The organism is Streptomyces sp. NPDC048483 (assembly GCF_040651455.1).
Taxonomy (GTDB): Bacteria; Actinomycetota; Actinomycetes; order Streptomycetales; family Streptomycetaceae; genus Streptomyces.
In genome coordinates, this window is sequence record NZ_JBEZJZ010000030.1 from 1 (window position 1) to 57,671 (window position 57,671).

The window sequence follows — 57,671 nt, forward strand, 5'->3', positions numbered from 1 at the left end:
TATGTGGCCGTGGAGCGGCGGCGAGGCGAGGTCCGCGTCTTGCGGCGCGAGGGGCGCGTCGTACGGCGCCGGGGGGCCCGCGTCGTACGGCGCCGGGGGGCCCGCGTCGTACGGCGCCGGGGGGCCCGCGTCGTACGGCGCCGGGGGGCCCGCGTCGTACGGCGCCGGCACCTGCGTGTCGTACGGTGCCGGGACCTGCGTGTCGTACGGTGCCGGGAATCTCGTCTCGTACGGGTCAACTCCGCCCGGGAGGCGGTGTGGTGACGCCGCGGGACCCGCCTGTGGCGGGTATGCGGTCGGTCGCCACACCTGCCCGGTGGGGGCATGCGTCGTCTCTGCTTCGTCGCCGTACCGGTTCGTGTGGGGCGACCCGTCCAGCCAGTCAGTCATGGGCGGACAGTCTGCCCGCTCACGAGCTCTTCACCAAACGGCCGCACAGTTGCAGCCTGGGAGACGAAGTGCTGTGCAAGGCGCCCGCCCGGAGGCGGGCGGGCGCCCTGGCGGCGGCTCAGCTCCCGGTCACCGCGACGAGAGGCTCTCGTACGCGACCGGCTGCCCGATGTGCTGGGCGGCGGTGCCGGAGCGGTGCATCCGCTGCCACTTGAGCCGGGTGCCGAGCAGGAAGGCCACCACGGACTGGATGACCACCAGGTACATCAGCTGCCGGTAGACCAGGAGCTGGAACGGCATGGCCCACAGTGTCCGCACCTTCTCGCCGTCCAGCCGCAACGCGTATCCGGCGCAGCCCAGCTGGAGGGCGAGGAAGCCCAGCCACACCCCGGCCGACAGCACAGGGCCGCGGAAGAGCGCCCCGTACAGCGCGAAGATGTCGACGATCGGCGCGAGCAGCGGCAGGGCGACCTGGAAGAGCACGAGATAGCTCAGCCCGCGGCGGCCGAAGCGTCCGGCCGGGCCGAGTTCGACGGCGGCCCGGCGGTGCTTCCACATAGCCTGGAGCGTGCCGTAGCACCAGCGGTAGCGCTGCCGCCACAGCTGGCGCAGCGAGGTGGGGACCTCGGTCCAGGCGATGGCGTTCTCCTCGTAGACCACCCGCCAGCCCGCCTGCCACAGGGCCATCGTCAGGTCGGTGTCCTCGGCGAGGGTGTCCTCGCTGACCCCGCCGACGCCCATCAGCGCGTCCCGGCGGAAGGCGCCGATGGCGCCGGGGACCGTCGGCATGCACTCCAGCACCTCGAACATCCGGCGATCGAGGTTGAACCCGAAGACATATTCCAGGTGCTGCCATCTGCCCAGCAGGCGACGGCGGTTGCCGACCTTGGTGTTGCCGCTGACCGCGCCGACGGCCGGGTGGGCGAGCGGCTGGATCAGCCGTTGGACGGCGTCCGTCTCGAAGACGGTGTCGGCGTCGACCATCACCACGATGTCGTGTCGCGCATGGGCCAGACCGGTGTTGAGGGCGGCGGCCTTGCCCGCGTTGGCCTGCCGGACCACCTCCACGCGGGGGTCGCCGATCCGGGTGGCGATGTCCGCCGTCCGGTCCGTCGATCCGTCGTCGATCACGATGATCTGCAGGTACCGGTGGGTGGAGGCGAGCAGCGAACGGACGGTGGACTCGATGCCCGCCTCTTCGTTGTAGGCGGGGACGAGGACCGTCACCGGGGCGGTGACCTCCCGCAGCCGGGGCGAACCGGGACGGAAGCGGGTGAGTCGGCGGACATGGGCACGGGCGAAGAAGACCAGCACCACCAGCCGCAGCACCCCCAGCCCGCCCGCTATCCCGAGCACCCAGGTCATCCCGCCGACAAACGCATGCCCGAGGGTCTTGGCCCAGATCAGCGCCGTGCCCACCCCTCGCTCGACGGCGGACACCGGCTGATCTGTGGAGAGCTGCCCGGCCGCGGCCGATACGGTGGTGAACGTCTCGGCATCACGGCGGCCGAGCAGCTTTTCCGTCTCCTTGTACGCGACGTCGTTCTGGTCGAGCTGCCGGATCAGGCCCTGCGAGGGCTTACGGGTCCACCGGTCGGCGGCGACCAGCGTGTACCCCTCCGCCCCGGCGCGGAGGGCCGCCTGCCACTCGGCGCCGCACATGGTGTCCACCGCGGTGGTCTGCGGCAGCCGCAGCAGCCCGGTGTGGATGCCCGCGCTGCCCGCCAGCGCCTTCTGCGTGAGCGACAGCTCCAGCGAGGCGCGGAGCGGCGAGGCCGAGCCCATGTCGGCGCCGGTGTAGGTGTTCGAGCCGATTTCATGGCCCTCGGCCTGGATCCGCCGTACCAGGTCCGGGTACTGGGCCGCCTGGGCGCCACGGACGAAGAATGTGGCATGCGCATGGTGCTTGCGCAGCAGGTCGAGCAGGCGGGGGGTCCATACGGGGTCGGGTCCGCCGTCGTAGGTGAGCGCCACGGTGCGGGCGGGCGCCGCGGCGGACGTCACCTTGTCACCGTCGAAGCGCAGCACCGGACCGCCTGTGTCCACGCCTCTCGGCACGGGACTGGTGCAGTCCTGGCGGGTCTTGGCGGCGTCGACCTCATGGGTGGTCCAGCCTTCGAAGAGCAGGGCGCCGAACATCAAGGGGAGGACGAGGAGCAGCAGCAGCCAGTGGCCCCGCGGGTCGCGGGACTGCGCATGCCGCCCTCGGTTCGCGCGGCGCCTCACAGCGCTCCCGGGGCCGCCTCGGCTACGGCCGGCAGGACGTGTCTTCGGACCACGTCCGTCCGGTGGGGGGCGATTCCGACGGTAACGACCGTGTTCCGCAGGGCCTTTCCGCGCCGGGCGGATGCATCGGCGCATGGTTGGTCATCGCGTATTTTGGGTCGTTTTCGGTACCGCCTGGCCTCACACATGGTGGGCGAGTGTACTCATGGCCGATCCGGGGTACGCGCCACGGACCATGAGCATCCGGGCACTTGTCAGGACAATTGCCGCAGTCCGTTCTTCGGTCTGTTGTCCGGATCACGAGGGTGTGACGCCGGCGGTCGCGGTGGCGCTGACGGGGGGCGTGGACGTCACCGGCCGCGCTCGGACTGCGGGCCGGGGCCGGCGTTCCTGGGCCGAGGGGGCACCGCCGGTTCCCCCCTCCGGACCGAGCCGGGCGCGCGGGCGCTCGGCCGGTGCGGATGGAGTTCGGAGGAGCGCAGGTGCCAGGGGACGCTGGTGACCATGACGCCGGGGGCGAACAGGAGGCGGCTCTTGAGCCAGAGGGCGGACTGGTTGTGGAGGAGGTTCTCCCACCAGCGGCCGACGACGTATTCGGGGATGAAGACGCTGATCACGTCGCGGGGGCTGGCGCGGCCGATGGACCGGACGTACTCCAGGACCGGGCGCGTGATCTCCCGGTAGGGCGAGGCAAGCAGTTTCAGCGGGGTGTCGAAACCCGTTGCCTCCCATTGCGCGGTGAGGGCCTCGGCCTCGTCGCGGTCGACGGCGACGGTCAGCGCTTCCAGGACGTCGGGGCGGGTGGCGCGGGCGTAGGCCAGGGCCCGTAGCGTCGGTTTGTGGATCGTGGAGACCAGGACGACGGCGTGCACGCGGGAGGGCGCCACGGTCTCCGTCCGCGGGTCGGCAACCGCGAGCTCCGCCGCGGTGTTGTCGTAGTGACGGCGGATGCCGCGCATCATCACCCACAGCACGACGGCCGCGATCACCGCCAGGTAGGCGCCCTGGGTGAACTTCGTGAGCAGCACGACGACCAGCACCAGGCCGGTCACCACGGCGCCCACGGCGTTGATGGCGCGGGTGATGTGGTGGCGCCGCCGTCGGGCCGCGGCCGGCTCGGTGCGCAGGGCGCGGTTCCAGTGCCGGACCATGCCGGTCTGGGAGAGCGTGAAGGAGGTGAACACGCCCAGGATGTAGAGGTGGATGAGGTCGGTCACGGAGGCGTGGAAGGCCCACAGGAGGGCTCCGGCCACCACGGCCAGCGCGACGATGCCGTTGGAGAAGGCGAGCCGGTCGCCGCGGGTGTGCAGCTGGCGCGGCAGATAGCGGTGCTGGGCCAGGATGGACGCCAGCAGCGGGAAGCCGTTGAAGGCGGTGTTGGCGGCCAGCACGAGGACCAGGGCGGTGGCGGCCTGGATGTAGAAGAAGCCGACGCTGTTGACGCCGCCGAAGACCGACGCGGCGAGCTGGGCGATGACGGTGCGCTGCGGGGTGGTCGCGCAGTCGCCGGTGAAGCCGGTGAGACGGCAGGTGTCGTCGGCGATGTGGACGTTCGCGATCAGGGCGAGGGCCGTGATGCCGGAGAACATCGTGATCGCGATCAGGCCCATGGCGCCCATCGTGGTGGCGGCGTTCTTCGCCTTGGGCTTGCGGAACGCCGGGACACCGTTGGAGATGGCCTCCACACCGGTCAGCGCCGTACAGCCGCTGGAGAACGCGCGCAGCCCCAGCATGAGCAGCGCGAGACCGGCCAGGTCGGCGTCGCCGGGGGCGGGCTCGATGCCGTACGCGGCGGATTCGGCCACCGGTGCGTCACCGATCAGCCAGCGGAACAGTCCGGTGGCGCACATGAGGAGCACCCCGGCAATGAAGAGGTAGGTGGGGGCGGCGAAGGCGCGGCCCGATTCGCGGACGCCGCGCAGATTCACCGTCGCGAGCAGGGCGACGAAGGCGACGGCCATCCCCGTCCGGTACTCGTTGAGGGAAGGGACGGCAGAGATGATGTTGTCCACCCCTGACGCGACCGAGACGGCGACCGTCATGACGTAGTCGACCAGCAGCGAGGCGGCCACCACCAGGCCCGCCGACGGCCCGAGGTTGGTGGAGACCACCTCGTACGAGCCGCCGCCCGACGGGTATGCATGGACGACCTGGCGGTAGGACAGCACCACCACCGCCAGCAGGCAGACCACGGCGACCGCCGCCCAGGTGGCGAAATGCAGATAGGCCAGTCCGCCCAGGGTGAGGACCAGCAGGATTTCCTGGGTGGCGTAGGCGACCGAGGACAGCGGGTCGGAGGCAAAGATCGGCAGCGCCAGTCGTTTGGGCAGCAGCGTCTCGTGCAGGCCTTCGCTGGGCAGCGCCCGGCCGATCAGCAATCGTTTGACGGCGTCCACGATTTTCGCCACGCGGGCGAGCGTACGGGCCGGCCGGCGCGGAGCGGGGCTTTGGCATGACCGCCAGAAGGGCTAGCAGGTGGGCGGTCATACCTCAGGGAGCGACGTAGAGCCAACCGTGGTGTCATCGAAGGCGGGGGAATCAACGTTCCGAAGGCGGGAGAAATCATGGCTACGACGCTACGGGCCCGAGACATCATGTCCGCCGGGGTGCAGTGCGTGGGCGCGCACCAGACGCTTCTCGACGCGGCGAAAATGATGCGCGACATGAATGTCGGCTGCCTGCCCATCTGCGGTGACAACAACAAGCTCATGGGCCTCATCACCGACCGTGACATCGTCATTCAGTGTTGCGCCGAAGGAATCAATCCGGCGGAGGTGCAGGCCGGCTCCCTGGACAAGGCGCTGCACTGGATCGACGCCGATGCGGGCGCCGCCGAGGTCCTGGAGACCATGGAGACACACCAGATCAAGCGCCTTCCCGTGATCGACGTCAAGGGCGGCCACCAGCTGGTCGGAATGATCACGGAGGCCAATCTCGCAAAGAATCTCAGCGACGAACAGATCGCGGAATTCGCCACCCGCGTGTACGCGGGCGCCGGCTAGCTACGTCCCCCCGGCCGCGGCCGGGGAGCCGGCGATCACGTCAAATCCTTCGGTCGCCCGCCCCTGGCCCGGTCCGACGTACGCATTCCTTCGACGCCACATTCCTTGACGGCATTCTGGCGCCTGCCCGGTTTCTTTTGACGGAGGTTTGACGGAGGTTCGACGGCGCCTCACCTTTCTTCCGGTGAGATGGCAGGCCGGCCGTAAGAGAGCCGCAAATTCCTTACGCAGCGCGGCATTCGGGCGCCGTATACGGCCTAGATTTCCTTTCGGCCGCCGGACATCCGCGGACATCGGCGCAGCTGACCGGCTGGGCACCGACAGGGCTCGGCGGCCACCGCTCCCCGTCCCCGATCGGTCCGTCCGGCCGCCCGCGCAGGCGAGCGGCGTGGACGCGCAGAAGGTCTCCGCGCATGCTTCCCGCCGCCCCGTCGCAGACTCCGACGCCGCCTCAGGACGATCCGGCACCAACTGACGATCAGGCACCGAACGCAACAAGGGCACCACGCGGCCGGTCAGGGCGGCGGCGACGCCAGGCCGGCGGATTCTTCGAGCCCCAACAGCTGCTCACCTCCCTCCCCGACGCGCTGCGCAAGCTGCACCCCCGGGCGCTGTCCCGCAACCCCGTCCTCTTCGTCGTCGCGGCCGGATCCCTGCTCACCACGCTCTCCGCGGCCTTCCATCCCTCCGTCTTCACCTGGGTCATCAGCCTCTGGCTCTGGCTTACGGTGATCTTCGCCAACCTCGCGGAGGCGGTCGCCAAAGGCCGCGGCAAGGCGCAGGCCGCCTCCCTGCGCAGGGCACGCACCGACACCGTCACGCTGCGGCTGCGCAACTTCCGGGTCGGTATGCAGCTGCACCACGCCGAGACCGAGGCCATCGCGGCAAGCGAGGTGCGGCAGTTCGACTTCCTGCTCATCGAGGCGGGCGAGCTCATTCCCGCCGACGGCGATGTGGTCGACGGTATCGCCGCCGTCGACGAGTCGGCGGTCACCGGGGAATCGGCGCCCGTCATCCGGGAGGCGGGCGGCGACCGCAGCGGTGTCACGGGCGGTACGACGGTACTGTCCGACCGCATCGTCGTGCGCGTCACCGCACGCCCCGGGCACTCCTTCCTGGACCGCATGATCGCCCTGGTCGAGGGCGCCAGCAGGCAGAAGACCCCGAACGAGATCGCCCTCAACATCCTCCTCGCCGCGCTCACCATCGGCTTCATCCTGATCGTCGTCACCCTCCGGCCCATGGCCGGATACGCGGGCGCCACACCGTCCACCACCGTCCTCGTCGCCCTCCTCGTCACCTTGATCCCGACCACCATCGGCGCGCTGCTCTCGGCGATCGGCATCGCCGGGATGGACCGGCTCGTACAGCGCAATGTGCTGGCGATGTCGGGGCGCGCCGTAGAGGCGGCCGGCGACGTCAACACACTGCTGCTGGACAAGACCGGCACCATCACTCTCGGTAACCGCGAGGCAACCGCTTTTGTTCCCTTGCCCGGCATCGACGCCCTCCAGCTCGCCCAGATCGCCCAGCTGTCCTCCCTGGCCGACGAGACCCCGGAAGGCCGTTCCGTCGTGACACTCGCCGAGCGCCACTACGCCCTCCCGGCCCCCGCGGAGGAGGACCTCAGGCACCTCGCCTACGTCGAGTTCAGCGCGCAGACCCGGATGAGCGGCGTCGATCTGCGCTGGTCCGACGGCAGCAGCGGCGCGATCCGCAAGGGCGCCGCCGTCCAGGTCATCGAGTGGGTCGAGCGATACGGGGGCCACGTCCCGCCCGAGGCACGGTGGTTCAGCGACGCGATCGCGGCCTCCGGCGGCACCCCGCTCCTGGTGGCGGTGCACGATGCCCACGGGCGACGCGTCCTCGGCGTCGTCCACCTCAAGGACGTGATGAAGGACGGCATCCGCCAACGCTTCGACGAGCTGCGCCGGATGGGCATCCGTACCGTCATGATCACCGGCGACAACCCGCTGACGGCCAAGGCCATCGCCCAAGAGGCGGGCGTGGACGACTACCTGGCGGAGGCCACACCCGAGGACAAGATGACGCTCATCACACGCGAACAGGCCGGCGGCAAGCTGGTCGCCATGACCGGCGACGGTACGAACGACGCGCCCGCACTGGCCCAGGCGGACGTCGGCGTCGCCATGAACACCGGCACCTCCGCCGCCAAGGAGGCCGGGAACATGGTCGACCTGGACTCCAACCCGACCAAACTCATCGAGATCGTCGAGATCGGCAAGCAACTCCTCATCACCCGGGGAGCGCTGACGACCTTCTCCATCACCAACGACGTCGCAAAGTACTTCGCGATCATCCCCGCCATGTTCACCAGCACCTATCCGGGCCTGGCGGCCTTGAACATCATGGGCCTGCACAGCCCGACCTCGGCGATCGCCTCCGCCATCATCTTCAACGCGCTGGTCATCGTCGCGCTGATCCCCCTCGCACTGCGCGGCGTGCGCTACACCCCGTCCTCGGCGGACGACCTGCTGCGGCGCAACCTGGCCGTCTACGGCCTCGGGGGCCTGGTCGCACCGTTCGCCGGCATCAAGATCATCGACATGATGGTCTCGGCGGTGCCGGGGCTGGGGAATTGAGGGCACCCGCATCGCCCACCGGGCCCGCCTCCCGTACCAGGCCCGCCTCCGGTACCGGGCCCGGCACTTCGGGACCTACTCGCCGCCCTCCGGCTTCGCCCGCCAGGTGACCGACCGGCCTTCCCCTTCGCCCTGGAAGACGACGGCGACCGGCGGATCCCCCTTCTCCATCAGGTGGGTGGAGCACTCGGTGACCGTGGCCCCCGGCTTCACCATCTCGTGGGGGACGGATTCGGGGCACTGGGAGACACCGGGGCCACCGATGTCGATCAGGATCAGCTTCTTCGCCTCCTGGCCGCCGGCGCTCCGCAGCATCACCCCGTTGTTCATGCTGGGCAGCAGGTCATGGCTGCCGGTGTTCCGGTACTGCATCGTCACGTAGTACGGGACCAGCTTCTTCTTGTCCGCGTCCAGGTCGAACCGGCTCAGATCGGCGAGGGAGCCGGTACGCACGCCCTTCGGTGTGATGCGCAGAGCAACGGAACGGCGGCTGCTGTCCGCCGTCACCCCGTCGGCAGGCTTGCCCACGGGCAGCACGCCACCGGAGGCACCGCCCTTGGCGCCGCCCACCTGCCACAGGAGCGTGCCACTGTCGTCGTCCTTGTACGAGACGGTCGCCGGCTGCGCCCCCTTCGGCAGCATGAAGATCACGCAGTCCGCCGTGGAGTCACCGGGGGCGAGGGTGTCCTTGCTGCCCCCGCGGCACTCGGGCGGCACGCCCGAGCTGGTGGCCATCGGGTTGCTCTGGAACAGCGAGACCTGCTGGGCCGCCTGGCCGTCCGCCCCGTTGACGGAGAAGTTCCGCGCCGGGTCCGGGCGGTCCACCGTCCCCTTGCCGGTGTTGGTGTAGGAGAACGTGAGGTAGTACGGCACCTGCCCCTTGAGGTCGTCGTCCAGCTGAACGTGCCGGAGGTCGGAGTCCGCGCCGCGGGCCAGCCGCGTGGGCGTGAGCCGCAGCTGGTGCACCGCGTCGTCGGAGTCGGTCCAGCTGGCCTGCCGCGGCGCGGACTTCAGCGGCAGCGGCTTGGCCGGCCGGACGGCCTCGGACGGCCCCGGCGACGCCTTGCCCGGCGTCGCTGCGCCGCCGCATCCCACAGCCAGCAGCATGAACACACCGACGCCCGCGGCACCGGCCATACGTCTGCGCACCCGCACGACAAACCCCCGTTGATCTGTGACACTGCCACGCTGCCTCGCGGTCCGGGCCTTGTGGTCCGGACCTCAATGGCGGTCGGGCCGTACGGTCGATCGGCCGTCCGGCGGGACCGAACCGGGCGACAGATTATCCGTCCAGGATTGAACGGAATGCGGCGGGCCCCTGGTGTACGGGGCCCGCGGCGGGCTCACCGTGGACGGCCGGCCTTCAGCGAATACATGAGGGGAATGCGCGGGCGGTCGTCCGGAAACCGGTAATAGCCATCGTCAGTGCGGCGCAGCGCGCCGAACCGCTCGAACATGGTCATGTCGTGTTCGTGCAGGAAGTCGATCCGCAGCCCGGCGCCTGCCAGGGCAGTGATCACATCGCCGAGCGGGTGCTGCCACTCGACGCTGCGGTTGTTGACCGTCGGCGCGTCGAAGTCCGTATAGGTGCCCGGGGTTTCGTCCACCCACGGCGCACGGCTGAAGTAGTCGTACGTGATGCGCGATCCCGTCGCCTCGTCCAGGGCGTCGCACAGCGGGTGGAATTCGGCGAGGTAGAGGAAGCCGCCGGGGGCGATGAGGGAGGCGGCGGTCTCGGCCCAGCGGACCAGGTCCGGGAGCCAGTTCAGGGCGCCGATGCCGGTGTAGACGATGTCGTACGACGCATCGGGGACGGCTTCGGCGGCGTCGTAGACATCGGCGGCGACGAAGGAGGCGCGGTCGGGGCCGTAGCCGAGTTCGGCGGCCATGTCGCGGGCGGCCTCGATGGCCGGTTCGGAGAAGTCCAGGCCGACGACGTGGGCTGCACCGCGGTGGGCCCAGGACAGAGTGTCCTGGCCGAAGTGGCACTGGAGGTGCAGCAGGGTACGGCCGGTGACATCACCGACCTCCGCGATCTCGAAGTCGCGGATCACGTCTCTGGCGCGGCGGAAGCCGTCCTGGTCGTAATAATCGCTCGCGGTGTGGATGGCCACGCGTTCGTCCCACATCGCGCGGTTGGCCTCGCGCCAGCCGTCGGGGCCGGTATGTCTACGCATACGGCGAAGTTATCCACAGGCTGACAGCCCCGCCAACGCATTTCTTGCGCCGGGCGCAGAATGGGCCCATGACGAACGAGACCACAGGCTCCGCCCAGGCCCCCGACCCGAACCGTCCGGACGATCCGGCCCCCTCCACCAGCGCCACCGGCTCCACCACAGCAACCGTCTCGGCCGTCTCGACCGCCTCCACGGGCGCCGCAAGCACCGCCGGCTCGACCGTCCCCGCAGACCTCCCCGACTGGGAGAAGCGGTTCCGTGCACCGCGGATCGGCCTGCCGGACTGGGCCGAGGACGCCCCGGACCGTTCCCTGTTCGTCTCGAACGCCACCGGCACCTTCGAGCTGTACGCCTGGGACCGCGCGACCGGCGGCCAGCGACAGGCCACGGACCGGCCGAACGGCACAACCGACGGGACGCTGTCGCCGGACGGCGAGTGGATCTGGTGGTTCTCGGACACGGACGGGGACGAGTTCGGCGTCTGGATGCGGCAGCCGTTCGCGGGCGGCCCCGATGAGCCGGCCACTCCGGGCCTGGCCGCCTCGTTTCCCTCGGGGCTGTCGATCGGCCGCGACGGCACGGCGGTCGTCGGTTGCTCCACGGACGACGAGGGCTCGACGGTCCATGTCGTACGGCCCGGAGCGGCACCGGTGGAGATCTACCGCCACCACGAATCGGCGGGCGTCGGCGATCTCTCGCACGACGGCTCACTGATCGCGATAGAGCACACCGAGCACGGCGATGCGATGCACTCCGCGATCCGTATCGTACGGACGGACGGCTCGACGGTGGCGGAGCTGGACGACACCAACGGCGGGACCGAGGAGCTGGGCCTGTCGGTGATGGGCTTCGCGCCGGTGGACGGCGACTCCCGGCTGCTGGTGGGGCATCAGCGTCGGGGCCGGTGGGAGCCGATGATCTGGGATCCGGTGACGGGGGTGGAGACGGCCCTGGCGATAGACCTGCCCGGCGATGTGGGTGCGGACTGGTACCCGGACGGGTCGGCGCTGCTGGTGGAGCACGAGTACCAGGCGCGGAGCGAACTGTGGCGCTACGACCTGGGTGCGCCGGCTTCCGCCGACGGTACGGGCGACGGATCCGGGGCCGGACATGCACTGACCCGGCTGGAGACACCGGCCGGTACGGTCTCGGGCGCGACGGCCCGGCCGGACGGGACGGTGGAGTTCCTGTGGTCCTCGGCGGCGCTGCCGCCGGAGGTGCGGTCGACGAGCGGCAACGTCGTGCTGGACCCGCCGGGGATAAAGGCACCGGTCTCCGTTTCGGTGACCGACACCTGGGTGGAGGGTCCCGGCGGCCGTATCCACGCGCTGGTGCAGAAGCCCGCGGGCGAGGGGCCCTTCCCGACGGTCTTCGACATCCACGGCGGCCCGACCTGGCACGACAGCGATGCCTTCGCCTCGTCCCCGGCGGCCTGGGTGGATCACGGCTTCGCGGTCGTCCGCGTCAACTACCGGGGTTCGACCGGCTACGGCCGCGCCTGGACGGATGCGCTCAAGCACCGCGTCGGGCTGATCGAGCTGGAGGACATCGACGCGGTACGCCAGTGGGCGGTCTCGTCCGGGCTCGCCGACCCGGAGCGGTTGGTACTGGCCGGCGGCTCATGGGGCGGCTACCTGACACTGCTCGGCCTCGGGACACAGCCCGAGGTGTGGGCCGTGGGCCTGGCGGCGGTCCCGGTCGCTGACTACGTCACGGCGTACAACGACGAAATGGAAGCCCTCAAGGCGATGGACCGGACCCTTCTGGGCGGCACTCCCGAGGAGGTCCCGGAGCGCTTCGAGGCATCGTCACCGCTGACGTATGTGGACAAGGTGCGGGCCCCGGTCTACATCTCCGCGGGCGTCAACGATCCGCGCTGCCCCATCCGCCAGGTGGAGAACTACGTCCAGCGCCTGGAACAGCGCGGCCATCCGCACGAGGTCTACCGCTACGACGCCGGGCACGGATCGCTGGTCGTGGAGGAGCGCATCAAGCAGGTCCGCCTGGAGCTCGAATTCACGCAGCGGTACGTGGCGGGGGAGGAGGCTTAAGGGCGGGACGCGGGAGGGGCGGGGGGCGGGGGGGGAGGCCCCCAGGAGGCGCAGGCCTCAGGCGTGGGCCACAGGCTCCCCGCCCGCTCCCGCTCCCGCTCCCGTGCCGTCCGCCGCGCCATCCGCCTCGCCGTCCGCCTCGCCGTCCGCCCCCGCGTCGCCACCCGCCGGGAGGATGCCCAGTGCCGCGTCCTTCGCCACTTCGGCCTCACGGCGGAAGAGGCGGAACCACATGAAGACGACGAAGCCGGCGAAGACGAACCACTCGCCGGTGTAGCCGAGGTTCTGGAAGGCCTTCAGGTCGAGGCCGCTGCCCTGGGCGGCGGTCGGCGGGACGGCGTGCAGCGGGGCGGGAGCGTCGTTGAGCGTGATCCAGGCGTCGTAGACCTTGTACGGGACGATGTTCACCAGCGACGCCGCGTTGATCATGCCGAGCTGGCCCTGCGGCAGCCCGCCCCCGGCCTGGACCCCGTCGGTGCCCTCGTTCTCGGACGCCTGCAGCGCCCCGGTGACCGTCACCTCGCCCTTCGGCGGCGCGGGCACCCTCGCCCGGTCGGCCTTGGTGTCGGCGTCGCCGGGCAGCCAGCCCCGTACGACCGGGAGGGCCTTGCCCCCGTCCGTACGCAGCAGGGTCAGCACGTAGAAGCCCCGCCGCTCGCCCTTGTCGCTCAAGGTGCGGTCGGGTACGAGCAGTTGATGGGCGGCGTCATAGCGCCCGCGGGCGCCGGCCTGGCGGCCGGAGGTGACCTGGTCGACCGGCAGCAGGCTCTCCAGCGGCCGGGCGGCGGCGGCCTTGGCCCGCGCGGAGCGGTCCTCCTGCTGCTGGTGCGTATCGACGCGGCTCTCGAAGCGGCCCAGCTGCCAACTGCCCATGAAGATGCAGAAGGGAATCGCCAGCACGGCGAAGACGTTGATCCCCCACCACCGCGGGGTCAGCAGGAACCGGTACACCCCACCAACGGTACGGGGCCCGAACGGTGGGGCCGCACCGCCCCCTCCAGGCCTGCTTCCGGACACCGGGAGCCGCGCTCGTACGCGACCGGGGCCGCGCTGCCGCCACCAGGCCGACGGCGTCCCGCGCACCCGCTACTGCGCCGCGAGCGCCTCTGTCCGGTACACCGTTCCGGCGCACGCGTCAGCGATCTTGGCGTCCGTCGCGGCGGGCTCACCGGCCTCCGGCGTGTGGCTGAGAACCACGCCACCGGACGCCGTACCGCCACCGTCGCCGCCGTCCGCACCGCCCGCCTCACCACCGCTGCTGTCGTCCGCCGCCGCGGCCGCCGGGGATTCCCCGGGCGGTGTCGAGGGCTCGGGCGTCGGCGAGGGCCCCGGTTTGGCGCATCCGGTCGGCCCGCCGCCGGCTTCCGGGATCCAGGCGAACTTGACCTCGTACGCCTCGCCCGGCTGGAGAACCAGCTGGTCAGGAGTGGTGGCCGGGTCGGGCAGCCCGGCGGCTTCGTCGCCCGAGGTGTGGTCGACGACATGAATGCGGTCGGCGTTCGTGGTGCCCTGCGCGGTCACACCGACGGCGCCGCCGCCGTCGATCGAGCAGGCCGTGCCGGACGTATTGACGACCCGGAATGCTCCGTAGACGCGGCCGGCCGAATCCGCCGGGCCGGCCGAGCCGGTGCCCTGACCGAGCTGATCGCGACCGCAGGCCGGAGAGCTGACGTCCATCGTCTCGTCCGGCGACGGGGTACCGACGCCGGCGCCCTGGCCGGCGCCGTTCTTCTCCGTCGGCCGACCGCCCTTGCCCGCGGGCTTGTCCGCGCCCGGCCGCTTGCCGACCTTGCCGGTCGGCTGCGGGAAGGCATGCTCGGTGCCCTCGCCGTGTGCACCCTCGGAAGCGCCTTGGGCACGCTGGCTGCTGGCGGCGTTGGCGGGCCGGTCCTCGGCTGGATCGTTGAGATTCGCTACGTGCACCAAGGCGGGGATCGACGTACCGCCGAGCAGCAGCGCGGCGGCCGCGCCCACGACCACATGCCTACGGCGCCGGCGGCGGGTCGGCACCGCGCGGCGAAGGTGTTCCAGCGCGTCCGGCGCGGGCTCCAGGTCGCCGACGCGGTCCTGTAGCAGTCGCCTCAGGTCGTCCTCGCCGCCGAAGTCTCCGCCGAAACCGCCGCCGGTTCCGAGCCCGGGGCCGTCGCCCCCACCGGGGCCGCGGCCGTCACCGCTGCCCCCGGACGCACCCCCACCGTCGGCACCGACGTCATCGCCGTCCCCGGAACGATCACCGGCCTCGGGACCACCGGCAAGCTCAGGCCGACCATCGCACTCGGGACCGCCACCCGTCTCAGGACCAGCACCCGTCTCAGGACCCGCACCGCACTCGGGGCCGCCAACGCCCCCAGAAGCTCCCGCCCCCTGCCCCTCACGCGCCGCGTACAACCCACGCACCGCATCACCCGGCAGCCCGCGCACGCCATAGGCGCCGGCGGCCTTGTACGAACCGGCCGCCCCCGACGACGGAACCGTCCCGACCGTCACCGGCCCAGCAAACCGATCAAGCCGATCGAACCGACCCGTCCAGCCCATACGGCCCATACGACCCGCCCGACCGGTCCGGCTCCTCCGATCGAATCGACCGAACCGACCGGCCCCGCCGAACCCCTCGGAACGATCGCCCGGTTCATACGGACCGAACACCTTGCCACTCATGCCGGAGCCTCCATCGCGACGCGAAGCGCCGCGATGCCCCGCGAGCCGTACGCCTTCACCGAGCCGAGCGATATGCCCAGCGTCTCGGCGACCTGCGCCTCGGTCATATCGGCGAAATAGCGCAGCACCAGCACCTCGCGCTGCCGCCGCTGCAGTCCCCGCATCGCCTTGATCAGCTGGTCCCGCTCCAGCAGGTCGTACGCGCCCTCCTCGGCGCTCGCCATGTCCGGCATCGGCTTGGAGAGCAGCTTCAGCCCGAGGATGCGGCGGCGCAGCGCGGAGCGCGAGAGATTGACGACGGTCTGACGGAGATAGGCGAGGGTCTTTTCCGGTTCGCGCACCCGGCTGCGCGCGGAGTGCACGCGGATGAAGGCCTCCTGGACGACGTCCTCGCAGGAGGCGGTGTCGTCGAGGAGCAGCGCGGCGAGGCCGAGCAGTGAGCGGTAGTGCGCGCGGTAGGTCTCGGTGAGGTGATCGACTGTGGTGCCCGCTGCCATCGCGTCGTCAGTGTCCCCACGCTGAGAAGGAACCTGCGCGGGGCGCGCGGTGGGCCAGGGGGCGATCACCGGCATGCCCCCGGACGCACGGGGGCGCGGCGGGCGCACTGCCGCGCCTGCGGTGCCCCCTGGGGCGATGGTGAATCCGAGTACCTCTGCCACGCCTGTTGGACACGCTTCTCCCCATAAGGGTTGTACGCGCAAGGCATCGCTTTTGACGATGCATCCAATGCCCTCATGCGTACCAGCTCTTCCCCAATGCCCCATATTTCCGACGCACTTGCCCCGCAATCCGAGGCCCCTAAGGCGACCCGCGGGCGTCCCCGGGCCACCCGCGAGGGGCGGCCAGGAAGACGTGTCCCGCCCGACTGCCGGTTGCAGTGTGACGGGGGCGAACGGTCGAACGAATCAGCAGCCCGGAACAAGTGCCCCGGCCCGGCAATCACTCACAAGATCTTCACACGTCACACATGGCATCCACAAAGTATCGCTGAGGGATCAACCCCGCGACACCCCATCCCGCCAAGTCACAGCGACACGCCACGAGACGAGCCACAGGGCACACCATGCGACGAGCCAGGGGACACACCACCCGGCCGAACCACGGGACACACATGGGACACCAGACGAGACACCTCACGCAGCCGAGCCCCGCACAGAACCCACGCCCCCGCGAGCCCCGTACCCGCGCGCTCCCCGCTCCCCCTCTACCCTCGCAACTCCCCCGCCACCAACTCCCCCACCTGTGCCGCATTCAAAGCCGCCCCCTTGCGCAGGTTGTCCCCGCACACGAACAGCTGCAGCGCCCGCGGGTCATCCAGCGACCGCCGCACCCGCCCCACCCACGTCGGATCCGTCCCCACCACATCGCATGGCGTAGGGAATTCGCCCTCCGCCGGGTCGTCGCTCAGCACTACCCCCGGCGCCGCGGCCAGGATCTCGTGCGCGCCGGCCACCGTCACCTCCCGCTCGAACCGCGCATGCACGGTCACCGAATGCCCCGTCAGGACCGGCACCCGTACGCAGGTAGCGGTGACCCGCAGATCCGGCAGCCCCAGGATCTTGCGGGATTCGTTACGGATCTTGAGCTCCTCCGAGGACCAGCCGTCCTCCTGGAGCGACCCGGCCCAGGGCACGACATTGAGCGCGATCGGCGCCGGGAACGGCCCGAGCGTGTCGCCGAGGGCGCGCCGCACATCGCCGGGCGTCGTGCCCAGCTCCGTACCGGCCACCGCGGAGAGCTGCGCGCGCAGTGTGTCGGCGCCGGCCTGTCCCGCCCCCGAGGCGGCCTGGTACGAGGAGACGATCAGCTCGCTCAGCCCGTACTCGGCGTGCAGCGCGCCCAGCGCGACGATCATCGAGAGGGTGGTGCAGTTCGGGTTGGCGATGATCCCGCGGGGGCGTACCCGCGCCGCGCAGGCATTGACCTCGGGTACGACAAGGGGCACGTCCGGATCCATCCGGAACGCGCCCGAGTTGTCCACCACCACCGCGCCCTTGGCCACCGCGACCGGTGCCCACTGTGCGGAGATCTCATCCGGTACGTCGAACATCGCGACATCTATGCCGTCGAAGGCATCCTCGCTCAGCGCGACGACCTCGACCTCCTCGCCCCGTACGGTCAGCTTGCGGCCGGCCGAACGGGGGGAGGCGATCAGCCGGATCTCGCCCCAGATGTCGGCATGCTCGGACAGGATGCCGAGCAGCACCGCGCCGACGGCACCGGTGGCGCCGACGACGGCGAGATGTGGCTTGGTGGCCGCGCGGGCGTCCGCCCCCGCGATGACCTCGTGGGACGGACGGCCCGCCTCGGCCGGAATCATGGTCCGGTGCCGCTCAGCGACCGGTGCCGCCGTAGACCACGGCCTCGTCACTCTCGGTGTCGAGACCGAAGGCGCTGTGCACGGCCTGTACGGCTTCCTTGACGTCATCGGCGCGGGTGACGACCGAGATGCGGATCTCGGAGGTCGAGATGAGCTCGATGTTCACGCCCGCGTTCGACAGCGCCTCGAAGAACGTCGCCGTCACGCCCGGGTTGGTCTTCATCCCCGCGCCGACCAGCGAGATCTTGGCGATCTGGTCGTCGTAGCGCAGCGAGTCGAAGCCGACCGCGGCACGGGTGCGCTCCAGCGCCGCGACGGCCTTGCGGCCCTCGTCCTTCGGCAGCGTGAAGGAGATGTCCGTCAGCCCGGTGGACGCCGCCGACACGTTCTGGACGACCATGTCGATGTTGACCTCGGAGTCCGCGATGGCACGGAAGATCCGCGCCGCCTCGCCCGGCTTGTCCGGAACTCCGACGACCGTGACCTTCGCCTCGGAGGTGTCGTGTGCGACGCCCGAGATGATTGCCTGCTCCATCGGCTGGTCCCCTTGCGGTTCGTTGCTGACCCACGTGCCCTTGAGCCCCGAGAACGAGGAGCGGACGTGGATCGGGATGTTGTAACGGCGTGCGTACTCGACGCAGCGGTGCAGCAGCACCTTGGAGCCGGAGCTGGCGAGCTCCAGCATGTCCTCGAAGGAGATCCAGTCGATCTTCCGGGCCTTCTTCACGACCCGCGGGTCGGCGGTGAAGACACCGTCCACATCGGTGTAGATCTCGCAGCACTCGGCGTCCAGCGCGGCCGCCAGCGCGACGGCGGTGGTGTCCGAGCCGCCCCGTCCGAGCGTCGTGATGTCCTTCTTGTCCTGGGACACACCCTGGAAGCCGGCGACGATGGCGATATTGCCCTCGTCGACCGAGCTCTTGATCCGGCCCGGCGTGACATCGATGATCCGTGCCTTGTTGTGCACGGAGTCGGTGATGACACCGGCCTGGCTGCCGGTGAAGGACTGCGCTTCATGGCCGAGGTTTTTGATCGCCATCGCCAGCAGGGCCATGGAGATCCGCTCTCCGGCGGTCAGCAGCATGTCGAACTCGCGCCCCGACGGAATCGGGGACACTTCCTGAGCGAGATCGATCAGCTCGTCCGTCGTGTCGCCCATCGCCGAAACCACGACGACCACCTGGTGGCCGTTCTTCTTGGCTTCGACGACTCGCTTGGCAACGCGCTTGATGCCCTCGGCATCCGCAACGGATGAGCCGCCGTACTTCTGCACGACAAGGCCCACGTGCGCTCCTCGCAACTGTCTCTTCGGGAGTTTCCTCCCGGACCCCCGGAAATGGGGGTACTGCGGTCGGCTCAGTCTAACGAGCGAGCGGTCTCCGCCCCGTAAATACCACATGGTGAGACGCGAAACTCATATAGCGATCATGGCGTGACCGCTGTCGAGCGCCGCGTCCGGCGGCGGATCCGCGTGGCGCATCCTCACGCCCGCTCGGCCAGCGCATGCCCGCTACGGGCCGGAGCACACGGGAACGTAACTCAGGTCACACGCTCGGGACCCGGCGCGCCCCCGCCCGCTCACGTCCCGGGCAGCCCCAGCGGCCCCGCGATCTCCGCCGCCATGACCTTTCCGGCCTCCTCGGCGAGCCGGTCCTCGTCGCCGTCGGTGCCGCTGTCGGTGTCCAGGCCGTCCAGCTCGTCCAGCGGCTGGTCGAGGCGTACGTGGGCGACCAGCGACTGCAGCGCGCGCAGCGCCGCCGAGGCGGTCGGGCCCCAGTTCGTGAGGTAGGAGAACTGCCACCACCACAGCGCCTCGACGACCCGGCCGGCGCGGTAGTGCGCCAGGCCGTGCCGCAGGTCGGTGACGATGTCGGCGAGGTCGTCGGAGATCCGGCAGGGCACCGGCTCCGAGCGCGGCACATACGGGTCGAAGACCTCGGAGTAGACGTCCACCGGGTCGAGCAGCGCCGCGAACCGCTCCCGCAGGTCGTCCACGTCCGGCTCCGGCCCGCTGTCGGGCTCGTACCGCTCGTCGGGGACGATGTCCTCGTGGGCGCCCAGCCGGCCGCCGGTGAGCAGGAGCTGGGAGATCTCCAGCAGCAGGAACGGCACCGCGCTGTCCGGCTCGTCGCCCTTGGCGACCTCCGTCACGGCGACGATGAAACTCTCGATCGAGTCGGAGATCGATACCGCGAAGTCGTCCGGGTCCTGCGTCGCGTTGTGCAGCGTGGCATCAGACATCGAGAAGTCTCCTCCCTTCGAAGGCCCGCCCGAGCGTGACCTCGTCGGCGTACTCCAGATCGCCTCCGACCGGCAGTCCGCTGGCCAGTCGCGTCACTTTCAGCCCCATGGGTTTGATCATGCGAGCCAGGTACGTGGCCGTGGCCTCGCCCTCCAGATTGGGGTCGGTGGCCAGGATCAGCTCGCTGACGGCACCGTCCGCGAGCCTGGTCAGCAACTCCCGTATCCGCAGGTCGTCGGGGCCGACGCCCTCGATCGGGCTGATCGCCCCACCGAGCACGTGATAGCGGCCGCGGAACTCCCGCGTCCGCTCGATCGCCACGACGTCCTTGGGCTCCTCCACAACACAGATGACCGCCGGATCGCGCCGCGGGTCCAGGCAGACCCGGCACTGCTCCTCCTGCGCCACATTGCCGCAGGTGCTGCAGAACCGGACCTTCGCCTTGACCTCCATCAGCGCGTTCGCGAGCCGTCGGACATCGGTCGGCTCGGCCTGAAGAATGTGGAAGGCGATCCGCTGCGCGCTCTTGGGACCGACGCCGGGCAGCCTGCCCAATTCGTCGATCAGGTCCTGAACCACGCCTTCATACACGGAACGTCTTCTCTCTCTTCTGCCGTGCTGCGTACGCTAGTTGGCTACTCCTCAGAAGGGGAGACCAGGGATGCCACTGCCGCCGCCCAGCCCCTGGGCGAGCGGGCCGAGCTTCTCCTGCTGCACCTGCTGGGCGCTGGCGTTCGCGTCCCGGACCGCCGCGAGGACGAGGTCGGCGAGGGTCTCGGCGGTGTCCTCGGCGGAGTCGGTGTCGACCGCCTTGGGGTCGATGACCAGGCCCTTGAGCTCACCGGAGCCGGTCACCGTCGCCTTGACCAGACCGCCGCCCGCGGAACCCTCGACGGGCGTCTCCGCCAGCTCCTGCTGGGCGGCCGCGAGGTCCTGCTGCATCTTCTGGGCCTGCTGAAGCAGCTGCTGCATATTGGGCTGACCACCGGGGATCACGACGTGACTCCTGCCATACGACAACGATTGGTGCGGTAGCCCGAGCCTACGTGTTTCCCGCCCCGCGCGCCCTACGCCGTACGGAGGAGCCCGTATATGCCCCGCAGGCCCCCGCAGGCACCGTCGTACGCCCCCGTTTCACGGCGATCCGGGCGTACGCGTACCCCTGTGGATCGGCCGCCCGACGCCCCCCTGTGACGGACCGCAATGGCAGGCAACAGTCCGTCACCCCGGGCATCTCCCCCACGTCTCCCTCGTCCTGCCCTCATCTCCCCCTCATCTCGCCCTCACTCGTCGTTGTTGAACTCTTCCACCACGGTCGCGCCCAGCTCGCGGACGATCAGGTCGTGACCGCTGAGCGCGGAGTCGACCAGATCCGGGTCGTCCTCAGCCGGCATGTCGTACTCGATCGACATCGGCGGGGGCTCCGGGGTGTACGAGGGCTCCGCCGCGGGAGCGCTCCGGCCACCTCCGGCGGACGCCGCCGGGGCCACCGCCTCCCGCGCCATCCGCGCGCCCTGGCCCCCGCCAACGGGGCCGCCGCCCTGGCCTCCCTGGCCGTACTGGCCACCAGCGCCCTCGGACGCCGCCGGGGCGCTCTGCCGGGGCGGCTGGGGGGCCGACTGCTGCGGAGCGGCGGGCGCCCCGCCTCCGAAGCCGCCACCGCCGCTGCGGGGCGCACCGCCGGCCGGCGGATTGGCACCGCCCGACGGGTCGACGATCGCCTCGACCCGCCACTGCACATGGAACCGCTCGGCCAGCACGTCCTTGAGGACGTCCTCGCTGCCGCCGTTGGCGAAGCTGTCGCGCGCTCCGGCGTTGGGGAAGCCGATCTGCAGGGTGGTGCCGTCGAACCCGGACACCTGGGCGTTCTGGCTCAGCAGGATCCAGGTGAAGCGCCGGCGGCCCTTGACCGCGTCCAGGATGTCCGGCCACATCTGCCGCACCTGTGCGGCTCCCTGCGCGCCACCGGCCGGAGGCTGCTGTACGGGCGCGGGCGCGCCGGCCGCGGGCCCGGCAGCGGGCGGCTGGGCGGGCGCACTGGTGGGCGGCCCGGCGGGCGCACCTCCTTGCGCTCCCTGGCCCCCCTGCCCCGGCGCTGCGGCCGACGGCCAGCCACCGGGCTGCCGCCCGCCACCGCCGCCGACACCGCCTCCGGAGCTTCCGGGCCACGCCCCTGGCCGTACGGACGCACTCGCCTGCCCGCCGGCCTGCGACGCCGCGCCCTCCGCATCGGCCCGCTGGTGCTCGCCACCGGAACCGCCGGCGGGCCTGGTGGGCGCGCCCCCAGCGACGGTCGGTGCGTCCTGCGAAGGAGCCGGAGCAGGGGCCTGCCCGGCGGGTGCCTCTGCACCCGTACCCGTCGCCGGGCCCGTATCCGTACCGCCACCACCCGGAGCGCCCGTGGCCCCCCGCACCGCGGCCCGCGCGGCCGCCGGCCCGGACGGTCCCGCCGGCGCCACCGGATGGGCCTCCGGCCCCGGCACATACCCGGCCGCAGGCCCGCCCCCGGAGGACACCACAGGCGCCCCGGCACCGGGCCTGCCGTCACCGGCCGGCATCCCGCTCACGCCGCCGACAGGCGCCACCGCACCCGCGCCGCGCTCCAGCCGGTCCAGCCGCGCCTGCACCGACCGCTCGTCGTCGTACGCGGCGGGCAGCAGCACCCGCGCACAGATCAGCTCCAGCTGCAGCCGCGGCGAGGTCGCCCCGCGCATCTCCGTCAGGCCCGTATTGACCAGGTCGGCGGCCCGGCTCAGCTCCGCCGCCCCGAACACGGACGCCTGCGCCGACATCCGCTCCACCACATCACCGGGGGCATCGATCAGCCCCTTCTCCCCCGCATCCGGCACCGCCGCCAAGATCACCAGATCACGCAGCCGCTCCAGCAGATCCGCCACGAACCGCCGCGGATCATTACCCCCCTCGATGACCCGGTCCACCACCTCGAAGGCCGCCGCCCCGTCCCCCGCGGCAAACGCCTCGACAAGGGAATCCAGCAGCGACCCGTCGGTGTACCCCAGCAGCGCCGTGGCCATGGCATACGTCACACCGTCGGCAGCCGCCCCGGCGAGCAGCTGGTCCATCACCGACATCGAGTCACGTACGGAACCGGCACCCGCCCGCACGACCAGCGGCAGCACGCCGTCCTCGACCGGGATGTCCTCCTGGCCGCACACCTGCCCCAGGTACTCGCGCAGCGTCCCCGGCGGCACCAGCCGGAACGGATAGTGATGCGTCCGCGACCGGATCGTCCCGATGACCTTCTCGGGCTCCGTGGTCGCGAAAATGAACTTCAGATGCTCCGGCGGCTCCTCGACGACCTTCAGCAGCGCATTGAAGCCCGCCGAGGTCACCATGTGCGCCTCGTCGATGATGTAGATCTTGTAGCGGCTGGCGGCCGGCCCGAAGAAGGCCTTCTCCCGCAGCTCACGGGCGTCGTCCACGCCACCGTGCGATGCCGCGTCGATCTCGATCACGTCGATCGACCCACGCCCGTTCCGCGCCAGGTCCACACACGACTGGCACGTACCGCAGGGCGTGGGAGTGGGACCTTCCTCACAGTTCAAGCACCGCGCCAGGATCCGCGCACTGGTCGTCTTGCCGCAGCCGCGCGGCCCACTGAACAGATACGCGTGGTTGACCCGGTTGTTCCGCAACGCCTGCTGCAGCGGATCGGTTACGTGCTCTTGCCCGATGACCTCGGCGAAGGTCTCGGGCCGGTAGCGGCGGTACAGCGCAAGGGACGACACGCATACGACGATATCGGGCCCCACTGACAACCGGACCGGCCCCGCAAACGCAAGCGCCCCCCACGCACCCGCCAGAGCCGACCTACCCTTGCTGCCTTCCGGCCCTGGGGGAGTTCAGTCAGATAGCGCCACGTGAGGGGCTGCGCACCACACTAGCCGATCCCCCACCCGAAAAACGAACCCGTCCCCCACCCCGCTCCCACCCGGCCCCGTCCTCCGGATCATGTTCGCGAGCACTCCCCAACGTCTTGTATTGTTTGCGGCGGAGGATTCGCCTAGTGGCCTAGGGCGCACGCTTGGAAAGCGTGTTGGGGGCAACCCCTCACGAGTTCGAATCTCGTATCCTCCGCCATTGCTCTCACCGGGCAATACGTCGAAGGGCCCCACCGCTTGCGGTGGGGCCCTTCGACGTTCTCCGTCTCAGTTTCCGTCTCACTTGCTTTCGGGCGGCGGTCCCCAGAGGGCTTCGCCGACCTGCCCGGCCGCTTTCTTCAGCAGGGCCCCGGTCACGTGCATGTACCGGGCCCGCATCCGAGCGGCACCACCCGGCTCCCAGCCCATGATCGCGTCCACCACGACATCCGGGACGCCGAACAGGAGCAGCACCGTCGCAGCGGTGTGGCGTGCGTCATGGAGCCTGCCGTCCCGGACCCCGGCGTCTTGCAGGAGCTGCTTCCACCGGTGGTAGTCCGTGTTCGGGATCAGAGGCCCGCCGGTGGGCGAAGCGAAGACCTACCCCGAGCCCTCCCACTCTGTGCCGGCCGCCGGGCGCTCCCGCTCCTGCTCCTCCTGGTGGGCACGAAGGCGGTGGCGGTTTCCTTCTTCTCGTCTGCGTGGATTTCGCTGTAGGCGAGGCGGGAGTGGTCGTCGACGGCGGTGTGGATGTAGCTGTAGCCGGCGCCGGAGCGGGTCTTGCGGCCTGCTGGGCGGCCGAGCGTCTTGTGGCCGCCATCGGGGATGTTGCCGAGCTTCTTGATGTCGACGTGGACGGGTTCGCCGGGCCGCTCGCGTTCGTAGCGGCGTATGACGCGGCCGGTGGCGCGGTCGAGATGCGCCAGGCGGGCCAGGCCGAAGCGGGACAGTACGCCGTGCACGGTCGAGGGCACCAGGCCCAGCAGGTGCGCGATGCGGGCCGGGCCCCCCGGCGCGCGAGCCGGACTTTGATAACCCGCCGCTCGGTCCGGGTCGGGGTGCGTCGCGGACTGTGCCGGGGGCGAGAAGACCGGTCCGCCATGCCGGCCTCACCCAGGGCACGGTAACGGGCCGACCACCGCTGGGCCGTGGTCGGGGAGACCTGGAAGCGTTCGGCGGCCCGTCGCAGGGGCCGGCCGTCCTCGACGACGCAGCGGGCCAGACGCAGCCGGCCGGTCTCGGTCAGGGGTGCATCACGGTGGGGCACGAGGGCCTTTCGGTCGGTGTAGACGTCGCAATCCACACCGAACGCGGAAGGCCCTCACCCGTTCAAGATCCCTCAACCGAGACCTGCCTCATCTGTCCACAACCTCCCCGGACAGAACACCTGGCCACAGAGCCGTTACCGATTTCTCTACCTCATCAAGCCCCTCCCTCCGGTCGGGGAAGAGGGAGGAGGGGGAACGCTCCAGGGCTCTCACGAGGGTGCCGTTCCCTTGCCGGGTCTCCAAGTGCCAATCGCACGGTATCCGCAGCCGGTTGATGCCGTGGAGAGCCGATCGAGGCCAGCAACCGTCATGTACCTCGGTGGTCAGCATCTCGCGGCGCGGTCCCCGCAGGAAGGCGAGCGGCTCGTGGCTCTGGCCCTGTGGGTGCTCTTGCCTTCGGCATCCGGTGCGCAAGCCAACGGCTTTGACAGCCGCCGCTACGGATCACACCCCACCGGCCCGCCACGCAGGCCGGCGCGGGCTCGTGGACTGGGGGCGACGCTCCTGCCTGCGGCCCCGCGCCACCACAGATGCCACGAGGTGACCCGATAGACGCTTTGCCCCGCCCAAAAGCAGCGCCGGACCGAGCAGACACCCCACGGGCCGACACCACCGCCGACGCTTTCCCCAGGCCGACCGCAGACACCACCACCGGCACAGGCTGAGCAGTCACCAGGCACCCGGATCTCAGGAGCGAGTCCAGGCGGGGAGCCCCGAGGGCGGCAAGGAAGGTGCGAATGAGGGGTGGTGAGGAGGTAGGTGGGGGCGGGGCCGGCGGCGCTACCGAACAACGCTCTCCTGCTGCTGACGCCAGCTGCGCCGAGACAGCCAAATTGACAGGTTGCTAAAAACCAAGGCCATAGCGATAAAAATCCAAACCATCATGCCTGTAACGCTACATCGGGTGATCATGGGTGTGGCCAGCAGTTCGTCTGTCTCGTTGGAGTGTTGCTGTACAGCAGCGAAGTACAGCAACTACAGCAACTGCTCCCGTCCAAGAGCACTCTTCAGGGGCTCCAAGGCGACCGGTGCGACCGCCAGCGACCGATCTTGTGAGAGCTACGGATCAGAAGGGCCTGCGAATTCCGTGGGCTTCGAGCGCGTCCGTGTACCGCAGGAGCTTCTCTCCCAGGTCGGCATGGAGGAGGCTCGCCACGTGTCGGGCCCCCTCCAGGTTGCCGGCGGCGCACAGCTCGACGAGTTCGGCCACGTCCGTCCGGAGGATGCTGAGGGTGTCCCCCTGGATCAAGACTCCGGGGAAGTTGCGTCCCGGGAGGCGCACCACGGCGTCGTTGCTGCCAGCGGTGAACAGCTCGGCCTCTACGCGTTCCATCGGAGCCCCCGTCTCAGTTTCCGTCTCATTCAGCGCCGTTCACGAGTGTTCAGGGCGGGACCGGAGCCGGTACCGGCTGGGCCGCTGACCCGGCGCGAACGCAGGTGAACAGCCTCGTACGCAGCCCTGTACGGCGGCAACAGACTTGGAAAGCGTGTGGGGGACAACCCCTCACGAGTTCGAATCTCGTATCCTCCGCACCCGCCTGAACAGGCGAAACGAAGAGCCGAGCCACAACCGTGGCTCGGCTCTTCGGCGTGGATCGGCTGCAGTTTTGGTTGCGTTCTGCGTGACGGAGTCACGGCAGCGGTCAGAGCCCGATCATCCGGACCTTGCCGCCGCACAGGCGGGTCATGTCATCGACATCCGACGTGAGGATGGCGGCCGGGCCGGGCCGGCGCAGGGCCGCTTCCGCGACTGTCGCGTCAATCGCGTACGTGTGCCCGTGCAGACCTGTGGCCTTGAGCAGCTGTGCCGCCGCCTTGGCCGCTGCCTCCGTGACCGGCTCCACCTTGACCCGGGACAGCGCCCACTGCAGCCGGGGCAGATTCACCCTGGAGTGGCTCACCTCCACGATGGTGTTGGCACTGACGACGAGGTCTGCGCCCATGTCGTGGAACAGCTGGAACATCGCCAGAATCTTCCGGTCCTGGGCAATCCAGGCCGAGTGGCCCGCGGCACCGGCCGACACCGACCCGGTCGCCGCCCTCGCCGCGGCCTGGCCGCAGAACGGGGAGTGAGAAGGGCAGAGTCTGGACTCACTCGCGCTGCTCCACTCCCGTGGTTGCAGTTCTGGTTGCGTTCGCTGGCGTACCGCAGCTCCGGACCTCGGCGAGCATCTCGTCGCGCTCGGTCCGCCCTCCACTCGGTCGTACCCCGCCATCAACCGATCGGCTGATGCCGCTTCGCGCGCGATGGCCGATGTCCGCGCCTGCCCCGCCCCGTCCTTCGCCGTCGAGGAGGGGGAGATCTTCGGCATCCTCGGCCCCAACGGCGCCTCAGGAAGGCCGGTCGGCCACTTCATGGCGGAGGAGGACGACCTGGGAGTCGAAGGTCCGGGATTCGGCGAGGGTGAGGTGGAGTCGCTGCTGGGGGGCGCGGAAGACGGGCTTGCCGCCGCCGAGCACGACGGGGTGGACGAAGATCTGGTACTCGTCGATCAGTTGATGTTCGGTGAGGAAGCCGGCGAGTGCGGAGCCGCCGAACAGCAGCAGGTGGGCGCCGCTCCGCTTGAGGGCGGTGAGCTCCTCGACGACGTCCGTGTTGATCACGCGGGTGTTCCAGTCGGCCTCCTTGAGCGTCGAGGAGACCACGATCTTGGGGGTCTTGCGCCAGACGGGGGCGAACGCGAGGTCGTGCTCGTGGGTGGAGTGCTCCTCGGCGTGGGGCCAGTAGCCGGACATCATGTCCCACACCGTGCGGCCGTAGAGAAAGATGTCGACGCCGGCGGTGAGGGCCTGCGAGTAGCCGGAGAGCTCGCCGCCCATGACGGGCCAGTCGAACTCGCCGTTCGGGCCCTCGATGTAGCCGTCCAGCGACTGGTGCACGAAGTGGGTGATCTTTCCCATGGGGTTCTCCTGCTGCGTGAAGGTGCCGGTGCGGTTACTGGCCGGCCGGGCGTGCGGGGGCGTAGGCGTGGACCTGGGCGCCGGTGCTGAAGGTGGTGGTGCCGATCGGCCGGAGGGTCTTCTTCGGGGACCTCTCGGTGAACAGGCGCTTGCCGGTGCCTTCGATGACAGGGTGGGCCCACAGCCGCAGTTCGTCGATCAGGTCGCACTCCAGGAGCGTGTTGACGAGATCGCCGCTGCCGTAGATGAGCAGGTCCCCGCCGTCCTGCTGCTTGAGCTCGGCCACCGCCGCCGGCACGTCGCCGCCGAGGAACGTGGCGTTCCACTCGGGGGTCTCCAGCGTGGTGGTGGCCACGTACTTGGGCATGGAGTTCATCTTGTCGGCGAAGCCGTCCTCGTCGGTCATGGACGGCCATGCCTGGACGAAGCCCTGGTAGGTGACGCGGCCCAGGAGGAGGGCATCGGCGGCGAACAGCTGGGCCTGGGCGAACTTCGCCGCCTCGTCGTTGAAGAACGGGGCCGTCCACGCCGGGTTCTCCACGACGCCGTCGAGCGTGATGTACACGGATGCAATGACCTTGCGCATGTGAGGGCTTCCTCCGGGAGACGGGCACAGCAGTACCCTTGTGTACGATGTCCACATTCGGAGGGTGCAGTGATCCGCGCCCCCCGGTCGATCTTGCAGAAGCCTAAACGAGTTAAGTGGATGCTGTCCACATTGGAGTTGGTGATGGCTGCAGAGGCCGACAAGCCGAAGCGGAACACCTACCGCCACGGCGACCTTCGCAACGCGCTGATCGAGGCCGGTCTCGAACTCGCCCGCGAGGGCGGGCCGGAGGCCGTGGCACTACGGGCCGCCACCCGCCAGGCGGGAGTCGTACCCAACGCGGCCTACCGTCACTTCGCCGACCGGGGCGCACTGCTGCACGCCGTCTCCCAGGCGGCGATGGCCCGGGTCGCCCGCACCATGGAGGCCGAACAGGCCGCCCTGCCGGAGGCGGCGGACCCGGCGGCCCGTGCCCGGGCCCGCTTCCGCGCGGTCGGCACCGGCTATCTGCGCTTCGCCCAGGAGGAACCCGGCCTGTTCCGCACCGCGTTCCACGTCCCCGGCGACATGACCCACGCCGCCGCCGACACCGCCGCCGGAACCAGCGGCAAGACCCCCTTCGAGCTCCTCGGCGCGGCTCTCGACGACCTCGTGGCCACGGGACTGCTGCCCGAAGACCGGCGGCCCGGCGCCGAGTTCCTCGCCTGGTCCGCCGTCCACGGCCTCGCCGCCCTCGTCATCGACGGCCCCCTCCGCGGCCTTCACCCCACCCAGGCCCACGACGCGGGCCAGCAGGTGATCGACATGATCGAACGCGGCATCTGACCCTCGGATCGAGCCTGGTGAGGCTTCATCACGCCCCGTCCCGCCCCGTCGGACAGGCCCTGATACGGCGGTGGTGATCCGCTCGGCGAGCCCCTGGGCGCGGACGGCTTGCGCAGCTGCCCCCTTGCTGCGTGTCGTTCCGCCGCCCCCCAGGCCCGCAGGCCCGGTTGCCGGTGGCGGGTGCGGCGGGCCGCCCGTGACGTGTCCGGAACGGCCCGCCCTGCCCGTGGTCCTGGTGCTCTTGCCTCTTACTGCGGCGTATCGGCGCCGAGGGTGGTGTCCGGGACACAGATGATCCCGTCGAACGCCTCCAGGGCCGGGATCTCGAGGAAGGCGGTGTCCAACCGGGTGCGGACCGGCTCCGGCAGCCCGTGACGGCGCGCGTACGCGCGCAGCGCCCGCGCGTCCACCAGGGCCGGCTCCCCGGGCACGCCCGCGAACAGCGCCTCGACGCTGTCCGGCGCGGCCTCAGGGGTGGTGGCCCGGCCCCAGCGCATTCCGAGCGGGTGGTCCCGGTCGGGCACGTTCTCCACCGTCTCGCCTCCGTTGCCGGTCAGCGCGAGGGGAACGTAGTCCGCGCCGAGCGCCCGGGAGAGCAGATGGCCCATGGTCGTCACCGCCAGTGGGCCGTCGGCCTGGTTGGCGGAGCGCTGGATGTGGGCGTTGTGCCCGACCAGGACGACGCGGCTGCCGGGCCCGGACCGCTCCAGGAACTCCAGCAGCGTGTCGGCCAGATAGCGCTCCCGGGCGGCGAAGTTCAGGCCGTCGGGCGCGCCCGCGAGCGCTTCGGCCATGGCGCGCTGGGCCCGGTCGGTCGTCACTGCCGCGCGGACGTCCGACAGCGCGGTCTCGTACGCCGTGCGGCCGCTGCGCCCGGTGTAGATCTCGCGCAGGTCCGTGAAACGGCCCAGCAGCCGGGCGAGCGCGGTGGTGAGGCGGTCCTGCTCCGCCGGGTCCAGGTCGAGCCTGGCGTAGGCGGGCACCATGACCGTCCCGCCCGCGATCGGCTCGGAGACCTCCAGCGCGGTGTTCAGGAAGCGCAGCGCGCCGGGGTCCACGGTGGCCAAGTAGGCGGCGACCGGCTCCAGTACGGGCGCGAGCGAGCCACCCGCCATGGGGATGTCGCAGCCGACGAAGCGGACCGGGTGCGCGGCGCCGGCGTTGTGACGGCGCAGCCATCGCAGGGTGTCCCGGCACTCGGCCGGCTGCCCCAGGCCCTTGCTGACCTTGGCGCCGTTACCTTCGTCTTCGTCTTCGTCTTCGCCTTCGGTGCCGTTGCCGTGGGCTCCGCTGCTTTCGGGGGCCAGGAGGTCGTCGATGTCGCCCGGCCCGCCCTGGATCCAGGCGTCCACGGCGCGGCCCTCGGCGGCTCCGTACTCCATGGCGTAGACGGTGAAGCCCAGTTCCTCGACGAGGAAGCGCAGGATGCGGTGGCGCAGCAGGCCGAACTCGCGGATCTGGTGGGAGTTCTCACCGAGGGCGACCACGCGGGCGCCGCCGACGAGGCCGCGCAGCGGCTCCAGGTCGTCGAGCGGCGCTCCCGGGTCCGCTCCGGGGCCGAGATCGGCCAGCCGGGAGGCGTGCCGGGTGACCCACTGCGTCAGTTCGGCGGGGGCGGCCGCCAGGGTCGGCTCGGCCGGAGGGAGGAGATCACGCAGATCGCTGTGGTGGTGGTGGGCGCCGTGGTGGTGGTTCTGGTCGTTCATGGAAGGTGCTCCGCGGTGTGAGTCATCGTCGGAGCCGGGCAGCGTCGAGCACCGCACCGGCGGGGAACCGGAGTGCGGCGAAGCTGTGCGCAACGAACGTCGGCCGCAGCTTGCCGCTAGGCGGCGCTGCGGGGCCTGAGGAACCAGCTCTGCCCGGTGCACATGAACATGTCGGGGACCGTACCAAGGGCGGTCGCGGCACGCATCGCCATTTCCGGCGGGGCATGCGCGGCGTACGGAGAGCAGCCGGGCCGGCGAGAAAGACGATCGCTGCGGCGATCTCCTCGGGGCGGCCGTAGCGGCCGAGGGGCACCGCTGCAGTGAGGGCGGAGGCCGGCGGCCCTTCCCCGGCCGCCATGTCGCCGGTCAGCTGCCGGGCGGCCGGAAGTCGACGCCCTTCTTGGCGGCCTCATCGATCTCCTCGACGGCCAGCAGCGGTGTCGCCTTGGAGTGCAGCGCCCCGGAGGCCCGGACCGTCATCGAGACGGCGGCCATGGACAGGGGGTCGGGGAAGTCGATGATGCAGTACAGGTCGTCCTCTCCGTAGGCGAAATACATCGCCTCGAGCGTGCCTCCGCAGGAGGCGACGGCCTGCTCCACGGCGGCTCGCCGACTGCTGCCGCCCTCGCTGAGCAGGCCTTTCGCTCCCTCGGGGGTGTAGCTCGCCTGAACCAGGTACTTCGGCATGCGGCTCTCCCGTGCTCCCGTGCTCCCGTGCTCCCGTGCTCCGGTGGGCCGCTGCCACGGCGCGCCGGATGCGGCTGCATCCACTATGGACCGGTGTGGTGCGGCTGCGGCCGTTATGTTCCGCCGAACGGACCGGACGGGCGCGGTGGCGGGACGGACCCGGTGGCGGGGCCGAGCGCGGTGATCACCGTCGTGCGGGCAGCAGATGAGCGGGCGGCGGTACGGGTACGGGAGCGGCCCCCGGCTCCTCGGGTACGCGCTGTACGCAACGCCGGAGAACGGCGAGTGCGGCGACCAGCACCCAGGCGTCGGTCCCGAAGGCGGCAAGCCGTTCCAGGGTGCCCATGCCGATTCCGGGGTCGTACTGGCCGAAGAACATCCCCGCGGCGGCCGACGCGACCACGGCGACGGCGAGGGTGAAGGGGCGCAGTCCGCCGAGCAGGGAGCCGCGGCGGAGGAATCCCGCACACAAGAGCCCCAGGTTCCCGAACCCCATGATGATCAATGCGCCCAGTACGTGGAGGTTTTCGTCGACGTCGGCGGGGACGAAGCCCACGAGGCCCCATGCGGCCGCCTGGATCAGGAACAGGATTCTGCTGGTCAGCGACATGCCGCCGCGCCCCCAGCAGGCGGCGCCGGTCATCAGGGCGCCGGCCAGCAGGAGCGCGCCATGGACGACGAAGGAGGTGTTCATGAGGTCGTGCAGGGGTGAGCACACATAGCGCGGCCGGGAGACGTCCCAGGTCCGGCAGTGGACGTTGCCCAGGTCGCTGATGTTGTTGCGTACCCAGCTGTAGGGCGTGCGCCAGGCGGCGCCCACGGCCAGTTGGACGGCCATGAACTGCACGGCGGCGATGATCCACAGGACGGCGCCGATTCTGGCGCCTGTACGGACTTGGGTGTGGGTCGTACGGGTTCGGGTTCGGGTTTCCGGGTGTGACACCGGGTTCGGCCTCATGATCCCCCTCTGAGCTCCGCGTGCGTTCCGACGAAGAGTCGCAGTCGGGCAGGTGCGCGCACATCGCTGCGATGGGGGAAATCGGAGTCCCCCGGCATCCCCCGTCGTCGGGATGCCGCCCTGGCTCTTTCGGGGGAGGCGCCAACGGCCTTACTGCACGCGGCTCCCGGGCGGGCCGGCGGCGGGGGCGGCGGGGCCCGCACGGGGATGCACCGTGCCGTTGCGCGCGGGGGGATGCGCTTCGAGGAGTGAGGCGTACATGCCGCTCTGGTGCAGGAGTTGGGTGTGCGTGCCCGATTGGACCAGGCGTCCTTCGTCCAGGACGAGGACGCGGTCGGCGCCGGCGGCGAGGGCCAGGTCGTGGGTGATCACGAGGGTGGTGCGGCCTTCGGCCAGGCGGTGCAGCGGACCGAGGATGCGCTCGGCGGCGATGGTGTCCAGGCCGGTGGTGGGCTCGTCGAGGATGAGTACGGGGGCGTTGCGCAGCATGGCGCGGGCGATCGCGATGCGCTGGAGCTGCCCGCCGGAGAGCCGGGCGGTGCCGGGGGCGATGACGGTCTGGTAGCCGTTCGGGAGGGCGGAGATGAAGTCCTCGGCGTCGGCGGCCCGTGCCGCGTGCACGACGTCCTCATGGCTCGCACGGTCACGTCCGGAGGCGATGTTCTCCTCCACGGTGTCGTGCAGGACGAGCGTCTCCTGCGGCAGCAGCGTGATGTTCCGGCGGAGCTGGGCGAGCGGCAGCCGGTTCACGGGGATGCCGTCCAGCCGGATGCTGCCGGAACCCGGGTCGTAGAACCGCAGCAGCAGGTTGGCCAGGGTCGACTTGCCCGCGCCGCTGGGACCGGTGATGACCAGCAGTTCTCCGGGGACGGCGGAGAACGAGAAGTCCCTCAGGACGTCGGTGTGGGTGTCGGGGTAGCGGAAGGTGACCTGCCGCGCCTCCACCTCGCCGACGGCGCGGTCCGGGGCCGCTATGACCTGGGAGGGGGGTGGGTCGGTCACCGCGGGTTCGGCGTCGAGGATCTCCAGCAGGCGGTCGGCGCCGGCGGTCGCGGCGGTGACCATGAGACCGAGCTGGCCGAGGCTGCGGATCGGCGGGTAGAGGTAGCCGATGAAGGCGGCGAAGGCCAGCAGCTGCCCCAGGGTCATCCGGCCGGCGGAGATCTCCCAGGCGCCCAGGCCGATGATCGCCAGGACGCAGAGCGTTTCGAGGACCTCCAGCACCTGCGCATAGAACTCGTTGAGGCGGGCGCTGGTCACCGATGCGCGGAACCATGTTCCCGTCTCGCGGCGGAGCCGTTCCTCCTCGTCGTGCTGCCGGTTGTAGGCCTGGGTCAGGACGACGTTCACCAGGGTCTCCTCGACGACCGAGGTGATGGCACCGTCCGCCCGGCGTTCACGGCGCGCCACCTTTTGCAGACGGCCGGTGAATTGGTTGGTGACGAACCAGAACACCGGGACCAGCAGGAAGGTGGCGAGGGCCAGGTCCCACCGCAGCAGCAGGGCCGCGGCGCCGTAAAAAATGATGCTGAACAGGGCCGTTACCGCCTGGAGCAGGCCGGAGACCACAAGCTGTTCGATGGCGTCGACGTCACCCGTCAGCCGTTCCACCAGGTCGCCGCGCCGGTTGCGCTGGAAGAAGTGGGGCGGCAGCTTCTGGAGGTGGGCGAAGACTCGGGCCCGTAGCCGCACCACGAAGCGTTCGGCGGTCCAGGCGCCGAGCGAGTTGCCCAGGTATCCCACGATGGCGCCGGCGACGGCGATGGAGAGCCATTTGGTGGCCGGTGTCCAGAAAGCGCTGACGGAGCCCTTCTGGAGGGCGTTGTCGGTGAGTTGGGCGAAGAGAAGGATCGCGAAAGTCTCGGCGACGGCGGCCACGACGGCGCACAGGAGGATGCAGATGAGCCAGCGCCGGTCGCCCTTGGTCAGAGGCCAAAAGCGCCGGAATGCCTCTCGGGCGCGGAAGTGCTGGGGGTACGGGTAGCTGTGGTCGGTCGCCAGGCCGCCTTTGCCTGCGCCCAGGGAGGCCGGGTCCTGAGGGCCCGCCAGGCCTGGTGATGAGGGCTCGAGAGCGGATGACTGGGGCTCTGGAGCAAGTCGTTTGGGGCCACATACTGGCGGTCCGGCGGCGGACCCACGGCCGCGCTTTCGCGGCGCCGCGCTGGAGCCCTGCGGTCTTGAACTTGCGCCTGGTGGCCCGGAGCCCGGCCCTTCGGAGGGTGGCTCCTGCCCAAAGACCGCTCGGCTCGCGCCCGTTCGAGGGGGCCCTTCGGAGTGCGCTGGGCGCTGACGTGCGCTGTGATAATCCATGGTGGCTACGTCAAACCGTCGTCCGGTGTGCTCGGGCCGATGGGGCCGGAGACAGAATCCGGCCGCTCAAGATTGCGAGGCCGACCCGCGCAGAACGCGAGCCCGCCTCGCTCTCAGGACATCTCGTCAGGACAACTGGTCAGGAATCTGACCTAGTCGTAGTACCCGAAGAACCGACGCCTGCGGAAGCGACGGTGCCGACGGTGGTGACGCCGCCTGCGCCCGTAGCCGTCGCCGTACCAGTCGTCCCAGTCGTCGCCGCCGTGCCTACGTCTGCGCGGGAAGACATGCCGGAAGCTCATAACCGCCTCCTGTTGTTCCGGTTTGCCGCATCTGGCTGATTACGACACTTTCGAGGCTACGACGCCTTGTTACCGACAACAAGGACTTATGCGTGAATTTTCACGCAAAACGGAAATATGACACATTGCGGTCGCCTGGGCGCGCAGCGTGGCCTCGTGACATCCGGACGCGAGGCGGGGCACGGCACGGCGGGCGGGTGCGAGTCCCCCGCCTCAACCAGAGCCGGGTGGCTGGCTGTTGTGGTCCGCGGGCCTCTCTCCGTCAGCTCGCCGTGACACCCGGCATCCTGATGGCCACTCGGGCTGAGTGGCCATCAGTCAGCAGCAGAGGGGCAGTCAGTCCGCCTGATCGCCCCACAGCCTGACGGCTAGGCAGAACCCTCCTGGCAATACCGTCCGTAGAAATGCGCAAACCGCTCCAGCGGTTCCCCGTCCGCGTTCCACGGCCAGGGAGTGGCCACGGCCCCGGTGGCGCGCAGGGCGGTCGCGGCCTCGGTCGGGCGGGTGGATTTGAGCAACGCGTAGGCCAGGAGGTTGAAATCGGCGACCGCCGCCGCGTGTGTGAGGAAGCCCGGGGTGGTCCAGTCCTGTGCGGCCTGGTCGAGGGCCTTGGCGACGTCGGGGCGGCGCCAGATCTCCGCGGCACCGAGGGCCATCAGGCCGCCGACGGCGACGGCGCGCTGGTGGTTGCGGACGATCGCGGTGAGTTCCAGGGCGGCGGTGGGGGCGTTCGGCGGCATTTCGGCGCGGAGGCCGTCGAGCAGGTCCAGGACCAGGACGCTGGAGCCGCACTCCTCCGGTGAGAGATAGCCCAGGGCCTGGAGGTGGGCCTCCCGGTTCCAGGGGTCGCGGGCCTTGATCTCGCGCCAGATCGGCGACAGCTCACGGGTGGGGCGCCGCTCCAGGCGCAGCGTGGCCAAGTGGAGGGTCCACGGAATGGGGTCGGCGGGAAGCAGCTCGGCGGCGCGCCGGCAGGACGCGCGGACGTCGGACAGGTCGCCGACGGAGCCCTGCTGACGGGCCTGGACCACGTCCGACCAGGCATGGAGCAGCAATGCCCCCTGGTCGTTCGGCTTGTGCTCGCGCCAGATGCCGGGCAGCGCCCGCCCGGCGGACCCGGCCAGCACCTCCAGGCGGTGGGCCTTGCGGTCCCAGTCCTGGCCGGCGTCGTCGATCACGTTCGAGAGCAGGGCCATCACAGCGAAGTCGAGCGAACCGCGGTCCCAGCAGGTCTCGACGCGCCGCCGGACCTTGCCCAGGGTGACGTCGTCGAGTTCGGGGGCCAGACGGGGAAGGCTGCCTTTGCGGCGGCGGCGTATGAAGGCGGACATGGCTGGCTTCGGCGGCCTTCCGGAGACGGGACGGACGAGCGGGGTGTGGCTGAGGGGCACAGGTGACGGCAGGGGATTCAAGCGCCGTAGGGCGGCAGCGTGCCACGCACGCCGCCGCCCGTACAGTCACCTGTGGTTACCGACCTGTAACGGATTCCTTCCCGGCGGTGCGGCCGAGCCGGTCGCGGACGAGGGAGATACCGACGACGATCACGGCCAGGAGCACCGACAGCAGCACCTGGATCCGGCCGCCGCCGTCGCTGTCGTCGGTGAGCATGTAGACCAGGACGAAGGAGATCATCCCGATGGTCGCCCACGTCAGGTACGGGAAGAGCCACATGCGGACGACCAGCTTGTCCGGGTTCTCGCGCAGGATGATGCCCCGCATCCGCAGCTGCGAGAAGCAGATCACCAGCCAGACGAAGAGCGCGACCGCGCCCGAGGAGTTCAGCAGGAACTGGAAGACGGTCTTGGGCCACAGGTAGTTGAAGCCGACCGCGATGAAGCCGAAGAGGACGGAGGCCAGGATCGCGGCCTGCGGGACGCCCCGGGCGTTCGTACGGCCGAAGACCTTCGGCGCATCGCCGCGCTGGCCGAGGGAGAAGGCCATCCGGGAGGCGGTGTAGAGGCCGGAGTTCAGGCAGGAGAGCACGGCGGTCAGCACGATGACGTTCATGATCTGGCCGGCGTGCGGGATGCCGATCGAGTTGAGGGCGGCGACGTACGAGCCGTGCTTGGCGATCGAGGGGTCGTTCCACGGGAGCAGGGAGACCACGATGAGGATCGAGCCGAGGTAGAAGATGCCGACCCGCCAGATCACGCTCTTGGTGGCCTTGGTGACCGCGCGCTCCGGGTCCTCGGACTCACCGGCGGCGAGGGTGACGATCTCGCTGCCCATGAAGGAGAAGACGACCATCAGGACGCCGGTGAGGATCGCGCTGGGCCCGTTCGGGAGGAATCCGCCGTGCGCGGTGAGGTTACTGAAGCCGGTGGCCGCGTTCTCCGAGCCGGGCAGCACGCCGAAGACCGCCAGGCCGCCCAGGACGATGAAGCCCGCGATGGCGACGACCTTGATGCCCGCGAACCAGAACTCGAACTCACCGAACGAGGAGACCGAGGCGAGGTTGGTGGCGGTGAGGACCACCATCACGATCAGTGCCCAGGCCCACTGCGGGACGGCCGGGACCCATTCGGTGAGGATGGCGGCGCCGGCCGTGGCCTCCACGGCGAGGACGACGACCCAGAAGAACCAGTACAGCCAGCCGATGGAGAAGCCCGCCCAGCGGCCGAGCGCCCGGTCCGCGTAGGCGGAGAAGGAGCCGGACGTCGGGTTGGCGGCGGCCATCTCGCCGAGCATCCGCATCACGAACACGACCAGCGCGCCGACCAGGGCGTACGAGAGCAGGATGCCGGGGCCGGCGGCCTTGATGCCGGAGGCGGAGCCCACGAAGAGGCCGGCGCCGATGACCCCACCGACGGCGATCATGGACAGATGGCGGTTCTTGAGGCCCGACTGCAGACCTGACTGCCCAGGGGCCTGGCCGTCGCTGGGAGGTGCAGGCGGCGCGGCCACGCGGCCGGAGGGAGGTGTAGTCATCGTGACATCCATTGAGGGTTGAGGGGTCATGCACGGGGTGACTGCTGGGATCGCCTCGGTAGCCGGCTGCTCGCCGGGTGTTCCCGTTGGGTGCTGTCAGTTGCTGTTCTCGGTAAATGGACGCGCGAAAGGGCCGGGGTTCTTGGCAGGTGGCGATCATGGCCCTGACGCATATCGACCGCGGCGACAAAGGGGCCGCGGTCGTGCGATGCCTGCGTGGGTGGGGGAAGCGCCTACCGCGCGTCCACGCCGTGGCCCGTCCTCCTCGTGAGAGGTGAGCCGCATCACGTCCGGTGTGGGATTTGCGTAAGCGTATGCGGCGACCCGCAACGCCGTATTTGTCCGCCTCGACAAATTCGCTCTCGATGGCTGTTCGGTCGGCCAATGCAGATCCCGGGGCGACGCGGCACGCACCCGGCCCGACCGGCTCCCCGCCCGCTCCCCGCCCCGATTCCGGCCGCCTCACCCGCAGCACAGCAGCGGTGGGCAACGACCGCGCGAAGGGGAGCGGAATGCCGGGTGAAGGACGTCACACCGGGGAAAGGACGTCACGCCGGGTGAAGGGCGTCATACCGGGTGAAGCGCGTCATACCCTCACGGCGTCAGGTTCTGCTCGGTCCAGATGATCTTGCCGGTGGGTGTGTACCGCGTCCCCCACCGCCGCGTCAGCTGCGCGACGATGAACAGTCCGCGCCCGCCCTCGTCCGTGGTCCGGGCGTGGCGCAGCCGCGGCGAGGTGCTGGAGGCGTCGAAGACCTCGCAGATCAGTACGTCCTGCCGGATCAGGCGCAGGGTGATCGGTCCGGTGGCGTGGCGGATGGCGTTGGTGACCAGTTCGCTGACGATCAGCTCCGTGGTGAAGACCAGATCGGCCATGCCCCATTCGGTCAGCTGCCGGGCGGCGAGCGTACGGGCGCCGGCGACGAGCGCGGGGTCGGGAGGCAGGTCCCAGGAGGCGACCTGGTGCGCGCCCAGGGCCCGCGTACGGGCAAGGAGCAGGGCCGCGTCGTCGGACGGGGGGCTGGTCAGCAGGGCCTTGACGACGTGCTCGCCGATCTCCTTCAGCGTCCGGCCCGGCACCGCGAGGGCGGTGCGCAGCCGGGAGAGCCCGACACCGATGTCCCGGTCGCAGGCCTCGATGAGGCCGTTGGTGTAGAGCGTGATCAGACTGCCCTCGGCCAGCTCCAGCTCGACGGACTCGAAGGGCATCGCGCCCAGGCCGAGCGGCGGTCCCGCGGGCAGCTCCGGGAAGTCGACGGTGCCGTCGGGGTCGACGATCGCGGGCGGGAGGTGGCTGGCCCGCGCCATGGTGCACTTCGCGCTGACCGGGTCGTACACGGCGTACAGGCAGGTGGCGCCCATGAAGCTGGCGGCCACGCCGGCGTTCTCGGCCTCCACCGCGGCGTCCGTGCTGCGCGTCTCCACCATGCCGATGACCAGGTCGTCGAGCCGGGCCAGCAGTTCGTCGGGCGGCAGGTCCAGGTTGGCGAGCGTACGGACGGCGGTGCGCAGCCGGCCCATGGTGGCCGCGGCGTTGATGCCGTGTCCGACGACGTCCCCGACGACCAGGGCGACCCGGGCCCCGGAGAGCGGGATGACGTCGAACCAGTCGCCGCCCACCCCGCTCGGGGCGTCGGCCGGGAAGTACCAGGACGCCGCTTCCAGGGCGGAGCCGCCGGTCAGTTCGTGCGGCAGCAGATTGCGCTGCATGGCCCGCGCCGCGGTGCGCTCGCGGGTGTAGCGGCGCGCGTTGTCGACGCAGACCGCGGCGCGGGCGACGAGCTCCTCGGCGAGCCGTACGTCGTCCGCCACGAACGGGCCCAGCCGGCGGGAGCGGACGAAGGTGGCGGCGCCCAGGGTGACGCCGCGGGCCTTGATGGGCGCCACCATCACCGAGCGGAACCCGAACTCGCGGATGACGGCGGTCCGCTCCGGCGTCTCGGTGGCCCAGGCGCTGTTCTCGACGTCCAGGATCGGCTCCACCAGCGACTCGCCCTCCAGCAGACAGCGGGCGACGGGCGAGGAGGGGGCCTGCCGGACGGCTTCCCCGATGTCCAGGCCCGCCTCCGGGCAGCCCTCATGGACCGACTGCTGTCCGGATCGGCGCAGGGTGGGCGTGCCGCCGACCGGCCCGGGTACCGGCTCCTCCCCTCTGATGACCGAGTCCAGCAGGTCCACGGCGACGAAGTCGGCGAGCGGCGGCACGGCGACATCGGCCAGCTCCTGGGCGGTATGTGTGACGTCGAGCGTGCTGCCGATGCGGACGCTGGCGTCGTTGAGCAGGGCCAGGCGTTCCTGGGCGCGCCAGCGCTCGGTGACGTCGATGACCATGTACCAGATGCCGATGTGGCGGCCCTGTGGACCCTCCAGGGCGAAGAAGGAGGCGGAGTAGGCGCGCTCCTGGCTGGGGTCGGCGTAGGTGGGGCTGCGGAACTCGTAGTCCATCACCGGGGACCCGGTCCGCAGGACCCGCGTCATCCGCTCCTCGAACGCCTCGGCCTCCAGTTTCGGCAGGACCTCCGCCACGGTGCGCCCCAGCCGCCGCTCCAGGGGGATCAGCCGCTCGAGGACGTCGTTGACCCAGACGTAGCGCAGGCTGATGTCCAGTACGGCCATGCCGACGGGCGCATGCGCCAGAAACGGCTCCAGCATCAGCTGGTTGAAACCGCCGCCGGGCAAGCGCCACTCCTCCAGGGCGAGGACCGACCACCGCTCGCGGCCCGTGCCGCCGGCGGCGCCGTTGACGACGGGGGTGACCTGCACGGCCAGCTGTAGCTCCCGGCCGTCCCAGTGGCGCGCCGCGACCGAGCCGCCCCAGCCGTCGCCCGCCCGGCACCACTCGGCGACGGCGGCCACCCGCTTCGTGTCCCCGGGCACCGCCAGCAGCTCCGTCGCCGGGTGGTCGAGGATCTCCGCGGCCGGGTATCCGAGGAGCCGCTCCGCCGCCCGGGTCCAGGTCACGACCCGCCCCCGGGCATCCAGTTCGGCCGTGGCCGCCTTCGCCATGTCGCATGCCTGGCCGGCCCTGTCCGGCAGGGCGTTCTGTGAGGTCATCATCGCCAGCCCGTCACCCGCCCCGTAAACCCATCCATGAGATACCCCAAAGAACACCCCCTAAATGGGACTTACCTCCGATTTTAGAAGGGGTGACGTCCGAGCGGGGGGCGAGCGGGTCACGGGCGCCCGCGGCCGCGTCACCCCGCGGGCGGCAGCCGCAGCTGGAGCATCGCCAGCAGCCGCTGATCCGGACGGCTCAGATCCAGCCCGGTCAACTCCTCGGCCCGGCGGATCCGGTAGCGCAGCGTATTGGGGTGCACATGCAGCTCGGTGGCGGCCGCCCGGACGTCCCCGAAGGCGTCCAGATAGGCGAGGACGGACTCGGCGAGCTGCCCCTGGCTGCGGCTGTCGTGCGCCACCAGGGCGGTCAGCCGGGGGTCGCGCATGTCGGGGTGCGCGGTGAGCAGCGCCAGGAGTTCGCTGACCAGCACCTCCGCCTGGATGTCCGGCAGCGCGGCCACCGTGGTGGCGACCCCGACGCGCACCATGGCGTCCAGGATCCGGTCCGCCTCCCGGCGCGACTCGGGGACGTCCCCGAGCCCCCGCACGACGCAGCCGACCGAGCCGCGCAGCACCAGCCCCAGGTGGCGCCGCGCGGCCTCGCTGATCTCCTGGGCCCAGCCGCGCAGCGTGCCGAGGTCGATGCTGCGCGGCAGCTGCGGCAGCAGGACGTAGATCCGCGAATCGACCTGGGTGACCAGGGCGCTGCGGTGCCGGGCGGCGGTGTGGACGGAGATCAGATTGCCGACCTCGGCGCGGGAGAGCTCCGACACCCCGGACGCGGTGGCCTCCCCGCTCCCGTACGAGAAGCCCAGGACGGCCGCCGGACGGGACGCATCCAGCCCCAGGTGGCTCGCCAGCGGCTGCGGACCGGTGCTGCCCTCCAGGAGGCCGGCCGCCAGGGTCCGGGTCAGCGTCAGGTCGGCGGAGAGCTCCCGGCGGCGCCGTACGAGATGGAGCGCGGCGACCCGGGCCGCCCCCAGCAGCGCCTGGTCCGAGCGCTCGGTCAGCGGCGCCGAGCCCTCCTGCACCCAGATGGTGCCCAGCTGCCGCTCCCCGGACCGGATGGCCACCGCGAGCCGGCGGCGGATCCCCAGCTCGGGATGGCTGTCGATGGTGATCACGTCGTCGGAGGTGCGCAGCCGCTGGAACACGCCCCACTCGCGCAGCCGCGCCAGATACGGCTCCGGGCCCTGCCAGCCCAGGATGGACAGCCGTCGCAGATCGTCGACCTCGTCGTGGTCGGCGGAGCGGGAGTAGGCCAGCACGCGGTTGGCGGTGTCCTCGATGCTGACGATGCCGCCGGTCAGGACGGCGGTGGTCTGCGCCAGCGCGAAGAGGTCGCCCTCCTCGCCGTCCTCACCGCTCCGGCCCGACGGCGCATCCTCGAGCGCCGCGCGGGCCAGCGCGTCCACCTGCTCCCAGCGGGCTTCGCCCCGTACGGAGAGCAGCGCGACGCCCGCCTCGACGGCGGTCTCGCTGAGGGCGACGGCCTGACCGGGAGCGGCCAGTTTCACGGCGACGGCGGCGGCCCCGTCCCGCCCGCCGGCCCGCAGCGCGGGGAAGGCGGCGCGGCCCCGGGCGCCGATGGCCAGGACCAGCGCGCCGGGGCGGGCGACGGGCGGATCCTCGGGGTCCAGCAGCGCAACGCTGCTGATCTCCACGTCCAGCCCGGCGGGCGCGGCCTGCAGCTCCACCAGGGGCTCACCCAGCGACATGAGCAGCTGGCGCAGGCTGATGCCGGCGCGGTGCGGCGGTGGCGGGGGCGGTGGTGGCGTGGCAGGTGGAACCATGATCGGTGCCTCTGGTGGGTCGGTGACCTGCTTCTGATGCTATCCGCCAGGGAATCCGGCCCCCGCCGCACTCACCCGAAGACGCTCCGCACCGTCTCGGTGGACCCCTGGCCCGCCCCGGATGCGGACTCCGCCTCGACCGCGTCGGGATCGGTGAACGACAGCGTCCGTGCGGTGCCGAGCAGCACCTCGCGGTAGTCGTCGGCGAGTTCCACCGCACCGGTCACCAGCTGCACGGTGATGACCGACGACGAGGCGGTGTCCGGTACGGCCACCAGCCCCTGCCAGACGGTGCCCTCCAGGGGCTCGTCCTGGCCCTCCGGCGGGACGCCCGGCGCCACCGTTTTGCGCTCCGACTCGACCAGGAAACCGGTGCCGATGGGCAGTTCCACCGGGCGGATGCCCTCGTCGCGGCCGGTGCCGGCGGAGTCGGCCAGCATCTTGGTGAGCACGGCCTTGGGGTTCACGCCCGGCATCGGCAGGCTGGAGACCGTGATGACGGACATCGCGGCATCGCCGCTGTCGTCCGGGTGCACCCCGAGCGCACAGCCCAGCACCTCGTGCTTGCGCATCTTCATCAGGACGACGGCGTAGAGCCGGAACACCTGGTCCGCACGGTCGCGGAACTCCTCGGGCAGCTCCCGTATCTGCTGCGCCACCGCGTCGAGCCCCTCGGGCGACGGGTCGAGATCCAGCTGCTGGTATCCGTGCGGAAGCCCGTACCAGAAGAGCGGCTTGGGCTCGGCCACGGCCAGATCGAAGCGGTCATTCAAAGCCGGATACCTCTCACCAGTTCACCGATATCGGTGGCGATTTCGGTGGCCGCGCCCGTGATGCCGGTCGAGGCCGCGGCCGCCTTGGTGCCTTCGGCGGCGTCGTGCCCGTAACCGCCGTCCGGGATGACGCCGAGGCTCTCCATCGACGACGCCATGTTCGCCGCGACATTGACGCCGTTCACGGCGAAGTCCCAGGTCTTGGCGCTGGTGGCCACATCGAGCGCCTTGTACGAGAACGCGGGCACCACTTCCTTGGCGAAGGTCCCCAGCTTGGTACCGGCCGACAGCGCCTCGCCGCCCTCCCGGGCGACCGCCGCCGCAAGGCCCGCCTCGCTGCCCGCGCGGGCGAGGGCGCCGACGCCGGGCACCATGCCGAGGGCGTCACCGCCGACGGACGCCCAGGCGGTCAGCCCTTCCTTCCAGCCGTACTTGCCGGTGAGCGAGTCCCGGAAGTCCTCGCTCGCGAGGTTCTTGCCCATGGACACCGCGCTGGCGGCCACCGCGATACCGGCGAAGACCGGGGCCAGCGGCGTCGGGAAGAGCGCCAGCAGACCGGCGATGGCGCCGATCGTTCCGGCGTGCTCCACCAGGAAGTCGACGGCGGCCTTGATGCCCTCGCCAATGGCGCTGAGCGTCTTGCTGAACCACCCCGGCTCCTTCGGAGCCAGCTTGTCGTCGGCCTCGTCGAGCTTGCCGGCGATGTCGTCGGCCCGCTTGCTGTGGTCGCCCTCCAGCTCCCGCGCTTTCTTCATGACGTCTTCGTAGGCGTCGTTGGCGTTGTCGAGGTGGGTGGTCGCCTCGTTCAGCTCCCGCTCGGCGGCGCGCAGCCGGGCTGTGGCGGCGTCGGCCTCCGCCTGGCTGGGGTACTCCTTGCCGCCGAGCTTGAGGTCCGGGTTCTGACCGGCCTGGTCGCGGCTCGTCTTGGCCTTGTCGGCCGTCTTCTTCTTCTCGGCCGCCTCGTCGTCGTACTTCTTCGCCAGATCGCGGTGGGAGACGAGATCGGCGTCCCACTTGCCCAGCCACGAGGCGGCCTTCTCCAGCGAGTGCGCGGCGTTCTTCATGTACGTGGGGAGTTCGCCGTCGAGGGCATCGCGGAACGCGTCCGCGGCGTCGCCCTCCCAGTGGCTGCTCTCGCCGAGCAGCCGCTCGATCTGACGGTGCGAGTTGCCCAGCGCGTCCGCCGCGGCCTTGACCTTGGCCTGCAGTGCGGAGACCTCACCGGGAATTCCGGGAACCGGATTCCAGCCGAGGTGCGGGTAGGGATTGGCGGCCATCAGTTCTGCCCCCCGCCGGCCGAAGTCGCCTGCTTCTCCATCTGTTGGAGGGCCTTCGAAAGATTTTCCTCAAGCTCTTCATAGCTGAGCTTGTTGGCCTTTACACCCTCACTGATGGTGCTGATCATTTCCTTCAGCTGCTCGGACCCGTATTTCCATTTCTCCTGGAAGGTGTCGCACGCCTCGTCCAGCCGCCCCGTCCCGATCTGGTCGGCACGGACGTGCGAGAGCGCTTGGCGCGCCTCGTCCAGTTCTTTGAGTGAGTCCTGCAGCGACTTGACGAATCTGTCCAACTGATCCGTATCAGTCTTGAAATGATCGCCCATAAAGATGCCCCTTCATCATGGCAAGCGTCATGGCGGCAGGCCTTCTGGCAGTAGGTGTGGTGACGGCGAGCGCAGCAAATAAGCGACACATGCAGGACAGAACAGACATTCCCTCAGGCGCCGGTCGGCGGCAGTTTAATATATGAGTAATTCCGGGAACGGAGCCCGTCTCTTGAATGAGGTGCGCCGGCCGGTGCCGCGCAAGGCCGACGCCTCCTGACGCCCGAGAAGACCGCATACAAGGAGGACCCGTGGACAACGCCCGGATCGAGGCTGCCCGGGAAAGGGCCCGGCGCGCAGCAGACCGGAAAGCACGCAGGGAACAACTCGCCCCGGGCGAGGCCGCATTCGACCAGCCGGCCACCCGCGCCGCCTGGACGGCGACCCGTCGCCGGATGCGGTGGAGCCTGACCCTGTGGAGCGTTGTCTGGGTGGCACTGTTCATCGGCGTCAGCCGGCTCGGCGAACTCGGCCTCTCCCCCAAGGCCGAGCACAACCTGGTCGGCGGCCTCGGCGCCCTGCTGTTCCTGTCCTACCCCTTCCTCCTCTACGCCCGCCTCGGCTCACTCAGCTGCCTGCGCCGCATCCGCGGCATCCTGCGCGACGACGTATGGCGGCCGGTCCCCTCGGTGCGCCGCAACCCCCACATCGACGCGGGGGGCATCGCCCTCGACCTGGACCTCGGCACGGCCGAGGAGCGTGCCGGGCGGGCCGCGAAGGAGCCGCACCCCAAGGCGAACACCACGGGCCCGACCCATTCGGCCCGCAGCACGACCCTCCGTCGCCGCTGGCCCGAGGCCATGGAGCGGGGCGCGCTGTACGCCGGCGACGAGGCGCACGGCGTCCTCGCCCTCCCGGACGGCACCGGACTGATGGAGGTCAGGCGGCGGCGCTAGAGAGCGTCCCGGATCCCGTACGCCCCCAGCCGCGCCGCCGTGTCATCGTCGAACTCCTCGCAGAACGGGCCCAGTACATCGCCCAGATGCTGCAGGGACCGCGCCCTGAAGAGCACCGGCTGGTACCCCGTGACGTCGTACGGGGTCCGCGCCATGTCCCGGACGTCCAGCTCCCGGATCTCATGCCGTGCCAGCTGGGTCATCTCCGCGTACGACGACAGCAGCGCCGCACCGTACGCCTTCACCGCACCCCCCTCCGCCATCACCCCGACCTCGAGGGTGAACCAGTACACCCGGCTGAGCAGATCCAGGGCCGCCGCCGTACGCACCTGCCCGGCGGCCCGTCCGATCAGCCGGTAGAGCACCGCGAATTCCTCCGACGCCAGGTGGACGCCGTGCCCGAACACGTCATGGATCACATCCGGCTCGGGGCTGTACAGCGGCACGGCCGGGTGCCGGACGAACTGCACCGCATGGAAGAAGCTGCGCTCCATGGACCCCAGGAACCGCCGGTTGGCCACGAATCCGCCGGTCGGCGTGAAGTCGAAGCCCGTACGGGACCGCAGATGCGCGCCCACCTCCGTGTGCTGCGGAATCCGGTCGGCGGGAATCGCCGCGTCCTCCCGCGCGTCCAGTACGGCGCGGCACGCGTGGTGGCGGTGGGCGGGCCCGAGGGCCGCATGCACCGCACGCCAGGTCCGGTGTTCCTCCTCGGTGTAGGCGACCGGCGGCGAGGGATCCCCCGCCGCGTGGTCACTCACCAGCGCGGCCAGCGCATTGCGCCGCTCCAGATAGCGGCGGTCCCGGAAACCGGGGTGATGGTTCACGGGGCCCAGCCGCCCGTCGGAGCCAATCGGAACGAGCGGGATGTTTGCATGCGGAGCAGTCACGGGAGAGAGCGTGCCCCGCAGGGACTGAAGATCAACACTGGTGTGACGGGCGCGCCTACGACGCCTCCGCCGGCGCCACGTTCTGGTTGGCGTGGAAGAGATTGTCCGGGTCGTACGTCCGCTTCACGCCCGCCAGCCGGTCGTAATGGTCCCGGTAAGTGGCACGGACCCGGTCCTGGCCCTCGCCCGTCCCCATGAAGTTCACATACGCCCCGCCCATCGAGTGCGGATGCAGCTCCTCCCAATAGTCCACGGACCACTGCTTGATGGCCTCCGCGTTGTCCGGATCGGGGTCGATGCCCGCAATCACCCCGGACCACAGGGCGTCCCGGTAGGCCCACGCGGTGTCGTCCTTGCCGATCCGCGCCGCGGCGCCATTGACCGGGTAGAGGTGCATCGTCGACAGATCGGTGGGGAGGTTCTCCCCGTACTTCAGATGCACGCCGATGGCCTCGTCCGTGATCCGGTCGAAGAACGCGCCGCGCCAGTACCACTGGAGCCCGGCCGGCATCAGCTCGTCGAACATGCTCTGCAACGCCGGGTACGGCATCGGCGCCGCGAAGTGGAAGGTCGGCGCCCCGGGCCCGTCCGGCGGCGCGAGGGCCGTCTCCACCGCCGCGAGGTCGCCGGTCCAGCACCACACCACCCCGCACATCTTGTGCCCGTGGATGTCCTCCGGGAACGGCGGCGCGGGCGGCACCGTCAGCAGTGCGAAGAATCCGTTCAGGTCCTCGGGCGCCCCGGGGAGGAACTCCCGGTACCACTCCAGCACCTGACGGGCCTGGTCGACGGGCCACAGGGTGACCCCCACACCCACCGTATGGACGGGCCGCAGCTGGAAGTTGAAGGACGTCACCACCCCGAAATTGCCCCCGCCCCCGCGCAGCGCCCAGAACAGATCCGGGTGTTCGGACGCGCTCGCCGTCACAAAACTGCCGTCGGCCAGGACGACATCCGCGCCCACCAGGCTGTCCACCGTCAGGCCGAATTTGCGCGTGAGATGACCGTGCCCGCCGCCGAGAGCCAGGCCCCCGACGCCCGTCGTCGAGACGATGCCGGAGGGAATGCCCAGGCCGAAGGGGTGCGCGGCGTGGTCGACATCGCCCAGCAGGGTGCCGCCGCCGACCCGTGCGGTCTTCGCCTTCGGGTCGACGCGTACCCAGCGGATCGGCGTCAGATCGATCGTGACGGCGTCGTCCTGTACGCACAGGCCGGCGCCGCTGTGCCCGCCGCCCCGTACGGCGAGCTCCAGGCCGTGATCACGGATGAAGTCGACGGCCGCCATCACATCCGCCGCGTCCGAGCACCGCACCACGGCGTCCGGACGGCGATGGATCATCGCGTTGTAGATCGTGCAGGCTTCCGGATAGTCCCGGTCCCGGGGGCCGATGACCGGGCCGCGCAACGCGGTCCGCATCGCTTCCAAAGTGGTGCCGTCCATGGCGCACTGCTCCTCGCCGAGGTGCCTGCACCCTCCAGCGTCCCGCCGGTCACCGGGCCGCGCAATTCCACGGCGCGCACCATGGAGACATGACCAGAGGTACGGGCACGGGGCACGGCTCCGGGAACGGCCCGGGGAACGGCTCGGGGACCGAGGACCGCCGTACGGACCCCTTCGCCGGCATCAGTCCACCCGCCCGCCTCGCCGCCCCCGACGAGGCCATCGGCCCCGACGAACTCGCCCTGGCCACCCGTAACCACGGCCTCCCCCTCGAGGCCATGCGCTACGCCGTCACCCCCGCCGGCCTCCACTACGTCCTCACCCACTACGACATCCCGGCCGCCGACGCCGACACCTGGCAGCTGACCGTACGGGGCCGGGTGAGCAGTCCACTCACCCTCGACCTGGACACCCTGATGTCGCTCCCCGCGGCCACCCAGCGCGTGACGATGGAGTGCGCAGGCAACGGCCGGGCCCGCCTCTCACCCCGCCCCGTGAGCCAGCCCTGGCTGCTCGAGGCGGTGGGCACCGCCGAGTGGACGGGAGTCCCGCTGCGCACCCTCCTGGCCGCCGCGGACGTGGCACCGGACGCCACCGAAGCCATCTTCACCGGCGCCGACCACGGCGTGGAGCGCGGTGTCGAACAGGACTACCGGCGCAGCCTGCCCCTCGCCGTCGCCGCCGCCGCCCACCCCGAAGTGCTCGTCGCGTACGCCATGAACAACGCCCCCCTGCCACCCCAGCACGGCTTCCCGCTCCGCCTGATCGTTCCCGGCTGGTACGGCATGGCCCATGTGAAATGGCTGCATGAGATCGTGCTCACCGCCTCCCCCTTCACCGGCTTCCAGCAGGCCACCGCCTACCGCTACCGCCGGACCCCCGACGACCCCGGCGAACCCGTCACCCGTATCGCACCGCGCGCCCTGCTGATCCCCCCGGGCTTCCCCGACTTCATGTCCCGCACCCGCGTCGTGCACCCCGGTCCCGTCCCGCTCGAGGGCCGCGCCTGGTCCGGCCAGGCCCAGGTCACGAGGGTCGAGGTGAGCTACGACAACGCCACCACCTGGCACTCCGCCGACCTGGCCCCAACGGACCCCGCCCACCCCTGGTCCTGGCGCCACTGGCACACCACCTGGACCGCCACCCCCGGCCCCCACGTCCTCACCCCCCGCGCCACCGACGCCGAGGGCCACACCCAGCCGACCATCCAGCCCTGGAACCGCGGCGGCTTCGGCAACAACCTGGCGCAACGGGTCGAGGTCGTCTGCCTGCCGACGTGAATCCGCTGGTCAGACCGCCCCGAACGCCCTCGCCAGCGCCAGGCTGTCCTCAAAGGTCACATAGCGGGTGATCTTCCCTTCCTCGACCGTGAGGTGGAAGGCGAACGGCGAGGCGAAGGTCTTCCCCGTGGCCTTGACCATGTGCCGCATCCGGCCGAGGGCCACCGCCTCCGTGCGCGTGGCGCGGCGGCCCGTCCACGGCACCTCTTCCGCGCCGTAGATGTCCCAGTCGATCTCCTCGGCGAACAGATCCGCCAGCTTGTCGATGTCGCCGTTGCCGAGATGGCTGTAGAACGCGTCGACTACGGACCGGGTCTCGCTCACTCCGTGCCTCACAAGTACGTCGAAGGGCTGATTGACAGCGGTACGGACACGGGAGCACCGGCCGAGCGCGCACTATTCCCGCCCCGTCAGATCCGGGGCGGGAACGGCGCGTTGACCGCCTACCGAGGAACGGCGACCGTCTGGAGGATCCGCGCCGCCGACGTGCCCAGCCCCTTCGGCACCCCGAGGCGGCGCGGCGAGCCCTGCGGATAGTGCAGGTCCGCCTCCCGGTAGCGGTGGCAGTCCTGGTGCCAGGTGAGGATGGCGGCCATCCAGTGCTCCAGTGCGCGGACGTAGCCGTCCAGGGCCGCGCGGCCCTCGGCCGGCAGGGCGAAGTCGTCGTAGAGGACGGGGAGTTCGCTGGCGGCGACGTGCTGGAATTCGCGCAGCCGGGAGGTCATCAGGTCGTGGATGATGGCCAGCGCGGTCGGGTAGTCGCAGTCGAAGAAGTTCTGGACGACCAGGATGCCGTTGTGGACCTCACCCTCGTACTCGATCTCCTTCTGGTACGAGAAGACATCGTTCATCAGCATCGCGTAGTCGATGGCGGCGTTCTCCAGGGAGCGCATGGTCCCTGTGCGGTAGATCTCGGCCGGGATCTCCCCGGCGCGGCCGATGCGGCCCAGCGCGATCGTGAGGTCCGAGCCGAAGGTGGCTCGCCGCATTTCGATGTAGTCGACGGGGTCGGGGATACGGTTCTGCAGCTGGTTGTCGAGCTCCCAGAGCCAGCTGGCCGTCATCTTGTCGACGGCGGCGCGGAAGGAGCGGCGCGCATCCGGCGTCATCGGGCCCGCGGTACGGGTCCACAGGTCGGCCAGGCCGCGTTCCATGGCGCTGACCGGTTCGGGCGTGGCGGCCGAGAGGTCGAGGGGCATGAGGGCCGACAGCCGCTCGTTGGTCGCCTTGGCCCCGGCCAGGTCGCGGGTCTGGCCGAAGACCGCGGGGTAGTAGTCGTCCGCGTAGGTGCCCCAGGTCAGCCACTGGGAGGCCAGGTCGAGTTCCGCGGGGCCGGCGTCCGGGTGGATGCCGGCCGCGCACAGGGGGAGGTCGTATCCGGCGAGCGCGCGCTCGTCCCAGATGTCGGAGAGCGGCACGCCGGGCTGCGGCCGGAGCAGGCCCATGCGGTGCGCCCAGGCGATGCAGTGGTGGCGGGCGGCCTCCAGGTGGGGGCTGAGGACATTGGTGAACGGCATGAGGATGTCGGGGATTTGGGACGGGCCGACCTTCTGGTGGGGGGTGTGGGTGTAGCGCCGTACGCGCCGGCGCTCGGAGGCGGCGAGGGCGGCCTTCAGGTCGGCGGCGGAGGTGCCGATCCCGCCGAGGGCGAACGGCGACCAGGAGGCGCCGGTGGCGGCCCCCGCCCCGCCGCCGTTCATGTAGCGGCTGGAGCGCATGTGCCATTCATGGCCGCCGGACTGCCAGTCCTGGAGCCCCTTGGCGTAGGCGAGGACGGCCGCGCAGGCGTGCGGGGCGAGGCCCTTTTCCGCGAAGAGGGCGGGGAGTTCGGTGAATGCGGTGTTCTCGAATTGCTGGAGGCGGGAGGTGATCAGGTCGTTGACGGCGTCCGCGGCCTCTTGCGTCGTGCAGCCCAGGAAGGTTTCCAGGACCAGGACCCCATTGCTCAGTTCGCCTTCGTCCTCCGTCTCCCGCTGATAGGAGAAGAGGTCGTTGCGCAGGTGTACGCCGTCGGAAAAGGTGTCCTTGAGGACCCGCAGCGGCCGCGAATCGGCGACGGCGGCCGGGATTTCGGCGCCCGCCGCGTACTCCACCAGGCCCGAGGACCACGGCGCGCCGCCCACCTTGCGGCGCATTTCGATGTACTCGACGGGATTGGGAACCCGGTGGATGTTGATGTTGGAGAGTTCCCAGAGCGATTCGTTGAGCAGATGCTCGGTGCTTTCGCGGAATCGCGCGCGCCATTCCAGGGACATGGCCGGAACGGTGCGCGCCCACAGGTCGGCGAGCCCCGCTTCCACCGGGTTGGTCGGCTCCGGTACGGGCGTGGCCAGGTCCATCGGCATGAAGGCCGGCAGCCGGTCCAGGTATTCCTTGCCGCCCTTGCGGTCCAGCGTGCGTTTGTACTTTTCCAGGAAGTGGTCGTCGAAGAAGAAGACCCAGACATACCAGTCGGTGACGAGGGAGAGCGCCTTGGCGGAGCAGTCCGGGTGGGTGTACGAACACAGCAGGGCATAGTCGTGCGCGTCGAGATCGCTTTCCTCCCAGATATGCGATCCCTCCAGCATTTCCATGCCCCGGGCCCATTCCTTCGAATGCCGTCGCGCCTCCTCCAGATTCGGGTTCAGCCGTGCCGGATACGGCGTGTAGAAGTTCGGCAATTCGAATGGCTGTGTCATTGCTGGTCCGCCTTTCCCCATAGGTGTCCTCAAGGGCACAGCACTACCCCGGGGCGGCGCGGACTAGGCTCTTTACCGGTTCAACTTGCGGGGAGCGGTGGGGTATTGGTAATGGGGGTACGGCTAAAGGGCAGCGGCTTCGTCGCCCGTACGGCCGCCCGCACGGCGAGTTCCGCCAAGGCCTCCGGCGCGCCGGCCTGGCCGCGGATTCCGGGGAAGGCGTTGATGTCCACGATGAGCGGGGCGCCGCCCCCGGCATCCAGGATGTCCACGCCGTAGACCTCCAGGCCGAAGACCTCGCCGACCCGCAGTGCCGGGCCGGTCCAGGACGCGGGCAGGTCGGCGACCGGCAGCGGCAGCGTCGGCCCGCGCCCTTCCGGCGCCAGTTCCGAGCGGCGTCGGGCGGCGAAGAGGTGGCCGTCGACCACCCACAGCTTGTGGTCCCAGCCGCTGTTCGCGGTGAACTCCTGGACGATCACCGGCTCATCGGGCCATGCGGCGGCCAGCGCCCGCAGCTGCGCGGCGCTGTCGGCGCGCGCCACGAGGTCATGGCGGCGGCTGTGACGGCTTTTGATCACCAGGGGGCCGGGCGGTTCGCCGGCCGCGGCCAGCTGCGTGAGCGCCGGTACGTAGCGGGACTCGGCGAACGGCAGACCGGCCGCCCGCGCCCGCTCCGCCATCTCGACCCGGTCCTGGCACCGCGCGGTGGCCACCGCGGAGTTGATGACCACCGCACCGCGCTCCTCGAGGAGGGCGGCAAGGGCCAGCGCCCGCGGCGTGCGCGCCTTGAGGAGGTAGACATCGGCGAGACCGGCGGGCGAGGCGTCGATCGGCTCGGCTGGGCCCGTCCAGGAGGCCGGGTCCAGGAACTCGACCTGATGACGGTCCGTCAGCAGCTCGGTGGTGGCGGCCAGCAGCGGGTGCTCCGGGTCCGCCGTCACCAGACAGACCCTCATCGCGCACCACCCATCGCCGCCCCGGACGCGGTCCGGTCCGGCACGGCCCGGGGCCGGCCGACCGGAGCTCGCCCGGCGGCCGCGGCCGGTGGAGCGGGAGATCCCATGGCCGCGGCCGCACCCGCTGCCGCAACCGCCCCCGTACGGGATCCCGTACGCGCCCCCGCGCGCGCGAGCCGCAGCACCGCCTCTCCCACCCTGGCCACGGCATCCGGCACCTGACGGAAGCTGGGGAAGTCATTGACGTCCACGACCACCGGCCCGTCCGGCCCGAGCAGGATGTCGGCCCCGTACAGATCCAGCCCGAAGACCTCGCCGATCTCGGCCGTGATCCGGGCGACTTCGGGAGTGAGCGGGACCTGGCGCTCGCGGACGGTGTGCGCCGGGTGCAGCGGCGAGCACCGCTCGGTGGCGTACAGATCGCCGTCGACGCTGTACACCTTCAGATCGGTGCCGGAGTTGGGCACATACGGCTGCGCGATGAGCAGACCGCCGCCGGCGTCCTCGAATCCGGGGTCCAGCAGCCGGTCCGGCGAGGCGACCAGCCGTACGGCGCGCCCGGAGCTGCCGTCGGCGGGCTTGACCACCAGCGGGTACTCGGCCTCGGGTATCTCGGCGAACTCCTCGGGCCGGGCCGCCACATAGGTGACCGGAACGGGCAGTCCGCTGCGGCGCGCGAGCACTGCCGCCAGGGCCTTGTCGCGTACACCGCGGATCGACCGGGCATCGTTCACCGTGGTCAGGCCGACGGTGGCGGCGGCTTCTAAAAGGGTGAGGCCGGGGCCGCCGGAGACGGTCTTGAGGACCCAGGCGTCATGGCTGCCCTCCTGTATCGCCTCCGATATCCGGATCAGCGACCGGCCGGGCCACACCACGTCCACTTGGTGCCCCCAGGCGTTGAGTTGGCGGATCACATCCAGCGGCATGCCGTCGTGGCGGTACTGCTCCTCCACCAGGAAGCAGAGCTTCATCAAGACACCCTCAAACCCTTCGTGATCGCCACACGGCAGATCCATGGCACACGGCCGAGCCATGACACACCAGGATCCCACGCGCCCCTCCGGCATCAGGCTGTGGCCCGTATCCGGTGCCGGGGACGGCCGGCGGGTGTTTCGGCGAAGTTACGCCACCGGCGGCGCCCGCGAGGCGCGCCATGACCTGCCCTTTGCCGAACGCGTCCAGAGGTTTCGCCACCTGCGCCCCCACCTCGGGAATCCCGCATGCCGGAAGCCTTGTTCCGCTTCTGGCCGTGGTCCTAAGGTCGGGCCACCCGGCGCGGCTGACCTCGTCCACGGGTGCTTTCTGGCGTCGACGCGTGCGCGGCACACCCCGCTGCTGCCCGCGTACGGACGCGTACCGAACGGCGGCAAGACGGGAAGCAGGCGAGCGGGTTGGCGAACGCGCAGCAGGACCAAGGGCAGGACCGGCAGCAGGAGCAGGAGCACGGGCAGGAGCAGGAGCACGGGCAGGACGGGCGGCGGGGCTTCCTCGTCAAGGTGGGCCTGACCGGCGCCGGCGGCCTCATCGGCGCGGCGGTGACCGGAGCGGCCCGGCCGGCACAGGCGGCCCCATCGGCCACAGCGGCCCCAGCCACCGCAGCAACAGCCGCGGCAGGCACCAAGAAGAACGCCCCGCACCCCGACCACTTCGGCGGCCGCCGGCAGCTCCTCGTCCCCGAGCTGGTCCTCCTCCCGGACGGACCCACCCGCGATCAGGCCGTCCTCGTCGAGAACGGGAAGTTCCGCGCGATCGGCCCCGCGAAGAAACTGATCGCCGCGCACCCCCATCTCCACCCCGTACGGCTGGACGGCCATCTCCTCATGCCGGGCTTCGTCGACGCGCACCATCACCTCACCCAGAGTTTCGGCAAGGCCCAGTCGTTCGGGCAGCCTTCGGAGATCTTCAAGACGGTCTGGGAGCCGCTGGAGCATGCGCTGGACGAGGAGACCGCCTATCTCTCGGCGAAGCTGGCCGCACTCGACGCGCTGCGAGGCGGCTTCACCACCGTCGCCGACGCCGGCACACGCGCTCCGGTCGATGTGGCAGCGGTGGCGAAGGGGACCGAGGAGGCCGGGATTCGCTGCGTCCTGTCCAAAATCGTCTCCGACGGCACGGGCGGCCCCGCGCACCTGGGGCGGTGGGACAAGCACCCGCTGATCCACCCGTCGCTGGCGATCGCCGTCCCGGAGAACGCCACCGAGACCGTCATCAAGCACACCGCGAAGCTCTGCGCCGAGGCCGGGGCGATCCTCCAGATCCATGTCAACGAACATCTCGCCTCCGTGGAACGCTCACTGAAGAGCGTGGGCCGGCGCCCCGTCGCCTATCTGGACCACATAGGCGCCCTCGGGCCGCATGTCCTCGGTGCGCACGCCACCTTGCTCACCCCGGCGGAGATGCGCATGCTGGCCGACTCCGGGGCGGCGATCAGCTACAACCCGGTGGCCAGCGCCTGGAAGGGCAACGCCGTTACGCAGGCCACCATGCTGGCCGCGCTGGGCGTACGGTTCGGGATGGGCACCGACGGCACCCGCGGCGACGGCTTCCGGCTGCTCGACGCGGCCGAGTCGGCACAGCGGCTGACCAGCGGCATGGCCACCGGGGACTCGGTGTGCGGGGCCGGGCGGCTGTGGCTGGAGCATGCGACCTCGCGCAGCGCCGACGCGCTCGGGCTGGGCCGCATCACCGGGGAGATCGCCGTCGGCAAGGCGGCCGACTACCTCCTCGTGGACATCAACGTCCCGGAACTCACCCCGTCCTACGACCTCCAGTGGGAACTTGTCCGCCTGGCGAACCGCACCCTGCTCACCGCGGTCGTCGTCGACGGCCGGCTCCGGCTGTGGCAGGGCTGGCCCACGGACTGGGACGCCCGCGCACTGGTGGAGCGGGCGGCGAAGGTGGGCCCGGAGGTCGTACGGAAGGCCAAGATAGCGCGGGTTTTGCCAAGGTAGCTGGGGCGGGGCCGTTGTGGGTCGCGGTGGGCGGTGGCCGGTCATCGGGGGTGGGCCACCGCCCCACCCCGCCCCCCTTCACCGCCCCCTCGGAATCCACCGCGCAATCACCATCGCCGTCACCACAACTCCCGCGGCCAGCACCAGAGTTGCGGCCTGCAGCCCGTCCGTGAACGCAGCCACGACCGCCGCATGCAGCCGCCCTTCGGACGCACCGGCCGCGCCTGCCGCACCGGAGGACATACCGGCCATACGGGCCTCCGCGGCCGCGACCGTCGTCGGATGGCCGGGCCCCGACAGCGGCGCCGGCAGCCGCGCCGTGAAGACGGCCGTCGTGATCGTCCCGGTCACCGCGATACCGATCGCGCTGCCCAGCTCCCGTGCCAGGCCCTGCAGCCCGGACCCGGTGCCCGCCCGGTCGGCGGGCAGCGCGGCCATCATGGCGTGCGAGAGGAGCGGGGTGGCGATGCCGCAGCCGAGCGCGGTGAGCCCGGCGCCGAGGGCGTGGAGCGCGTACGGGGTACCGGCATCGGCGGCGGACACCGTGGCCAGCCCGCCCGCCAGCACGACCATCCCGACCACCACCGTGCCACGCCGCCCGCACACCCGCTCCAGCAGCAGCCCGCAGCGCGGCCCGGCCAGCAACGCCGCAGCCATCGGCAGCAGCCGCACCCCCGCGCCCAACGGCCCGTACCCCTTGGCGTACTGCAGATACTGACCGTTCAGATAGAAGACTCCGAACATGCCGGTGAACAGCGCCGCCATGCCCACCGCGCCCGCGCGCACACCGGAGAGGGTGAACAGCCGCGGGTCGAGCAGCGGCTCGGCGGCCCGCAGTTCATGCCGCGCCCAAGCGGTCAGCACCACCCCCGCCACGGCGAGCGCCCCCAGCACCACCGGGCTCCCCCACCCCGACTGCGGCGCGGACACGATCCCGTACAGCAGGGCGAGAAAACCGCCGGTGAGCAACGCGCTGCCGAGCGGCGCGGCCGGGCGCGGACGGCGGGCCGTGACGGGAGTGACCGCGGCGACCAGCAGCAGCGCGCCCAGCGCGAGCGGCACCAGGCAGAGGAAGAGGGTGCGCCAGGTGCCGTACTGGATGGCCGCGCCGCCTCCGACATTGCCCAGTACGGCGGCGAGCCCGGTCATCGATGCCCAGATGGCGATGGCCCTTCGGCGCGGCCCGTCCGGCAGCCCGTCCACCAGCAGCGCGAGCGTGGTGGGCAGTACGGCGGCGGCGCCCGCCCCGCTGATCATCCGCCCCGCGATCAGCACACCGACATGCGGCGCCATCGCGCACACCACCGACCCGGCCGCGAAGACGCCCATCCCGCAGAGCAGCGTGCCCTTGCGCCCGCGCCGGTCGGCCAG

The 57,671-nt window shown here is 70.7% G+C and carries 44 protein-coding genes, 1 tRNA gene, 1 other RNA gene and 3 pseudogenes (1 of these 49 running past the window's edge); 9 read left to right on the plus strand and 40 right to left on the minus strand.

The window, feature by feature from the left end:
* From AB0D04_RS17880 to AB0D04_RS17890, 3 genes and pseudogenes are all read right to left on the minus strand, one after another.
* Nucleotides 1-390: pseudogene (locus tag AB0D04_RS17880) on the minus strand (hypothetical protein); the annotation flags it as partial.
* A 129-nt stretch (nucleotides 391-519) separates the two neighbouring features.
* On the minus strand, nucleotides 520-2,616 hold the full coding sequence (locus AB0D04_RS17885) for a bifunctional polysaccharide deacetylase/glycosyltransferase family 2 protein (RefSeq protein ID WP_362703888.1): 2,097 nt from the start codon (nucleotides 2,614-2,616) through the stop codon (nucleotides 520-522).
* A gap of 350 nt (nucleotides 2,617-2,966) precedes the next feature.
* On the minus strand, nucleotides 2,967-5,024 hold the full coding sequence (locus tag AB0D04_RS17890; RefSeq protein WP_362703889.1) for an APC family permease: 2,058 nt from the start codon (nucleotides 5,022-5,024) through the stop codon (nucleotides 2,967-2,969).
* Between the two features lie 156 nt (nucleotides 5,025-5,180).
* Between AB0D04_RS17890 and AB0D04_RS17895 the strand changes: the two genes are divergently transcribed.
* Nucleotides 5,181-5,618 carry a CBS domain-containing protein gene (locus AB0D04_RS17895; protein ID WP_362703892.1) on the plus strand — a complete coding sequence of 146 codons (438 nt, stop codon included), beginning with the start codon at nucleotides 5,181-5,183 and terminating at the stop codon, nucleotides 5,616-5,618.
* 413 nt (nucleotides 5,619-6,031) lie between these two features.
* Nucleotides 6,032-8,221, plus strand: a complete 2,190-nt coding sequence (kdpB, locus tag AB0D04_RS17900; protein ID WP_362703894.1) for a potassium-transporting ATPase subunit KdpB — start codon at nucleotides 6,032-6,034, stop codon at nucleotides 8,219-8,221.
* Nucleotides 8,222-8,296: 75 nt separating this feature from the next.
* On the opposite strand, the gene AB0D04_RS17905 is transcribed toward kdpB, so the two are convergent.
* Together AB0D04_RS17905 and AB0D04_RS17910 are read right to left on the minus strand one after the other, a co-directional pair.
* Nucleotides 8,297-9,358: a hypothetical protein gene (locus AB0D04_RS17905; RefSeq protein WP_362703897.1), complete on the minus strand. Its 1,062-nt coding sequence runs from the start codon at nucleotides 9,356-9,358 to the stop codon at nucleotides 8,297-8,299.
* A 206-nt stretch (nucleotides 9,359-9,564) separates the two neighbouring features.
* Nucleotides 9,565-10,398 carry a methyltransferase domain-containing protein gene (locus AB0D04_RS17910; protein ID WP_362703900.1) on the minus strand — a complete coding sequence of 278 codons (834 nt, stop codon included), beginning with the start codon at nucleotides 10,396-10,398 and terminating at the stop codon, nucleotides 9,565-9,567.
* A gap of 68 nt (nucleotides 10,399-10,466) precedes the next feature.
* Here AB0D04_RS17910 and AB0D04_RS17915 point away from each other — a divergent pair, with 68 nt between their 5' ends.
* Entirely contained in the window at nucleotides 10,467-12,449 is a 1,983-nt protein-coding gene (locus AB0D04_RS17915; protein WP_362703903.1) for a prolyl oligopeptidase family serine peptidase, read from the plus strand.
* A 57-nt stretch (nucleotides 12,450-12,506) separates the two neighbouring features.
* On the opposite strand, the gene AB0D04_RS17920 is transcribed toward AB0D04_RS17915, so the two are convergent.
* From AB0D04_RS17920 to ffs, 10 genes are all read right to left on the minus strand, one after another.
* Complete coding sequence (locus tag AB0D04_RS17920) at nucleotides 12,507-13,400, minus strand: SURF1 family protein (RefSeq protein WP_362703906.1); 894 nt, start codon at nucleotides 13,398-13,400, stop codon at nucleotides 12,507-12,509.
* A gap of 135 nt (nucleotides 13,401-13,535) precedes the next feature.
* The gene (locus AB0D04_RS17925; protein WP_362703909.1) at nucleotides 13,536-14,936 is read right to left on the minus strand and encodes a hypothetical protein; all 1,401 of its coding nucleotides are present in this window, start codon (nucleotides 14,934-14,936) and stop codon (nucleotides 13,536-13,538) included.
* 167 nt (nucleotides 14,937-15,103) lie between these two features.
* Complete coding sequence (locus AB0D04_RS17930) at nucleotides 15,104-15,679, minus strand: SigE family RNA polymerase sigma factor (protein ID WP_362704032.1); 576 nt, start codon at nucleotides 15,677-15,679, stop codon at nucleotides 15,104-15,106.
* 632 nt (nucleotides 15,680-16,311) lie between these two features.
* Nucleotides 16,312-17,427, minus strand: coding sequence for an aspartate-semialdehyde dehydrogenase (locus AB0D04_RS17935; protein ID WP_362703912.1), 1,116 nt, complete (start codon nucleotides 17,425-17,427; stop codon nucleotides 16,312-16,314).
* Nucleotides 17,428-17,440: 13 nt separating this feature from the next.
* Nucleotides 17,441-18,712 carry an aspartate kinase gene (locus AB0D04_RS17940; RefSeq protein WP_362703914.1) on the minus strand — a complete coding sequence of 424 codons (1,272 nt, stop codon included), beginning with the start codon at nucleotides 18,710-18,712 and terminating at the stop codon, nucleotides 17,441-17,443.
* Between the two features lie 293 nt (nucleotides 18,713-19,005).
* Nucleotides 19,006-19,668: a DUF5063 domain-containing protein gene (locus AB0D04_RS17945; RefSeq protein ID WP_362703917.1), complete on the minus strand. Its 663-nt coding sequence runs from the start codon at nucleotides 19,666-19,668 to the stop codon at nucleotides 19,006-19,008.
* Nucleotides 19,661-20,260 carry a recombination mediator RecR gene (recR, locus tag AB0D04_RS17950; RefSeq protein ID WP_362703919.1) on the minus strand — a complete coding sequence of 200 codons (600 nt, stop codon included), beginning with the start codon at nucleotides 20,258-20,260 and terminating at the stop codon, nucleotides 19,661-19,663. Before recR ends, AB0D04_RS17945 begins: the two co-directional genes overlap by 8 nt.
* Before the next feature lie 51 nt (nucleotides 20,261-20,311).
* The gene (locus AB0D04_RS17955; RefSeq protein ID WP_362703921.1) at nucleotides 20,312-20,665 is read right to left on the minus strand and encodes a YbaB/EbfC family nucleoid-associated protein; all 354 of its coding nucleotides are present in this window, start codon (nucleotides 20,663-20,665) and stop codon (nucleotides 20,312-20,314) included.
* Nucleotides 20,666-20,952: 287 nt separating this feature from the next.
* Nucleotides 20,953-23,418 carry a DNA polymerase III subunit gamma and tau gene (locus AB0D04_RS17960; RefSeq protein ID WP_362703923.1) on the minus strand — a complete coding sequence of 822 codons (2,466 nt, stop codon included), beginning with the start codon at nucleotides 23,416-23,418 and terminating at the stop codon, nucleotides 20,953-20,955.
* A gap of 46 nt (nucleotides 23,419-23,464) precedes the next feature.
* Nucleotides 23,465-23,563: signal recognition particle sRNA small type (gene ffs / locus AB0D04_RS17965), an RNA gene on the minus strand.
* A gap of 119 nt (nucleotides 23,564-23,682) precedes the next feature.
* Between ffs and AB0D04_RS17970 the strand changes: the two genes are divergently transcribed.
* Nucleotides 23,683-23,770 (plus strand) — tRNA-Ser (locus tag AB0D04_RS17970).
* Between the two features lie 80 nt (nucleotides 23,771-23,850).
* Here AB0D04_RS17970 and AB0D04_RS17975 read toward each other — a convergent pair.
* The 4 genes and pseudogenes from AB0D04_RS17975 to AB0D04_RS17990 all read right to left on the minus strand — a co-directional run.
* Nucleotides 23,851-24,222, minus strand: a pseudogene (locus tag AB0D04_RS17975) (tyrosine-type recombinase/integrase); the annotation flags it as partial.
* A gap of 5 nt (nucleotides 24,223-24,227) precedes the next feature.
* Nucleotides 24,228-24,817, minus strand: a pseudogene (locus tag AB0D04_RS17980) (leucine zipper domain-containing protein); the annotation flags it as partial.
* Between the two features lie 1,067 nt (nucleotides 24,818-25,884).
* Nucleotides 25,885-26,151 carry a hypothetical protein gene (locus tag AB0D04_RS17985; protein ID WP_362703924.1) on the minus strand — a complete coding sequence of 89 codons (267 nt, stop codon included), beginning with the start codon at nucleotides 26,149-26,151 and terminating at the stop codon, nucleotides 25,885-25,887.
* Between the two features lie 310 nt (nucleotides 26,152-26,461).
* Nucleotides 26,462-26,782: a DNA-binding protein gene (locus AB0D04_RS17990; protein WP_362703926.1), complete on the minus strand. Its 321-nt coding sequence runs from the start codon at nucleotides 26,780-26,782 to the stop codon at nucleotides 26,462-26,464.
* Here AB0D04_RS17990 and AB0D04_RS17995 point away from each other — a divergent pair.
* Entirely contained in the window at nucleotides 26,760-26,891 is a 132-nt protein-coding gene (locus tag AB0D04_RS17995) for a hypothetical protein (protein ID WP_362703928.1), read from the plus strand. The two genes, AB0D04_RS17990 and AB0D04_RS17995, sit on opposite strands and share 23 nt — an antisense overlap.
* Nucleotides 26,892-27,149: 258 nt before the next feature.
* Here the strand turns inward: AB0D04_RS17995 and AB0D04_RS18000 are convergent, their stop codons facing one another.
* Entirely contained in the window at nucleotides 27,150-27,719 is a 570-nt protein-coding gene (locus tag AB0D04_RS18000; RefSeq protein WP_362703931.1) for a dihydrofolate reductase family protein, read from the minus strand.
* Between the two features lie 34 nt (nucleotides 27,720-27,753).
* Nucleotides 27,754-28,305 (minus strand): dihydrofolate reductase family protein, encoded by a 552-nt coding sequence (locus AB0D04_RS18005; RefSeq protein ID WP_362703933.1) that lies wholly within the window; start codon nucleotides 28,303-28,305, stop codon nucleotides 27,754-27,756.
* A 120-nt stretch (nucleotides 28,306-28,425) separates the two neighbouring features.
* On the opposite strand from AB0D04_RS18005, the gene AB0D04_RS18010 reads away from it, so the two are divergent.
* Entirely contained in the window at nucleotides 28,426-29,091 is a 666-nt protein-coding gene (locus AB0D04_RS18010) for a TetR/AcrR family transcriptional regulator (protein ID WP_362703936.1), read from the plus strand.
* A 248-nt stretch (nucleotides 29,092-29,339) separates the two neighbouring features.
* Here the strand turns inward: AB0D04_RS18010 and AB0D04_RS18015 are convergent, their stop codons facing one another.
* From AB0D04_RS18015 to AB0D04_RS18070, 12 genes are all read right to left on the minus strand, one after another.
* Entirely contained in the window at nucleotides 29,340-30,797 is a 1,458-nt protein-coding gene (locus AB0D04_RS18015) for an erythromycin esterase family protein (RefSeq protein WP_362703939.1), read from the minus strand.
* Nucleotides 30,798-31,163: 366 nt separating this feature from the next.
* Nucleotides 31,164-31,484: a GYD domain-containing protein gene (locus AB0D04_RS18020; protein WP_362703942.1), complete on the minus strand. Its 321-nt coding sequence runs from the start codon at nucleotides 31,482-31,484 to the stop codon at nucleotides 31,164-31,166.
* 184 nt (nucleotides 31,485-31,668) lie between these two features.
* Complete coding sequence (locus AB0D04_RS18025; protein WP_362703945.1) at nucleotides 31,669-32,427, minus strand: DUF998 domain-containing protein; 759 nt, start codon at nucleotides 32,425-32,427, stop codon at nucleotides 31,669-31,671.
* 165 nt (nucleotides 32,428-32,592) lie between these two features.
* Nucleotides 32,593-34,443: an ABC transporter ATP-binding protein gene (locus AB0D04_RS18030; RefSeq protein ID WP_362704035.1), complete on the minus strand. Its 1,851-nt coding sequence runs from the start codon at nucleotides 34,441-34,443 to the stop codon at nucleotides 32,593-32,595.
* 461 nt (nucleotides 34,444-34,904) lie between these two features.
* The gene (locus AB0D04_RS18035; protein ID WP_362703947.1) at nucleotides 34,905-35,054 is read right to left on the minus strand and encodes a hypothetical protein; all 150 of its coding nucleotides are present in this window, start codon (nucleotides 35,052-35,054) and stop codon (nucleotides 34,905-34,907) included.
* 368 nt (nucleotides 35,055-35,422) lie between these two features.
* Nucleotides 35,423-36,385 carry a hypothetical protein gene (locus AB0D04_RS18040; RefSeq protein ID WP_362703950.1) on the minus strand — a complete coding sequence of 321 codons (963 nt, stop codon included), beginning with the start codon at nucleotides 36,383-36,385 and terminating at the stop codon, nucleotides 35,423-35,425.
* Nucleotides 36,386-36,521: 136 nt separating this feature from the next.
* Nucleotides 36,522-37,982: an amino acid permease gene (locus AB0D04_RS18045; protein ID WP_362703953.1), complete on the minus strand. Its 1,461-nt coding sequence runs from the start codon at nucleotides 37,980-37,982 to the stop codon at nucleotides 36,522-36,524.
* Nucleotides 37,983-38,576: 594 nt separating this feature from the next.
* On the minus strand, nucleotides 38,577-41,039 hold the full coding sequence (locus AB0D04_RS18050; protein ID WP_362703956.1) for a SpoIIE family protein phosphatase: 2,463 nt from the start codon (nucleotides 41,037-41,039) through the stop codon (nucleotides 38,577-38,579).
* Nucleotides 41,040-41,176: 137 nt separating this feature from the next.
* A complete protein-coding gene (locus AB0D04_RS18055) occupies nucleotides 41,177-42,832 on the minus strand; it encodes a helix-turn-helix domain-containing protein (protein ID WP_362703958.1) in 1,656 nt (551 codons plus the stop codon).
* A gap of 71 nt (nucleotides 42,833-42,903) precedes the next feature.
* Entirely contained in the window at nucleotides 42,904-43,605 is a 702-nt protein-coding gene (locus AB0D04_RS18060) for a hypothetical protein (protein ID WP_362703961.1), read from the minus strand.
* The gene (locus AB0D04_RS18065; protein ID WP_362703963.1) at nucleotides 43,602-44,882 is read right to left on the minus strand and encodes a putative T7SS-secreted protein; all 1,281 of its coding nucleotides are present in this window, start codon (nucleotides 44,880-44,882) and stop codon (nucleotides 43,602-43,604) included. Before AB0D04_RS18065 ends, AB0D04_RS18060 begins: the two co-directional genes overlap by 4 nt.
* On the minus strand, nucleotides 44,882-45,208 hold the full coding sequence (locus tag AB0D04_RS18070) for a hypothetical protein (RefSeq protein ID WP_362703965.1): 327 nt from the start codon (nucleotides 45,206-45,208) through the stop codon (nucleotides 44,882-44,884). Before AB0D04_RS18070 ends, AB0D04_RS18065 begins: the two co-directional genes overlap by 1 nt.
* Nucleotides 45,209-45,459: 251 nt before the next feature.
* On the opposite strand from AB0D04_RS18070, the gene AB0D04_RS18075 reads away from it, so the two are divergent.
* Nucleotides 45,460-46,104 (plus strand): hypothetical protein, encoded by a 645-nt coding sequence (locus AB0D04_RS18075; protein ID WP_362703967.1) that lies wholly within the window; start codon nucleotides 45,460-45,462, stop codon nucleotides 46,102-46,104.
* On the opposite strand, the gene AB0D04_RS18080 is transcribed toward AB0D04_RS18075, so the two are convergent.
* Nucleotides 46,101-46,994, minus strand: coding sequence for a phenylalanine 4-monooxygenase (locus AB0D04_RS18080; protein WP_362703970.1), 894 nt, complete (start codon nucleotides 46,992-46,994; stop codon nucleotides 46,101-46,103). The two genes, AB0D04_RS18075 and AB0D04_RS18080, sit on opposite strands and share 4 nt — an antisense overlap.
* 55 nt (nucleotides 46,995-47,049) lie before the next feature.
* Nucleotides 47,050-48,435: an FAD-binding oxidoreductase gene (locus AB0D04_RS18085; protein WP_362703972.1), complete on the minus strand. Its 1,386-nt coding sequence runs from the start codon at nucleotides 48,433-48,435 to the stop codon at nucleotides 47,050-47,052.
* 89 nt (nucleotides 48,436-48,524) lie between these two features.
* Here AB0D04_RS18085 and AB0D04_RS18090 point away from each other — a divergent pair, with 89 nt between their 5' ends.
* Nucleotides 48,525-49,715, plus strand: coding sequence for a sulfite oxidase (locus AB0D04_RS18090; RefSeq protein WP_362703975.1), 1,191 nt, complete (start codon nucleotides 48,525-48,527; stop codon nucleotides 49,713-49,715).
* A 9-nt stretch (nucleotides 49,716-49,724) separates the two neighbouring features.
* On the opposite strand, the gene AB0D04_RS18095 is transcribed toward AB0D04_RS18090, so the two are convergent.
* The 4 genes from AB0D04_RS18095 to AB0D04_RS18110 all read right to left on the minus strand — a co-directional run bounded on the left by AB0D04_RS18095 (nucleotide 49,725) and on the right by AB0D04_RS18110 (nucleotide 54,320).
* The gene (locus AB0D04_RS18095; protein WP_362703977.1) at nucleotides 49,725-50,039 is read right to left on the minus strand and encodes a hypothetical protein; all 315 of its coding nucleotides are present in this window, start codon (nucleotides 50,037-50,039) and stop codon (nucleotides 49,725-49,727) included.
* Nucleotides 50,040-50,158: 119 nt separating this feature from the next.
* Nucleotides 50,159-52,393 (minus strand): terpene synthase family protein, encoded by a 2,235-nt coding sequence (locus tag AB0D04_RS18100; protein WP_362703978.1) that lies wholly within the window; start codon nucleotides 52,391-52,393, stop codon nucleotides 50,159-50,161.
* Between the two features lie 80 nt (nucleotides 52,394-52,473).
* The gene (locus tag AB0D04_RS18105) at nucleotides 52,474-53,349 is read right to left on the minus strand and encodes an alpha-L-glutamate ligase (protein WP_362703980.1); all 876 of its coding nucleotides are present in this window, start codon (nucleotides 53,347-53,349) and stop codon (nucleotides 52,474-52,476) included.
* Nucleotides 53,346-54,320 (minus strand): hypothetical protein, encoded by a 975-nt coding sequence (locus tag AB0D04_RS18110; RefSeq protein ID WP_362703982.1) that lies wholly within the window; start codon nucleotides 54,318-54,320, stop codon nucleotides 53,346-53,348. The genes AB0D04_RS18105 and AB0D04_RS18110 overlap by 4 nt, the downstream gene beginning before the upstream one ends.
* Nucleotides 54,321-55,028: 708 nt before the next feature.
* Here AB0D04_RS18110 and AB0D04_RS18115 point away from each other — a divergent pair.
* Nucleotides 55,029-56,300 (plus strand): amidohydrolase family protein, encoded by a 1,272-nt coding sequence (locus AB0D04_RS18115; protein ID WP_362704038.1) that lies wholly within the window; start codon nucleotides 55,029-55,031, stop codon nucleotides 56,298-56,300.
* Nucleotides 56,301-56,378: 78 nt separating this feature from the next.
* Here AB0D04_RS18115 and AB0D04_RS18120 read toward each other — a convergent pair whose 3' ends face one another.
* A protein-coding gene (locus AB0D04_RS18120; protein WP_362703984.1) for an MFS transporter crosses the window boundary here: on the minus strand, nucleotides 56,379-57,671 show its 3' portion. 231 nt of this gene lie beyond the right edge of the window; 1,293 of the gene's 1,524 nt are visible here — the last part of the coding sequence; its start codon lies beyond the right edge, outside the window; its stop codon occupies nucleotides 56,379-56,381.

Bases quoted from the DNA above. Each gene is read 5' to 3' on its own strand.
- AB0D04_RS17895 (WP_362703892.1), top strand. From the start codon at position 5,181: ATGGCTACGACGCTACGGGCCCGAGACATCATGTCCGCCGGGGTGCAG.
- kdpB (WP_362703894.1), top strand. From the start codon at position 6,032: ATGCTTCCCGCCGCCCCGTCGCAGACTCCGACGCCGCCTCAGGACGAT.
- AB0D04_RS17905 (WP_362703897.1), bottom strand. From the start codon at position 9,358: ATGGCCGGTGCCGCGGGCGTCGGTGTGTTCATGCTGCTGGCTGTGGGA.
- AB0D04_RS17910 (WP_362703900.1), bottom strand. From the start codon at position 10,398: ATGCGTAGACATACCGGCCCCGACGGCTGGCGCGAGGCCAACCGCGCG.
- AB0D04_RS17915 (WP_362703903.1), top strand. From the start codon at position 10,467: ATGACGAACGAGACCACAGGCTCCGCCCAGGCCCCCGACCCGAACCGT.
- AB0D04_RS17930 (WP_362704032.1), bottom strand. From the start codon at position 15,679: ATGCCGGTGATCGCCCCCTGGCCCACCGCGCGCCCCGCGCAGGTTCCT.
- AB0D04_RS17935 (WP_362703912.1), bottom strand. From the start codon at position 17,427: ATGATTCCGGCCGAGGCGGGCCGTCCGTCCCACGAGGTCATCGCGGGG.
- AB0D04_RS17945 (WP_362703917.1), bottom strand. From the start codon at position 19,668: ATGTCTGATGCCACGCTGCACAACGCGACGCAGGACCCGGACGACTTC.
- AB0D04_RS17985 (WP_362703924.1), bottom strand. From the start codon at position 26,151: ATGGAACGCGTAGAGGCCGAGCTGTTCACCGCTGGCAGCAACGACGCC.
- AB0D04_RS17995 (WP_362703928.1), top strand. From the start codon at position 26,760: ATGTCGTGGAACAGCTGGAACATCGCCAGAATCTTCCGGTCCTGGGCA.
- AB0D04_RS17990 (WP_362703926.1), bottom strand. From the start codon at position 26,782: ATGTTCCAGCTGTTCCACGACATGGGCGCAGACCTCGTCGTCAGTGCC.
- AB0D04_RS18000 (WP_362703931.1), bottom strand. From the start codon at position 27,719: ATGGGAAAGATCACCCACTTCGTGCACCAGTCGCTGGACGGCTACATC.
- AB0D04_RS18005 (WP_362703933.1), bottom strand. From the start codon at position 28,305: ATGCGCAAGGTCATTGCATCCGTGTACATCACGCTCGACGGCGTCGTG.
- AB0D04_RS18010 (WP_362703936.1), top strand. From the start codon at position 28,426: ATGCTGTCCACATTGGAGTTGGTGATGGCTGCAGAGGCCGACAAGCCG.
- AB0D04_RS18015 (WP_362703939.1), bottom strand. From the start codon at position 30,797: ATGAACGACCAGAACCACCACCACGGCGCCCACCACCACCACAGCGAT.
- AB0D04_RS18020 (WP_362703942.1), bottom strand. From the start codon at position 31,484: ATGCCGAAGTACCTGGTTCAGGCGAGCTACACCCCCGAGGGAGCGAAA.
- AB0D04_RS18035 (WP_362703947.1), bottom strand. From the start codon at position 35,054: ATGAGCTTCCGGCATGTCTTCCCGCGCAGACGTAGGCACGGCGGCGAC.
- AB0D04_RS18040 (WP_362703950.1), bottom strand. From the start codon at position 36,385: ATGTCCGCCTTCATACGCCGCCGCCGCAAAGGCAGCCTTCCCCGTCTG.
- AB0D04_RS18045 (WP_362703953.1), bottom strand. From the start codon at position 37,982: ATGACTACACCTCCCTCCGGCCGCGTGGCCGCGCCGCCTGCACCTCCC.
- AB0D04_RS18050 (WP_362703956.1), bottom strand. From the start codon at position 41,039: ATGATGACCTCACAGAACGCCCTGCCGGACAGGGCCGGCCAGGCATGC.
- AB0D04_RS18055 (WP_362703958.1), bottom strand. From the start codon at position 42,832: ATGGTTCCACCTGCCACGCCACCACCGCCCCCGCCACCGCCGCACCGC.
- AB0D04_RS18065 (WP_362703963.1), bottom strand. From the start codon at position 44,882: ATGGCCGCCAATCCCTACCCGCACCTCGGCTGGAATCCGGTTCCCGGA.
- AB0D04_RS18070 (WP_362703965.1), bottom strand. From the start codon at position 45,208: ATGGGCGATCATTTCAAGACTGATACGGATCAGTTGGACAGATTCGTC.
- AB0D04_RS18085 (WP_362703972.1), bottom strand. From the start codon at position 48,435: ATGGACGGCACCACTTTGGAAGCGATGCGGACCGCGTTGCGCGGCCCG.
- AB0D04_RS18090 (WP_362703975.1), top strand. From the start codon at position 48,525: ATGACCAGAGGTACGGGCACGGGGCACGGCTCCGGGAACGGCCCGGGG.
- AB0D04_RS18100 (WP_362703978.1), bottom strand. From the start codon at position 52,393: ATGACACAGCCATTCGAATTGCCGAACTTCTACACGCCGTATCCGGCA.
- AB0D04_RS18105 (WP_362703980.1), bottom strand. From the start codon at position 53,349: ATGAGGGTCTGTCTGGTGACGGCGGACCCGGAGCACCCGCTGCTGGCC.
- AB0D04_RS18110 (WP_362703982.1), bottom strand. From the start codon at position 54,320: ATGAAGCTCTGCTTCCTGGTGGAGGAGCAGTACCGCCACGACGGCATG.